This is a genomic window from Rufibacter soli (assembly GCF_054781795.1).
Window position 1 is genome coordinate 57,672 of record NZ_BAAGTS010000002.1, and the last position, 57,671, is coordinate 115,342.

Genomic DNA, 57,671 nt, shown 5'->3' on the forward strand with positions numbered 1-57,671 from the left:
AGCGCATCATACGCATACGGAAGTTGCGGAAGTTCAAATGCCATAGTTTTATGTGTTTTAGGTTAGAAATACAATGGTTCAGTTATAGATACGGAACGGGCCAAAGATAAACTAAATTCTTTTGGCTCTAAAAAAGTCACTCATCAATTGCGCGCACTCATGGGCCAGAATGCCGGTGACCAGTTCGGTCTTGGGGTGCAGCAGGTTCACGCCGGTGCGGCGATAGCCCCGCTTCTCATCTGCCGTGGCGTAGACTATGCGCTTGAGTTGGCTCCAGTAACTGGCCCCGGCACACATCACGCAGGGTTCAACGGTCACGTACAGCGTGCAGTCGTGCAGGTATTTGTTGCCCAGGTGATTGGCGGCCGCGGTAAAGGCCAGCATCTCGGCGTGAGCCGTGACGTCATTGAGCTTCTCGGTTTGGTTGTAGGCGCGCGCAATGATCTTGTTCTGGCAGACTACCACGGCCCCAATAGGAATCTCGCCCTCTTCCTGGGCATAAAGCGCTTGCTTGTAGGCTTCGCGCATGAAGTGTTCATCAGAATGGATGCTAAGCACTGGATTGGGTGTTATAAAATGAAAACGGGTGGCTCTTTTCTACTGCCACCCGCTGCTCTATGTTACAAAATGCGTTTTGAGCCTGTTTTTGTAAAAACGGCCCTAAAACAGGAATTCTTACTTCACGTTAGCGCTGGCCATTACCTGCCGGGCGGTTTCCTGCCACTCTTTCTGCAATTGCACCGGGGCGTTAAAGCTGAAGATGAGCATTTGGTCTTTCAGGAAGGTGTACTGGATATAGGTGTACTTGCGCACCGGCGCCATGTTGCGGCTCTTGCGCTCATCGCGCACGGTAGAGACAAACTCATAGACCAGGAAGTCATGGCCGTTAATGGTCTGCTTTTCCTCTTTCAAAAACTGCACCTCGGTGAACATGCGTTGGATAGATGCCTTGTAGAAGGGCAGCAGAATGGTGATGTCATCAGTAGGGAACGTGCTGGGGCGCTGGTTCACGCTGATGTCTACCTGTCCGTCTGGGCTGGTGTACACGGCCAGGGGCTTACGGGCCGCCGGGTACTCGCGGGCAATGCCGTCATCGGGCATCACGTCAAAGGTCTGGGGTATAGAAAGGGTCACGTTCTTGGCTACGGTCACTTTCTTCAGTTTAGGGGCAAAGGCCAACAGAAGCAGCAACGGCAAAAAGAAGGCAAGCAAGTGTTTTCTGGTCATGGTATTGGTAGATGTATACAGGTTACTGCCGTACCCAAAGCAAATACTGGGCCGATAAAGGGCAGAGCCCCCGCAAAGGTAGGCAGAAGGAGGGCAGCACCCAAGCCCCGCCAAAGCACAAAAAGCCCGGTTAAACTAACCGGGCTTTTTCAAAGTGAAGAAAACTTACTATAAAATAAGCAGTTGGGGTTTCTAGATGGAGGGACATCTAGTATGGAACCTTATTTACTTATTTTAGCACTTATCTCCATAAGTAGTTCAATTTTAAAAATTATTACAGGAAAGCCAATTTATTTTTGATTTTTCTAAAATGAACCGATTGCTTCCTATCTGATTTGTAAAATAAGCAGAACAATCGTTCGTTTTGGGTATAGAAGGCCCAGAAGCCAATACCATTCTTCTTTTTAGTTTGAATGTTAGGTTTAAGTGCCTAATTTTGTGCCAAATTTGTTTAAACTATGGAAACTACAGTTCCTATTCAATATTTACCCAGCGACTACCTGCCTATCATCATCCAGTTTTTGGCAGCGTTGGGTTTTGTGGTGTTTGCCATGGTGGTCACCCACAACATTGGCCCCAAGCGCCACAGCAAGGTGAAAGACGCCTCCTGGGAGTGCGGTATTGAGAGCAAAGGCGATGCCCGGGCTCCCATTTCCATCAAATACTTCCTTATTGCCATTCTGTTTGTACTTTTTGACGTGGAGGTAATCTTCCTCTACCCTTGGGCCGTCAACTTCAGGGCCCTGGGCATAGACGGTTTTATCTGGATGCTGCTGTTCATGGGTTTGCTTTTGACCGGTTTCTACTACGTGATCAAGAAGGGCGTTCTCAAGTGGGAATAGAAATGGATTTCTCCGCGATGCGCGGCAAACTTTTATAAGCGGAAAGGTGTTTAGAAAGAAGGCGATTCTAGCCCGTTTTTCTAAAAACTAAGCGAAACTAACTCATGAGCGATAACAAAAGCGATATTGTAATGGCCGAAACGCCGGAGGGCGTGGAAGGATCTGGTTTCTTTGCCACCTCCTTTGAGAAAGTGGTGGGCCTGGCCCGTAAGCACTCTCTATGGCCTTTGCCGTTTGCCACCTCCTGCTGCGGTATTGAGTACATGGCTACCATGGGCTCGCACTATGACATTTCCCGGTTCGGGTCTGAGCGCCCCAGCTTCTCGCCGCGCCAGGCAGACCTTTTGATGGTGATGGGTACCATTGCCAAGAAAATGGGTCCTGTGGTGAAACAGGTGTATGAGCAGATGGCTGAGCCCCGTTGGGTAATCGCCGTAGGCGCCTGCGCTACCAGCGGGGGTATCTTTGACTCTTACAGTGTGCTGCAGGGTATTGACCGCATTATTCCGGTAGACGTTTACGTACCGGGTTGCCCGCCGCGCCCAGAGCAGATCCTGGACGGCCTCATGCGCATCCAGGATTTGGCCGAAAACGAGTCAATCCGCCGCCGTAACTCTCCGGAATATCAAGCATTACTGGCTTCTTACAACATTAAATAAGGCATGGCCGATCTAACCAACCAGGTCCTGGTACAGTCGCTTCAAGAGAAGTTTGGAGACCAGGTGTTTGACATTCAGGAGCCGTACGGGCTTGTGACCGTTTCCACTTCCCGTGAGCACATCATTCCTATGCTGCAGGCCTTGTATGATGACGAGTTCCTGCAGTTCCGGTTCCTGACCACGCTTTGTGGTATTCATTACCCAGATAACAAAGGCCAGGAGTTGGGTGTGGTGTACCATCTGCATAGCTTTACGCACAACGTGCGGCTGCGCATTAAGATCTTCTTCCCTGAAGATGATGCCGTGGTGCCTACCGCTACTAACCTGTACGCCACCGCCAACTGGATGGAGCGCGAGACCTGGGATTTCTACGGCATCCGCTTTGAGGGCCACCCCAACCTTATCCGCATTCTCAATGTGGAGGAGATGGAGGTGTTCCCCATGCGCAAGGAGTTCCCGCTGGAAGACCAGACCCGCGAAGACAAAATCAATACCTTCTTCGGAAGATAACATAAGGACAGCGCCCGGCTTTGTTTTCACAGACAAGGCCGTTGGCGTTTCTGCTTACAACTAAGTGCCAACATGGATTTAGTCAAACAGACCACCGAAATAAATACCACCGATACCTTTGTGCAGGAGTTAACCACCCTGAACTTAGGCCCAACGCACCCCGCCACCCACGGCATCTTCCAGAACATTCTGCAAATGAATGGCGAGAAGATCGTGTCCGGGGTGCCCACCATCGGGTATATTCACCGCGCCTTTGAGAAAATCGCAGAGCGCCGCGCCTTTTACCAGATCACCCCGCTCACAGACCGCATGAACTACTGCTCCTCGCCCATCAACAACATGGGCTGGTGGATGACGGTAGAGAAGCTGTTGGGCGTAACCGTTCCAAAACGCGCCGAGTACATTCGCGTGATTGTGATGGAGCTGGCCCGTATTGCAGATCACCTGGTGTGTAACTCTATCCTGGGCGTGGACACAGGGGCCTTCTCTGGCTTCCTGTATGTGTTCCAGGAGCGCGAGAAAATCTATGAGATCTATGAGGAGATCTGCGGTGCCCGCTTGACTACCAACATGGGTAGGATTGGCGGCATGGAGCGTGATCTTTCTCCGCTGGCTATTGAAAAAATAAAGAAATTCCTGAAGGAGTTCCCGGCCGTGATGACCGAGTTTGAGACCATGTTCAACCGCAACCGCATCTTTGTGGACCGTGTGGAAGGCGTGGGCCCTATTACGGCAGAGCGCGCATTAAACTATGGCTTTACCGGTCCTAACCTGAGAGCCGCTGGGGTAGACTATGACGTGCGCGTCATGAACCCGTACTCTTCTTACCAGGACTTTGAGTTTGATATTCCGGTAGGTACAAAAGGCGATACCTATGACCGCTTCATGGTGCGTAACGAGGAGATCTGGCAAAGTCTGCGCATCATTCAGCAGGCCATTGACAACCTGCCTGAAGGACCGTACCACGCCGATGCCCCTGAGTTCTTCCTGCCGCCAAAGCAAGAGGTATACCGCAACATGGAAGCCTTGATCTACCATTTCAAGATTGTGATGGGTGAGATTGACGCTCCGGTGGGCGAGGTGTACCACTCTGTGGAAGGCGGAAACGGTGAGCTTGGTTTCTACCTGGTGTCTGACGGAGGCCGTGCGCCGTACCGTCTGCACTTCAGAAGGCCGTGCTTTATCTATTACCAGGCTTACCCGGAAATGGTAGTGGGCACGCAGCTCTCAGATGCCATTGTGATTCTGTCCAGCATGAACGTGATTGCCGGCGAGCTGGACGCCTAAGCGCTTAACTAGAAATTGATTTTTCCCAAGCCTGCCGCAGTGCAGCTTTATACCGACCATTGACCAAATGGATCAAACAGCAAGTGTCAACAACGTAGAGTTCTCGGAAGGGGCCAAGGCCGAAATCCAGCGCTACCTTTCCCATTATCCCGAAGACCGGAAGAAATCGGCGATCCTGCCTATCCTGCACATCGCGCAAGCGGAGTTTGGCGGCTGGGTAAGCCCGCAGGTAATGGACAAAGTGGCCGAGATCCTGGGTATACAGCCCATTGAGGTGTATGAGGTAGCCACCTTCTATACCATGTTCAACCTGAAGCCGGTAGGCAAGCATGTGTTGGAGGTTTGCCGAACGGGCCCTTGCATGCTGCGCGGCTCAGACCAATTAATTGAACACCTGGAGCACCGCCTGGGCTGCAAAGTAGGCGAGACCTCTGCAGACGGCAACTTTACCCTTAAAACCGTAGAGTGCCTGGCCTCTTGCGGCACCGGCCCTATGCTGCAGGTACGGGAGCAATTCTACGAAAACCTGGATCCCGCCAGCACTGATCAGTTGCTGGAAGACCTGAAAGCCTTAACCGTAAGGAAACCATGGGAAGAAAATTATTAACCGAACATATCAACGTTGAAGGCATCCATACCTTTGACGTGTACCGCAAGCATGGCGGCTACGCCTCAGTAGAGAAGGCCCTCAAAACCATGACCCCAGAGGCTGTGGTGGAAGAGGTGAAAGCCTCTGGTCTGAGAGGACGTGGTGGCGCCGGTTTCCCTACGGGGATGAAGTGGAGCTTTCTGGCCAAGCCCGAAGGCAAGCCGCGTTATTTGGTGTGCAACGCAGATGAGTCAGAGCCCGGCACCTTCAAAGACCGGTACCTCATGGAGAAACTGCCGCACCTTTTGATTGAAGGCATGATCACGTCTTCCTTCGCGCTGGGCTGCCGCACTTCTTATATCTACATCCGGGGCGAGTTAATGTACGTGCTGCGCATTCTGGAGAAAGCCATTGCCGAGGCCTATGCCAACGGTTTCTTAGGTGAGAATATCCTGGGTAGCGGTTACTCCCTTGACCTGCACGTGCACCCAGGCGGGGGCGCGTACATCTGCGGGGAGGAAACAGCTTTGCTGGAGTCTCTGGAAGGCAAGCGCGGCAACCCGCGTAACAAGCCTCCTTTCCCTGCGGTATGGGGCCTTTACGGCTGCCCAACAGTGGTGAACAACGTGGAGTCTATTGCCACTGTTCCCTGGATTGTGAACAACACTGCCGCTGAATACGCCAAAATTGGGGTAGGACGCAGCACGGGTACCAAACTCATCTCCGCGGGTGGTAACATCAACAAGCCGGGCGTGTACGAGATTGAGATGGGCATTACCGTGGAGGAATTCATCTACTCTGATGAGTACTGCGGTGGTATCTGGAAAGGCCGTGACATGAAAGCGGTGATTGCCGGAGGTTCCTCGGTTCCTATTCTGCCTAAAGATCTGATCCTGAAGACTGCCAACGGCGAAGACAGGTTAATGACCTATGAGTCGCTTTCTGACGGAGGTTTTGCCACGGGTACCATGCTGGGCTCCGGAGGGTTCTTCGTGATGGATGACCAGGCCTGTATTGTACGCCACACCTGGACCCTGGCCCGTTTCTACCACCATGAGTCCTGCGGACAGTGCAGCCCATGCCGTGAAGGAACCGGTTGGTTGGAGAAAGTATTGCACCGCATTGAGCACGGCCACGGCCATATGCATGACATTGACTTGTTAGTGAGCGTTGCCAAGCAGATAGAAGGAAACACCATCTGTCCGTTAGGAGACGCCGCCGCCTGGCCGGTTGCCGCCGCCGTTCGTCACTTCCGTGAGGAGTTTGAGTGGCACGTGAAACATCCGGAAGCTGCTACGGCCCCCGGTGCCGTGTTTAACAAGGCTGAATCGGTTATCGCATAAATACCTGTTTTAGGCCTGTTTTTTAGAAAACAGGCCTAAAACGCAAGACTAGAAGAATCGCTTCTACGCTCAGTTCATAGAGAAGGATTCTCTAAAAAAGACCACCCCACGCTGTTATCCTGAAAGGACCTTGTGGGAAAGCTAGAAAGGCAGAAATGAACCGCTACTACCGTTCGCCCACAAGATCCTTCCAGGATGACAAAAGAGGAAAGAAGGGGACTAGAAGTGATAAGTACAAGTGCCGTTTTGAGCCTGTTTTTCTAAAAACAGCCTTGAAACGGAAAACAAATAAACAGCCATTTGTTGCGCGTCCAGAGCAATGGACAAGCAGCAATCAACAATAATTTGAAATGGTAAAAATAACGTTTGATGGCATAGAGGTGGAGGTAGAGGAAGGAACTACTATCCTCAACGCAGCCCGTAAAATAGGCGGCGAAGTGGTGCCTCCTGCCATGTGCTACTATACTCCCCTGAAGGGAAGCGGCGGTAAATGCCGCGCCTGTCTGGTGAAGGTAGCGGCCGGTTCTGCCAAAGACCCGCGCCCTATGCCTAAACTGGTGGCCTCTTGCGTAACACCCGTGCAGGACGGCATGGTGGTAGAAAACACCACTAACCCAGATGTGCTGGCCGCCCGCAAAGGCGTGGTGGAAATGCTTTTGATCAATCACCCCCTGGATTGCCCTATCTGCGACCAGGCCGGCGAGTGCGACCTGCAGAATTTCTCGTATGAGCACGGTACCTCGGCTACCCGCTATGAGGAAGAGCGCCGCACGTTTGAGAAAATAGACATCGGGCCGCTCATTCAGCTGCACATGACGCGCTGCATTCTGTGCTACCGCTGCGTGTACACTGCTGACCAGATCACTGAGAAGCGTGTGCATGGCGTGCTGGGCCGCGGAGACGCCGCCGAGATTGGTACCTACATTGAGAACGTGATTGACAACGAGTTCTCAGGAAACGTGATTGACGTATGCCCAGTGGGCGCTCTGACCGACAAGACCTTCCGGTTCAAAAACCGCGTGTGGTTCACTAAACCCATGGATGCGCACCGTGACTGCCCTACCTGCTCAGGTAAGGTGGTGCTTTGGATGCGCGGCAATGATGTGTTGCGCGTAACGGGCCGCAAAGACAAATACGGCGAGGTGCAGGAGTTCATCTGTAATACCTGCCGCTTTGACAAGAAAGATGTGAACGAATGGACCATTGAAGGACCACGCCACATTGACCAGGGTTCTGTGATCTCTGCCAACCACTATGAGTTGCCGGTCTTGAATGTGCCGGTGGTGCCTAACTTGCCAGGTTCTACGGAAGAAGATTTAAAAGACACTCCTTTTAACTTAGGAAGACACGCATAATGGAGCTATCCCTATTATTGATCAAAGGACTTATCATCCTGGCCGTCTTCGGCATCACTTTATTAATTGCCACTTACTCTACGTATGCAGAGCGCAAGGTGGCCGCCTTTATCCAGGACCGCGTGGGTCCAAACCGCGCAGGCCCTTTTGGGTTGGCGCAGCCGCTGGCAGATGCGGTGAAGCTTTTCTTCAAAGAGGAGTTCGTGCCGGCCAATGCCAACAAGTTCCTGTTCATTGCTGGCCCTTCATTGGCCATGTTAACGGCCTGTATGTCCAGTGCGGTAATTCCGTTCGGGGGCTCGCTGATCATTAACGGCGAGCACATCCATTTGCAGGCCATTGAGGTGAACATTGGTATTCTGTACATCTTTGGCGTAGTGGCTTTGGGCGTGTACGGAATCATGATTGGGGGCTGGGCGTCCAACAACAAGTTCTCTCTGCTGGGCGCCATCCGGGCGGCTTCGCAGAACATCAGCTATGAGCTGGCCATGGGTATGTCTATCATTGCCTTGTTGCTGGTAACCGGTACCTTGTCTATGCGTGAGATTTCCGCGCAGCAGGGGCGGGAGATTTTTGGCATATCTGGCATGAATTGGAATATCATCTATCAGCCGGTAGGCTTCCTGATCTTCATTGTCTGCGCCTTCGCGGAGACTAACCGCGTGCCTTTTGACTTACCTGAGTGCGAGACCGAACTGATTGGCGGTTACCACACGGAGTACAGCTCCATGGGTATGGGTCTGTATCTGTTTGCTGAGTACGTGAACATCTTTGTGGCCTCAGCGGTAATGGCTACCCTTTATTTTGGCGGGTACAACTTCCCGTTCCAGAATGAGTTGGGCGCTTTGCTTTCCAATGACGCAACGGTAGCCCATAACATTGTCACTATCCTGGGAACAGTGGTGTTCTTCGGGAAAATCTTCTTCTTCATCTTCTTCTTCATGTGGGTACGCTGGACCTTACCGCGTTTCCGCTATGACCAGTTGATGAACCTGGGTTGGAAAATCCTGATTCCGTTGGCTATCCTGAACGTGATCGTGACCGGCGGGGCTATTCTGGTAAAGCAGGAGTGGTTCTAATCACCTTTATGCGTACGCAGGAGAATGCTTTCAACGCTTCTTCTGCAGGCATCATTTAAAGCTAGACTGAAATGCAATCACTTAGTAATAGAGCGAAAATACTGGAGAAGAAACCCATGAACCTGTCGGAGAGAATGTATCTCCCGGCTATTTTCCAGGGGTTGTCTATCACCATGCGCCACTTCTTCAAGAAGAAGGCCACCATTAGATATCCAGAGGAAACCCGTCCCATGAGTGCGGTATGGCGCGGCTTGCACGTGCTTAAGCGCGATGAGAAGGGGAGAGAGCGTTGCACAGCCTGCGGTCTGTGCGCGGTGGCCTGTCCGGCCGAAGCCATTACCATGGTAGCCGCCGAGCGGGTAAGAGGCGAGGAGCATCTGTACCGGGAGGAGAAATATGCGGTAAGCTATGAGATCAACATGCTGCGTTGTATTTTCTGCGGCTTGTGTGAAGAGGCCTGCCCTAAGGCGGCTATCTTCCTGCAGAATGATAAAACGGCTCCGGCCCGCTATGAGCGGGATGAGTTCATCTACGGCAAAGACCGTCTGGTAGAGCCCATGCCCATTCAAAACCAATAACGCTCGGTCACACGCACCTTATCTATAACCTTTATGACGGGTAATCTTTTTTACTTTCTCGCTTTCCTTACATTGTTCGCGGCTATTGGGGTGGTTGTTTCCAAGAACCCGGTTTACAGCATTCTGTTCATGATCCTCACGTTTTTCGCGCTTACCGGGCACTACATTCTCCTGAATGCCCAGTTCCTGGCTGCGGTGAACTTTATTGTCTATATGGGGGCCATCATGGTATTGTTCCTGTTTGTGATCATGTTCCTGAACATGCGGGAAGACACGGAGCAGCATAAGCCCTTGCTCAGCAAACTGGCCGCCACCATTGCGGGGGGCGTTCTGTTTGTGATCATGATTGCCGCCTTGAAAGATGTAAGCATGATGCCCGTTGACACGGCCAATTTTGATTCTCAGATAGGCATGGTAGAGAACCTGGGCAAAGTGCTTTTCAGGGACTACCTGTTGCCGTTTGAGTTGGCGTCTGTCTTGTTCCTGGCGGCTATGGCGGGTGCCGTAATGTTGGGCAAGCGTGAGCCGGGCGAGCACAACCGTTTCTAAGGCTCTTTTCGGGGCCTGAAAAGGGCAGCGGCAAAGTTGTCCTTTTTTCTTGCCGGTTCATTATAAAGGGTTTTCTGTTTTGAGTCTGTTTTCATGAAAACAGGCTCAAAACAGAAAACCCAGGCCAAACAAAACAAACGCACGCTGCTTGCAGGTGCTTTTAATAAGGATTAACCAAAAAATGGGAATAACTTTGGGCCTGTTGCCAGGCGCTTGCAAAGCTTTTCCTCCAACACTTATCGCATGAACGAGATTCCTGAGGTTATTAGGACCATCCCGCTGAACTATTACCTGTTTTTCAGCACCGCTCTTTTCTGTATAGGGATAATTGGCGTCTTGACCCGCCGTAACGCCATCATCATCTTTATGTGCATTGAGCTCATGCTCAACTCGGTGAACCTACTGCTGACGGCCTTTTCTGCGTACCGCTCAGACCCTAACGGGCAGATCTTCGTGTTCTTCATCATGGCCGTGGCCGCCGCCGAGGTTGCGGTAGGTCTGGCGATTATTGTGATGATTTTCCGGAACCTGCGCACCACCGACATTAACATCCTGAACAAACTGAAATGGTAGCCTGGCTTTAGCTGCGCTATGTCTATAAAGAATACCGTTCCATTTACGCTTTAACAAATGCAAGAATTCATTTTGCCGGCAAACAACTCTGAGATGACCTGGGTGTGTTTGTTGATTCCGCTCCTGCCGCTGATCGGGTTCCTGATTAACGGGCTGGGAAACCGGAAATTGCCGAAAGGCTTAGCGGGACTGATTGGCTGTGCCACCGTGATTGGCTCGTTCCTGTTGTCTTTGTACCTGTTCTTCGGGTTTGAGGGCTACGGTAACCGCCCGTACACCACTGACATCTTCAACTGGATCTCCGTGGGCGCCCTCAAGATCCCGTTCTCCTTCCAGATTGACCAGTTGTCGCTTATTATGCTGCTGTTGGTTACGGGGGTAGGTTCAGTGATCCATATCTACTCAGCGGGCTACATGAGCCATGACGAGAACTTTGGTAAATTCTTCTCTTTCCTCAACCTGTTCGTGTTCTCCATGCTCCTGTTGGTGATGGGGTCTAACTACGTGATGATGTTTGTGGGCTGGGAAGGCGTGGGGCTTTGCTCGTACCTGCTCATTGGGTTCTGGAACAAGGTCACTCCGTATAACAACGCCGCCAAGAAAGCCTTTATTATGAACCGCATTGGGGACTTGGGCTTTTTGCTAGGCGTTTTCCTGATCTTTATCACCTACGGAAGCGTGAGCTACGGCGAGGTGTTCAACCAGGCTTCTCAGTTAAGCGAAGTAAATGACGGCGTAGTGATTGCCATTACCATGCTGCTGTTTGTAGGCGCCATGGGTAAATCTGCCCAGTTGCCGCTCTACACCTGGCTACCAGACGCAATGGCCGGCCCAACCCCGGTGTCTGCCTTGATTCACGCCGCTACCATGGTAACGGCTGGTATCTATATGGTGATCCGGTCAAACGTGCTCTACACCCTGGCTCCTGTCACGCTAGAGTGGGTAGCTATTATTGGTCTGGCCACGGCGCTGTTTGCCGCCACCATTGGCTTGTTCCAGAATGACATCAAAAAAGTGTTGGCCTATTCTACGGTAAGCCAGTTGGGCTATATGTTCCTGGCGCTGGGCGTGATGGCCTATTCTTCTTCTTTGTTCCACGTGTTGACCCACGCCTTCTTTAAAGCCCTCCTTTTCTTAGGAGCTGGTAGCGTGATTCACGCCATGAGCGGGGAGCAGGATCTGCGTAAAATGGGTGGCCTGAAGAAAGCCTTGCCTATCACGTTTCTTACTTTCCTGATCGGCACGTTGGCCATCTCTGGTATTCCGCCGTTTGCGGGTTTCTTCTCTAAGGACGAATTGCTGGCGCACGTGTTTGTGCATAGCAAGGTGATGTGGGCCTTTGGCCTGTTGACTTCCTTCATGACGGCGTTCTATATGTTCCGGTTGCTGTACCTGGCTTTCTTCGGGGAGTTCAGAGGCACCGAGGACCAACGCCATCATTTGCATGAGTCTCCGGCGGTTATGACCATTCCGTTGATTATCCTGGCCATTCTTTCCACCATTGGTGGATTCATGGGCTTGCCAGCGGTTTTCAGCCAGAACCACATGCTGGGTAACTTCCTGTCTCCTATCTATGAGCTGGCCAGAAGGGCCGTGCCAAGCGCCTTTGTAGAGAATCACTTATCACATGAGATGGAGTACATCTTAATGGCCGTGTCTGTAGGCGTGGCGGTGGTTGCTATTATTCTGGCCTATGTGATTTACGGCAAGAAAAGAGCCGTTCCCGCCGAGGAAGGCGCTGCCTTGTCACCCCTGCACAAACTGGTGTACAACAAATACTATGTGGACGAAATCTACAATGCCATCATTGTGAAACCCTTGATGGGCTTGTCTACCGGGCTGTACCGTTTTGTGGAAAAGGGCATCATTGACCCTATTGTGAATGGGTTTGGGAAGGTGACGTTGGGCGGAGGCCGCTCCCTGCGCTTTGTGCAGAGCGGAGCCACCGGTTCCTACATTCTTCTCATGGTGCTGGGCATCGCGTTAATTTTATTGCTGAACTTTATTATCTGATAGGCCACACATGTTAACCGCAATTTTAATTTTATGGCCGGCTGTGGCCGCGCTGCTGGTACTGTTGGTAAAAGGACAGGGTGCCAAGAAAATCGCTTTTGGGGCGGCCCTGGTAGAATTGGTACTGGGCATCTGGGCCTGGATCAACTTTGTGCCGGCTAACCCTGGTACGCAGTTCTTATTGAACCTACCCTGGATTGAGTCTGCCGGCATTGCCTTTAAGGTAGGCATAGACGGCATCAGTCTGTTAATGGTGCTATTGACGGTGTTCCTGATTCCGTTGATTATCCTGTCTACGTTCAAGCATACCTATGACCGTCCGTCTTCCTTCTATGCGCTTATTCTGTTCATGCAGACAGGTTTGCTGGGGGTGTTCACGTCTTTAGATGCGTTCCTGTTCTACTTCTTCTGGGAGGTGGCCCTTATTCCTATCTACTTCATTGCCGGACTTTGGGGCGGTGAGAACAGAATCAAGGTTACCTTTAAGTTCTTCCTGTACACGGTCTTTGGGTCTTTGTTCATGCTGGCCGCCTTTGTGTATCTGTACTTCCAGACGCCGGGTACGCACAGTTCAGAAGAAGTGGTCTTCTACCAATTGACTTTAGATGCCGCTAACCAAAGCTGGTTATTCTGGTTCCTGTTCATAGCCTTTGCCGTGAAAATGCCAGTGTTCCCGTTCCATACCTGGCAGCCAGATACCTACACCGAGGCCCCGGCCGCCGGAACCATGCTGTTGTCTGGTATCATGCTGAAGATGGGTATTTATGGCGTACTGCGCTGGTTATTGCCGGTGGTTCCCTTGGGCGTAAGCCAGTGGTCCACGGTGGTATTGGTGCTGGCCATTATCGGTATTGTGTACGGAGCCATCATCGCCATTCGGCAGCATGACCTTAAGCGCCTGATCGCGTTCTCCTCTATCTCGCACGTGGGCCTGATTGCCGCCGGTTTGTTCACCTTGAACGAGCAGGGGCTGCAGGGAGCCATGATTCAGATGCTGAGCCACGGTGTGAACGTAGTGGGTTTGTTCTTCATCATTGACATTATCCAGAGCCGCACCGGCACCCGTGATATTGCTGCCCTGGGCGGCATTACCCAGAGTACCCCGTTCCTGACCGTGTGTTTTATGGTGCTTTTGTTAGGGGCGGTAGCCTTGCCTTTGACCAACGGGTTTGTGGGCGAGTTCCTGCTTTTGATGGGCGTTTACCAATACAATGGCTGGATGGGCGCCGTAGCCGGTTTAACCATTATCCTGAGCTCCGTGTACATGCTGCGAATGTTCCAGCGTGTCATGTTTGGGGAGAAGAATACCATTACGCAGGTGTTCACGGACCTAACCTTCACAGAGAAGGCAGTGTTGGTGCCCCTAGTGGTGATGGTTTTCTGGATAGGACTTCACCCCAATACCTTTCTGAGTATCTCAGAACCGGCCATCTTGAACCTGCTGGACGTGATTAAACGCTAAACGGTAGCGACGCATATACTTTACACAGGAGAAATCACCTGCTCATGACCTCACTTATTCTACTCTCTGTTTTTGGAATCGTGAACCTGTTCTTAGGGTTTATGAAATCTAAGAAAGTGCTGATGCCCATGGTGTTACTATTCTTAGTAATTGCCTTGGGAGCCACGCTCATGGACTGGAACCAGCCGCAGAGCTATTTCAATAACATGTTCACCATGGACAACTACGCCGTTGGGTTTACCGCGGTCATGGTCTTGTCCACTATCTTTATTCTGCCGTTCTCCCGCAGCTACGGCGACCGCGAAGAAACCAACCTGGCCGAGTATTTCTCCCTGATGCTGTTCTCCCTGGTGGGCGGCGTGATGATGGTAGGCTATGAAAACCTGTTGATGCTGTTTGTGGGCATTGAGATCATGTCTATCAGTATGTACATTCTGGCGGGTTCAGATAAGCGCAATATCTTGTCTAATGAGGCTTCCATGAAGTACTTTTTGATGGGATCTTTCTTTACAGGTATCATTTTGTTTGGAGTGGCCCTGCTGTATGGCGCCACCGGAAGCTTCTACCTTTCTGAGATTGCCGCCTCGGCAGCCAATCTGGAGCCGGGCAATGCCCCTTTGCTGTTAATGGGCTTACTGCTGGTGATGGTAGGTATCACGTTTAAAGTTGGAGCGGCTCCTTTCCATTTCTGGACCCCAGACGTGTATGAAGGAACGCCCACGCTGTTTACCAGCTATATGTCTACGGTGGTGAAAACCGCCGGTATTGCCGCTTTCTACAAGCTGATGTCAGCGGCCTTTGGCGGCGCGTATGAGGAGTGGTTCCCTACCGTGGTGGCCATTACCGTACTCACGCTTTTGATTGGCAACATTGGCGCGGTGGCGCAGACCAGCATGAAACGGATGTTGGCCTACTCCAGTATCTCACACGCAGGGTACCTCATGATTGCCCTTACCTCTTTCAATGACCGGTCTGAGAACGCCCTGCTGTTCTATTCGCTGGCGTACTCGGTAGCTACCATCGCAGCCTTCGGGATTTTGAAATACGTTTCTGACGCCCGGGGCTCTGATGCGTATGATGCTTTTAATGGCCTAAGCAAAACCAACCCGCTGCTGGCCTTTGTGATGACCGTAGCCATGCTGTCTTTGGCGGGTATCCCGCTGACCGGTGGTTTCTTCGGGAAACTGTTCATCTTCTCCGCCGCGCTGGAGCAAGGCATGCTATGGCTGATTGTGGTAGCAGTGTTGATGTCGGCGGTAGGTATCTACTATTACTTTAGGGTGATCATTGCCATGTACCTGAAAGACCCGGCCGGTGAGCGCGTACCGGTTGACTCTTTTGCTACCTTCACCTTAATTTCTCTGCTGGTTTTAACGGTGCTGATGGGCATAGTGCCTGGCCTGTTCCATAACCTGCTGTAAGAGCTATGAAATTATAAAACCCAAACAGAAGAGGCGCCTAAAAAGCGCCTCTTCTGTTTTAAGCCCGTTTTCTAAAAAAACAGGCCCAAAACAGAAGCCTAGACAACACGTTTTAAAGGGTAACCTTCTCGCCCGCGTAAGGCACAGGAGCCCAATTACCCGGATCTACCCCCAAGATTTTACTACTTTAATTTATTACGCTATGAATGACAACGGTATCCCTATTTCCCCCTCCTTACGTCCAACCCTTGAAGCCGAACACGTACAGCCACTTCCGGCGCATAATAAGAAACGACTCCTTACCATTGCCGCTTTAGCGGTTTTAGTGGCGGTGGCCATCAGCTTTATTGCTAAACTTTTGGTTTACCTGATTGATCTGGTGACCAACATTTCCTTTTTTGGGGTTCTCTCTACAGAGTACATGAGTCCGGCGGGAAACACGTTAGGCCTTTGGGTAATAGTGGTGCCCGTGATTGGAGGAGTGCTGGTTGGCCTTATGGCGCTTTATGGCTCTAAGGCGATTAGGGGCCACGGGATTCCGGAGGCCATGGAGCAGATTTTGACCAACCAAAGCCGCATCAAACCTACTATTACCTACCTCAAACCTATTTCAGCGGCCATCTCTATTGGTACAGGCGGTCCGTTTGGCGCTGAAGGACCCATTATTGCCACTGGCGGCGCGTTAGGTTCCACGCTGGGGCAGCTTTTGAAGATCACGCACCATGAGCGCAAGGTCCTGCTGGCCGCCGGGGCTACCGCGGGGATGTCGGCTATCTTCGGGAGCCCGATAGCGGCAATCTTCCTGGCCATTGAACTGCTGCTGTTTGAGTTCTCGCCGCGGTCTATTATTCCGGTGGCGCTGGCCTGTATTACCGGGGCGGCCGGGCATCATCTTCTGTTTGAGCAGGGGCCGGTCTTCCCCATTCAGGAAATTATTGGTGTGCCGTCTAATACCGCGCTGGCGGGATATAGCGCCATTGGCATTGCCATGGGGCTGCTATCTGTGCTGGTGACCAAGGTGGTTTATTGGGTAGAAGACAGCTTTGAGAAACTACCTATTCACTGGATGTGGTGGCCGGCCCTGGGCGGACTAGGAGTTGGCCTAGTTGGATATTTCGCGCCGCGTACGCTGGGCGTGGGCTATGAGAACATCACCGACATTCTCTCGGGGTCCATGCCGTTGCAGATTGTGCTGTCTCTGTGTCTGCTTAAGTTCCTGTCCTGGGCCATTGCCTTGGGCAGTGGTACATCTGGTGGTACACTGGCGCCCTTGCTTACCATTGGGGCGGCCACGGGTGCTCTGCTGGGGAGCGTGATTCTGTATTTCTTCCCAGAGTCTGGGGTCACGCTCACGCTTTCTGCGTTAGTGGGTATGTCAGCTATGTTTGCGGGGGCCTCGCGCGCATTGCTTACCTCTATTGTGTTTGCGCTGGAAACCACCTGGCAAGTGAACGGGCTGTTGCCATTGCTAGCCTCTTGTACCGGTTCTTACTTTGTGTCTTTCTTCTTAATGGAGAATACCATCATGACGGAGAAGATTGCCCGCCGTGGCGTGAAAACGCCGCACAGCTATGAGCCTGACCTATTGGAGAAAGTAACCGTGGCCCAGGTGATTGAGGGAAATGGGTTGGTCTTGAGTGAAGAGAACACCATTGCTGAAGTAAGGGCCTGGCTCAACCAGGAAACCGACTACCAACGCAATTACTTTATCATCGCCAGCAATGAGAATGAGTTCAGGGGCATAGTGAGTTCGTCTAACCTGTTCAGCCACCATCACCAGCAAGACAACAAGGTGGGCAGCCTTATTAAACGGAAGAATATTTCTGTGGCCGCAGAGAATAGCCTGCGCTCCGCTGTGGAAATGATGGCGAAGGAAAACCTGGACATGCTGCCCGTGGTTGCCAAAGACAATCACGTAATGGGGGTGCTTTCTTACAGAGACATTATATCTGTGTACAGGCAGGGCATGGAGGAGCATGAACAGAAAGACCCGCACATCTCCCTAAAAAGACACGGCCTTAAAATTCTGCTGAGGGGCCAGCGGCTCATGAGCATTAACAAGCGGTCTTAAAAGGAAAGCCGGGCGTAAGGGATTGATTTGGCCTCTGCCTGAAATGCTGAGCTAGAGGTGAGACGTATGTTCTGTTTTGGGCCTGTTTTCTGGAAAACAGGCTTAAAACGCATTTCTTCTACAAACTCATCAGATCCTTAAACACCTGCGTCTGCCGCCGCGAAACCTCCACTTCCTCGCCGCCCCTCAGTTGGATCTTGATGCTTCCGCTGAACCAGGGGTTAATCTGTTCAATGTAGTTCACGTTGATGATCTGCTGGCGGTTGGCCCGGAAGAACACTTTGGGGTCAAGGCGGCTTTCCAGATAGTTGAGGGTTTTGAGAATGCAGGGGCGCTCCTGGTCAAAGGATAGCAGGGCGTAGTTGCCATTGGATTCTATGAGGCGCACTTTTTTCAGGGCCACAAACCAGCAGCGCTCGCCATCTTTCACAAACACGCGGTCCTCCTCGCTTAACGGAGCGGGCCCCATGGCAGGTTTAGCGGTTTGGTGTTTGGCCAGCGCTTTTTCCACGGCCTGGCGCAGGCGGGTTTCCTCAATGGGTTTCATGAGGTAGTCCAGTGCGTTCCGCTCAAAGGCCTGCAAGGCATACTGGTCATAGGCGGTGGTGAAGATGACCTGTGGGGTATGCTCCAGGGCTTCCAACAGTTCAAACCCGTTCTTCTGAGGCAGGTGAATGTCCAGGAACAACAAATCCGGCCGATGTTCCTCAATGAGGGCAATGCCTTCCTCGGCGTTTTCGGCTTCGCCTATCAGTTCCAGCTCCGGGAATTTAGTGAGCAGATGCTTCAGTTCCAGGCGCGCCAGGCGGGAGTCTTCAACTATGCAGACGTTCATATTCTTTGAAAGGTAGCGTGAGCGTGGCCGTCACGTGGGTGTCAGTGGTTTGGTGCAGGGCAAAAGAACCCGGGTGGTCCAAGGAATGGTTGATGCGTTCCAGCAACCGCTGAATGCCAATCCCTGATGGTCCTGAAGTGGAGTTTAACTTTCCCGTATTCTCCACCTGTACCTGTAAATGTCCATTTTGGCGGCGCATGAACAAAGAGATGCAACCTCCCTTGGCCTGCGTGCCGATGCCGTGTTTAATGGCGTTCTCCACTAAGAGTTGAATACCCAGGGGAGGAATAGCGGCTGATTTCAACTCCTCAGAGACCTCAGAAGAAAACGCCAGCTTGTCCTCAAAATGAATCTTCTCCAGTGCCACGTAATGGTCCAGAAACTCCAGCTCCTCCGCCACAGGCACTAGGTGGTTGCGGTTGTAGCCAATCACGTAGCGCATCATGGCAGACAGGCGTGTAATCATCTCGCGGGCCTTGGACGGGTCTTCCAGCACCAGAGACCGGATGTTGTTGAGGCTGTTGAACAGGAAATGCGGGTTAAGCTGGGACCGGATGGCCTCCAGTTCAGCCTCTTTCAAAGACAGTTGCAACTTAAGGGTTTCTACCTCTTTGTCTTTCCAGCGCTGTATGGCCTGGAACGCGAAATAAAAAGCAGACCACGCAGATAGCACCATAATGCCGTTGACCGAATACAGCAGCAGAATAGAGAATTCCATCTGTTTCCAGGTATATGACCCGGAAAAGACCATCTGGGCATAGGTAATTAACTGCACCAGTACGGAGACAACCACGTTATACAGCAAAAGCAAAACGGCCAGCAGCTTAATAGGAAGTTTCTGCCAGTGGTGTTTTTTGGAAAGGACGCGTTGCCCGTGCGTAGCCACCAGAAACAGGAAAGCGCCCGTAAACTGGATGCCGTACATGGTGGGGGAGCCCTTGTAGAACCTGAAACTGATAAAGAGGCCCATTAAAAAGTAAAGGGTCCAGCCAGTAAGCTGGCAGACCCAATACCATTTTTGTTGACGTGTGCTTGACATGAACCGTGCTTATTTCTTCAGGAAGGCGTCCATTTGGGCAAACATCCAGGTGGGCTCGTCAAACATGATGAAGTGGCGGGCGGAGTCTGCTATCTTAATTTCAGCGGAAGGCAAGTTAGCAAATTGCGTCTTATACATGTTGGTGGTTGTCTCTTTGGTCACGCCGTAATTTTTGTACCCGTACCAGGCACCCAGCACCAGCACCGGAGATTTGATGGCGGCAATGTCTTTCCGCAAGTCGGTGGTGTACATCTCATACATGGCCTGGCCTGTGGTCAGGTAATTAGACTTTCTGCCCCAGTCAATTACTTTCTGGATGTCTACTGAGTCTGTGGCCATGGTCACGCCGTAGCTGGCCTCCTGCTGTTTCTGCATTTCGGGGCTCATTTTGGTCATAGAATTCTTCATCTGGTCAGCCATAGGCTTGATGCTTTCCACCGTGGCGTTAGGGTTCTGGGCAGCGCCAATGTACGGCAGGCCGTCTACCACCACCGTCTTCCCGAACAACTCAGGCGCCTTCACATTCAAGGAAAGCACCATGTAACCGCCTAGGCTATGGCCCACCAACACCGGTTTCTTGAGCTTGTTCTCCTGCACGTAGGCAATAATCTCATCCCGGACCGTGTTCAGGAAATGGTCTGTTTTGATAGCCGGCTGCCCTGCGAAGCCCGGAAGTGTCAGCACATAGCAGGTGTAGCTTTTCTGGTAATGCATCAAGGTCTGGTCCCAAACCTCGCCGGCAGAATTCAAGCCAGGAATCAATATCATGGCGGGGCCTTTGCCCGACTTTACTACTTTAAACGAAGGTGCTTTTGCCTGCGCTGTCAAGGTGAGGAACAGCAGAAGGGCTAAGAGAGAGGTTAATTTTGCTTTCATGGATTTGTATGGAATAAAGGGTTTAAGTGCGATTACTTGATACAAAGGTGCACGAAAGCCCTGCGCGGGAGAAGCAAAATAGGATGAGCGGTTGATGGAAGGGGTGAGTGGTAGAAATGCGTTTTGGGCCTGTTTTCTGAAAAATAGGCCCAAAACGGAAGCGCCTGCGAAGCATAGACTCCGCAGGCGCTTTTCTGGCAATCAGCAATTAACAATCAGCAATTATTTCAGGCGGACATCTATCTGCAGCTCATCTAGCTGAGCTTGGGCAATAGGAGAAGGAGCGTCAATCATGACATCACGGCCCGAGTTGTTTTTAGGGAACGCAATAAAATCCCGGATAGAATCTGCGCCGCCGAACAAAGAGCACAGACGGTCAAACCCGAAGGCAATACCACCGTGCGGCGGCGCGCCGTACTCAAATGCATCCAACAGGAACCCGAACTGCGCTTGTGCTTCTTCAGGCGTGAAACCTAACAAATTGAACATGCGGCTTTGTACCCCGCGGTCATGGATACGGATGGAACCGCCGCCTACTTCTACACCATTGATGACCATATCATAGGCATTGGCACGTACGGCACCGGGGTTGGTGTCAATCAGGTCCATGTCCTCGGGCTTGGGCGAGGTGAACGGGTGGTGCATGGCGTGGTAGCGGTTGCTATCCTCGTCCCACTCCAGGAGCGGGAAGTCCAGTACCCACAGGGTGGAGAAGGTGTCTTTGTCACGCATGCCTAAACGCGTGCCCATTTCCAGACGCAATTCATTTAACGCTTTGCGGGTTTTATCGGCCCCGCCGGCTAAAACCAACAGTAAATCACCGGGCTGGGCATCAAACGCTTGGGCCCATTGCTGCAGGTCTTCCGGGGAATAGAATTTGTCTACGCTTGATTTCACGCTTCCGTCTTCCTGCACGCGGGCATACACCAGGCCGGTAGCGCCTACCTGCGGACGCTTCACGAAGTCTGTGAGTTCATCTAATTGCTTGCGGGTAAAGTGGGCGCTGCCAGAGGCGTTGATGCCTACAACCAGTTCAGCGTCATCAAATACCTTGAAGCCTTTGTTTTTCACTACCTCATTCAACTCTACAAACTGCATCCCGAAACGGGTGTCTGGTTTGTCTGAGCCGTAGAGACGCATAGCCTCGGCGTAGGTCATGCGCGGGAAGTCAGGCAGGTCAATGCCTTTCACGGCCTTGAACAAATGCTTCACCAGCCCCTCAAAGGTGTTCAGGATATCTTCCTGGGTCACAAACGACATCTCGCAGTCAATCTGGGTGAACTCCGGCTGACGGTCGGCACGCAGGTCTTCGTCTCTAAAGCATTTCACAATCTGGAAATACTTGTCAAAGCCCGACACCATCAGGAGTTGCTTGAACGTCTGCGGGCTTTGGGGAAGGGCGTAGAACTCACCGGGGTTCATACGGCTGGGGACCACAAAATCGCGGGCGCCTTCGGGGGTAGATTTAATGAGCACTGGCGTCTCTACCTCAATAAAGCCCTGGCCGTCCAAATAGGCGCGGGTTTGCTGGCCAATGCGGTGGCGCAGCTCCAGGCTCTTGCGCACCGGGGAGCGGCGCAGGTCCAGGTAGCGGTACTTCATGCGCAGGTCATCGCCGCCGTCGGTGTCGTCCTCAATGAGGAAGGGGGGCAATTTGGCCGGGTTCAGAATATCCAGCGCAGTAACTTTTATCTCAATGTCGCCGGTGGCGATTTTATCGTTTTTGGCCACGCGCTCAATCACTGTGCCGGTGGCTTTGATCACAAACTCGCGGCCTAGGGTACGAGCCAGCGCCAAGGCCTCTGGGTGCGAGATGCCTTCTTCCAGCATAAGCTGCGTAATTCCGTAACGGTCACGCAGGTCCACCCACAGCATGCCGCCTTTATCGCGTGATTTCTGTACCCAACCGGTTAAGGTCACTTCCTGACCAATATTTTCCAGGCGCAATTCGCCGCAGGTGTGTGAACGAAGCATTGTATCTGTTCTTTAAAAACTAATGGGCAAAGGTACTAATTGTTCTGTGATCTGGCTAAATGCGTTTTGGGCCTGTTTTTAGGAAAACAGGCCCAAAACAGCTATAGATAATTTTAGGGGTAATTGCCTGTGGAAATCTCTGGTAAGCCAGTGGGTTTTCTTGGCCGGAACGTGGCGATCCATGCAACTCTTCTGCTTTTATCTGGTCTTTTATTCCAGGCGCCCAAACTGTTCACCCGGCCACCCCGATAACACGGCTACTCCCTGCTGAGATTGCTTTTGGCAGGTGCAACAGACGAAAATCAGGTGTCCGGTTTTGCATAGCCATTTGTCCATAACCGGACAGTTTTAGTTTTTAACTTATATGCTATGTGTTGATAATTAATGATTTATGTAGTTGGCATAGCCCTTGTGTTGCTTGAGACTGAAGTAGGGGCTTGTTCCTCTATCATTTAACCTTATTCTATTCACCCTGATAAATCTTTACCCGCCATGTACACCAAACTCCTTTTACTACTAGCCATGTTTTGGCTCATCTGCCTGGCGCCAGTGGTCCGGGCCCAGGATCAAGAAAGATTTGACCTAACAGGTATAGTAAAGGGAGCCAAAGGCGAAGTCTTGCCGGCGGCTAACCTGCAACTGGTCAAAGACCCGGGTCAGGCATTGGTGAAAGTGGAGGTCTCTGGTCAGGATGGGGCTTTTCAGTTCAGTAACCTGCCCGCGGGCCAGTACAAACTCATGGTCTCTCATTATGACTATGCGCTGTATACGTCCGCCACTATTCAATTGCAGAAGAACACCAATGTAGGCGTAGTCACTCTGGCAGAGCGGGCGGTAGCCCTGCAGGAGGTGAAGATAGAGGCCCAGAAGCCTTTTGTGGAGCAATATTTTGACAAGACCGTGCTCAACGTGGAGAATAGCATTACGGCTGCCGGCAGTACGGTGCTGGAGGTACTGGAAAAAGCGCCGGGCCTAGCCGTAGATCAGAATGACAACATTAGCATGCGGGGGCGTTCTGGGGTCATGGTTATGATCAACGGTAAGCGGGTGCCCATGTCGGGTACAGAGTTGGCCACCATGCTGCGGGGCATGAATGCCAATGACGTGGCCAAGATAGACTTGATCACCAACCCGTCTTCCAAGTATGACGCGGCCGGCAACGCAGGCATCATTGACATCAGGCTGAAGAAGGATACCCGGCTGGGCACCAACGGCAATATTACCACCTCCGCGGGCTACGGCGAGTTGCCTAAATTAAACCAGGGCCTGCAGGTGAACCACCGGGCCAAAGACCTGAACGTGTTTGGCTCCTATAACTACGTGCACCGCAAGGATTTCAACAAGCTGGACATTTACCGCGAATTCTTTACACCCAACACCGAGCGCCGGCTTGTGGGGGTGAATGACCAGAAAAACCTTTTCTCGCACCAGATCAACAGCCACAACGCCCGCTTGGGGTTTGACCTGAACCTGTCTCCCAAGACCATTGTGGGTGTGGTAGGAAGTGGCATTTTCACCGACATTAACCGCTCTACCGCCAACCATTCTCAGTTTTTAGACAACCAACGGCAGTATGACAAATCAACGGTCACTACCGCGCTCAACGGCACCAACCGCAACAACCAGGCGCTTAATTTCAACCTGAAGCACACCATTGACAGCACCGGCAAAGAGCTAAGCGCTGACGTAGATTATGCGGCCTTCCAGTCACATGACCGGCAGAACTTTACCACCCGCTACTTTGACACAGACAGGCCTATGCCAGACTCTTTGTTGCACGGCAACCTGAACGGCGAACTCACCATTAAATCGGCTAAGATAGATTACACCCAGCCTCTCAAGGCTTGGGAAGCCTCTCTGGAGGCCGGCCTGAAAAGCAGTCTGGTGCACGCAGACAATAACCTCCAGTTTTTTGACAGAACCAGCGAGCGCAACACCCTGGACCTGAACCGCAGCAACCATTTCATCTACCGCGAAAACATCAACGCCGCCTACGTGAACGTGAATAAGAAATGGGACAAGGCCAGCCTGCAATTGGGCCTTAGGGTAGAGAATACCAACGCCGATGGGGAACAGCTTTCAGACGGGCAAACGTTTGACCGGCAGTATACACAGTTGTTTCCAAGCGCCTTTGCGGGCTATAAACTGAATAAAACGCATGACGTAGGGCTTTCCTTGAGCCGGCGCATAGACCGGCCTACCTATAACCAGCTAAATCCCTTTGTGTTCTACCTGGACCCCAGCACCAAATCCTCCGGCAATCCTTTTCTGTTGCCGCAGATGACGTATTCCTTTGAGTTTACGCACACCTATAAAGAAAAGTACGTGACCAAACTCAGCTACAGCCGCACCACTGATTATATCGTGTCTGTACTGTCTCCAGAGCCGCGTCCGGTGCCAGATCCCAATCCAAACCAGATTCCGGTGGTAATTCAGCAGGACCGAAATCTGGCGCAGTTCCATTACTATGGCGCCAGCTTCTCTATTCCGGTTTCGGTGGCCCGGTGGTATACCAGCACCAATAATATTGAGACGTATTATGGCCTTTACAAGGGTAACCTGGCCAACACCAACCTTAAAAGCGGACGCCCTACCTTCTCCATCAACTCCACCAACACCTTTCAGTTGCCTAAGGATTGGTCTGCCGAGGTGGTAGGCATTTACCATGCCCGTGAGGTCTACGGCTTCCTGGATATTCAGCCCATTAGGTATCTGAACCTGGGCGTTCAGAAACAGTTCCTGGACAAAAAGGCCAACGTGAAACTGAATGTGACAGACGTGTTCTATTCCAACAAGGTAAGGGCCACCACCGCCTTGACCGGGTATCTGGAAAACTTCTACCAGCGCCGTGATACCCGGGTGGCCACGCTTAGTTTCACCTATCGGTTCGGCAAAAACCAGGTAGCCCCATCGCGCCGCCGTACCGGAGGGGCAGAAGACGAAAAACGGAGGGCCGGCTAACGGACCAGATGAAAGGGAAAAGGTCCCGCACAGAGAAATAGGCAAGAAGGCCTGGATTCAGTATTGGGTCCAGGCCTTCTTACTTTGGGTGGCATCAGAAATACCTTGGTAAGCCCAAAGGAGTGATCTGAGGTAATGGCTTATGAAGCTGGGGAGGCTGTGGTTCTACCGGATACAACTTCTGGTAAAAGGTTTTATTCTTTATTAAGAAGTTGTTATATCCTTTGAAGAAAATTTTGAGGTAATGACAATCCTTGTTAAATAGCTTACATACTCCTTGTAAAAACAGAGAAAGAAGTGGTAGGTGCAAAACTGCACTATTTGAATCTGGATAGCGGGAAAGAGGAGGAAATGGAGCATAAACTTAAAATATACTGATAATGCTTAATCTAGCCTGGGGAAATCTGACCATTGGAAAGTCTAAAAAAAGATCTGATGCAGGTGTGCTTAACAAAAAGGAATATTTTGATAGAATCAATTACGTGCGCACGGCCTCGGGGCTACGTAAGGTATTGCTGGCGCAAAAGCATTTACCGGTAAACGCGATAGAGCCTATTAATTATAAGGGGCTATCCTTTGGCGCCACTATAAGGGCTGCCAAGCAAATTCTGGGCAAGCCAGAGTTACACGCTAATAAGGAGGAAGAAGTGCAGGGGCATGAGGTGTTGTTCTATTTCTCCACCCTTGGCTCTGGGAGAGTAGTTGAATGCCTGCACTTTTTGCACGGAAGATTTATCATGGCCCAAACCATTGTGAAGAGGCCCAAGCCAGAGAAGACCAAGGCAGTGCTGGCTGCGGTGCTGGAACAATATGGCTTGCTACAGAAAGCGGCAGATGACCTTACCCCTGAAAACTTTTTCCCGGTCTGCGATTCTTCCCGTAACCGGATTGAGGTACACTATGCTTTTGACCTTATGCTTACTTATGTCACCGGGGATGCTGACGTATTCTCACTGGTAGAACCGGCGCAGGCTCAGGAGTGGTACAAAGGCTCCTTCTTCCGCAATGCTTTCCGGCAGCATTTGGTCCGGTACGTATAGCCTCCCTCGTTAGAATACTCCAAGTCTATTCCCTCTTCCTTAGGCCCCAATCCATGGCATCTGCTGGCAAAAAGCAGACATCTTGGATTGGGGCAACTTATTTTTGGTCTCCCCAGTAAGAGCCTTCCCCATTTAGACCTATTTCCAGAAATGAATTAATGAAAGATAAATTGTAATTCTGGTTTACAGGAACCTGTCGGCTTAAAAGCAAGAAGGTAAGAATGCCAACAGAAAAGCCAAAAACCGGCTATAGAATGCATAAATAGGTGGTTTTTATAATTTATAAAATAAAATTTAGTCATTTACAGGTTGTAACGGTGAGGTAGGACCGGGTAAAAGCCAACCAAGGAAAAGATATGGCTATTCCATTCGAAAAATTTAAGGTGACGGGCGTGGGAAAAGATAATATTTTCTCTGATTAAGAGAAAAATCAAAAATGTGGAAAAATATTTTCTCAATAAAAACAGGGTTTAAACAGAGAATAAGGCTATTTTATCAAAAAGGTTCCATAAAAACATATTTTTTTATAAAACGTCTTGTTTTAATCAAGAACCATTGCATATATTTGTCACATTCTTCTACGGTATTGAAATATTTGATGCCTGGAACAAAGTGGTTCACCTTACGTTCGTAGAAACTTTAGTAATCCACCCCAGAAAAAGAAAGTGATGAAAGTTTTCAAAGTAGTTTCGTTTGTGCTCGCGTTCTCGGCCCTCGCTTTGCAAGGGGTGGCAGCCATTGATGTGACTTCTGCTACAGAAAACTCCGCTAAAGAGAAAATCAGAAAGATCTCCCTGTTGATCAAAAGAGAGCCTTCTAACAGCCAGGCGTACGCTGACCGTGCTGCCGCTAAAATGGAAGCAAAAGACATGTACGGGGCCATTCATGATTTCTCTGCCGCCCTTACCCTTTCTTCAGCAAGCAACAGCCAGTTTCTGTTGGGCCGGGGAACCGCCTTCCTTGAAATTGGCGCCTACAAAGAAGCCCATAAAGACTTTAGCCTGGCGCTGGAAAATACCTCTTCCGCTGAGTTGCTATACGGACGTGCCGTGGCCGCTTACTTCTTAGATGACTACTTTGGTGCGCTGCGTGACCTGGACCAGGTAATTGCCATTGCCCCTAATCACCCAAAGGCTTTGTACAACAGAGCTGTAGTGAAAATGGAGTTAAAGCAACTTGACAGCGCCGCTGAAGATCTGGAAAGCTTCCTATCCCATTTCCCAAACCATGCAGAGGCTGAAAGAGCCCTGGCTTTGGCAGACGCTGCCATGCAAAAGTAAAACTGGCAACTATACCGGCAGAAGCGCTTTACCCACAACGTATTAATATAAACTAGTTATACTCTAACCCCAAAAAACTAAACCTTTCATCATGAAAAATTTTTCACTCGTTCTGTTCTTTTTCTTTGCCCTTGTAGTTAGTGCTGTTGCTCAGGATACTCCTGCCACTACTGAAGCAGTTGACAAAGCGTCTACTTCCGTATCTCGTTTAATGGTGCAGTCAATGGGTCTGAACGAAAGTGAGTACATCCAGATCAAAGCCTTGAACCAAGATCGTTTGGCTAAAGCAGCTGAGGTTGCCAAAATGTACAGCAATGACACTGAGATGCGTGATGCCCGTCTGAAAGCAATTGAAGGCGAGTTTGAGTCTGACCTTTTCAAAATCCTGAATGCCCGTCAGGTAGATGCCTACGCCGCTTTCAAAGCCAGACCAGAAGGAAACTTCCTTTCAATGGTTAACCAAGTAAGCAAAAGCACCAAAAAATAAGGAATACCTTTTCCTGCAATAAAAAGAGAGGCCTGCTATCAAGCAGGCCTCTCTTTTTATATCCTTATTTATGAGCCTGAAGCAACCAGGGGCAGGGAAAAAGCCTTTGAAAGGCACCGCCCTTGTAAACTACTCTGCGTGTTTCAAAGACTTGCTCAGCACATCCCAGACCACCACGCCCACGGTTACCGAGATGTTGAGCGAATGCTTGGTACCGAACTGCGGAATCTCCAAGACGCCGTCTGCGGCTTCTATCACCTCTTCCTCCACGCCAAATACCTCATTCCCGAACACAAACGCATACTTACCCTGGGCAGCCGGACTAAAATTTGGCAGCAAGGTGCTGCCTGCAGCCTGCTCTACCGCCCACACCTGGTAGCCTCCCTGCTTAAGGGACTTCACTGCCTCCAGGGTAGAACCTACGTGTTCCCACTCCACCGATTCAGTGGCGCCCAGCGCCGTTTTATGGATTTCCTTGTTGGGGGGCGTGCCCGTGATGCCGCAGAGGTAAATCTTTTCTACGGCAAAGGCATCGGCGGTCCGGAACGCCGAGCCCACGTTGTGCAGGCTGCGCACGTTGTCCAATACCAACACCAACGGATTTTTTTGCTTATTTTTGAAGTCCTCCACTGAATCGCGTTGGAGTTCCTCCATGCTTAACTTTCGCATAAGGGGTGAGTTTTGGCAGAGCCGACTGAAAGGCAAAGGTAACACATAGCGGTGACAGATGCATTTTGGGCCTGTTTTTCTAAAAACGTGCCCAAAACGAGAGCAGCAGAGAAACCTAGGTAGAAAACAGCTAGAGACCTTTTTAAGCCTGATTTTCTAAAAACAGGCTCAAAACGGAAGAGAAGATAGACAGCAAATGGTTGGTGCACTACCAGATTGGAGGAAGAACAACCTTCCAGGTAGCACATCAGCACATTATAAAAATTAGCACATTACCACATTGGCTAAGACAACCACCGCCGAGTTCAGCGTCACGCCGCTGATGAAACAATACAACGCCATCAAAGCCAAGCACCCGGGGGCGCTGCTGCTCTTTAGGGTGGGGGACTTTTACGAGACCTTCGGCGAGGATGCCATCAAGGCCAGCAAGATTCTGGGCATCCTGCTGACTAAGCGCGGCAACGGGTCGGCGTCTGAGACGGCTCTGGCCGGTTTCCCGCACCACTCCCTGGACACGTACCTGCCCAAACTGGTGCGCGCCGGGCAGCGCGTGGCCATCTGCGACCAGCTGGAAGACCCCAAAACGGTGAAAGGCATTGTGAAGCGCGGCGTAACCGAGCTGGTGACCCCCGGCGTGTCTTTCAACGACCAGGTGCTGGAGCAGAAACGCAACAACTATTTGGCGTCCCTGCACTTCGGGAAAGACAACATGGGCATTGCCCTGCTGGACGCCTCCACCGGTGAGTTCATGCTGGCCCAGGGCGATGCCGGATACGCGGCCAAACTGCTACAGAACTTCAGCCCGGCTGAGGTTCTCTTTTGCAAAGGCAAAAAGGAAGCATTTTTTCAGGGCTTCGGTCCCGATTTCTGTCATTACGCCCTGGATGAATGGGTGTACAGCTATGACTTCGCCTGGGAGGCGCTTACCAAACAATTCAACACCAAATCACTCAAAGGATTCGGGGTGGAAGGGCTCACGGAGGGCATTACCGCTGCCGGGGCCATTCTGCATTATTTAGCGGAAACCCAGCACCATGACATGCGCCACATCTCGGCCCTGGGCCGATTGGAGGAGGATAAATACGTGTGGCTGGACCGGTTCACGGTGCGTAACCTGGAACTGATTTACCCGCAGCACCCTGAGGGTGTACCGCTTATTGATATTCTGGACCACACCGTCACGCCCATGGGCGGCCGGTTGTTGCGCAAGTGGCTGGTGCTGCCCCTGAAAGAAGCCGCTCAGATACGGCGGCGGCTAGATACCGTGGAGGCGCTGCAGGCCCGCCCCGAGCTTTCGCAGGATATTCACCATTATCTCAAGCAAATAAGTGACCTGGAGCGCCTCATCTCCAAAGTGGCGGTGCGCCGCGTGAACCCGCGCGAACTGCTGCAACTGGCCCGCGCTCTGGAAGCCACCTTGCCTATTAAAGAACTGCTGGCTGTGAGCGGCGTGCCCGCCCTGCAAAAGCTGGCCGACCAACTACTGCCCTGCGAAGCCATTCGGGACGAGATCCAAACCATTTTGAAGCCCGATGCGCCCATGCTCACGCACCAGGGCAACATGATTCAGGCAGGCATTGACGCCGAGTTGGACGAACTGCGGGCCATTGCCTTCTCGGGCAAAGACTACCTTCTCCAGATTCAGCAGCGTGAGGTGCAGAACACGGGTATTTCCTCATTGAAGATTGCCTATAACAAGGTGTTTGGGTATTACCTGGAGGTAACCCACGCCCACCGCGATAAGGTGCCCAGCTCCTGGATACGCAAACAGACCCTGGTGAACGCTGAGCGCTACATCACCGAGGAGCTCAAAACCTACGAGGAAAAGATTCTGCACGCCGAGGACCGCCTCTTTGTGATTGAACAGCGCATCTTCAACGAGCTGGTGCTGAGCGCCGCCGAAGTGGTGCCCCAGATCCAGCAGAACGCCCGCGCCCTGGCCATTCTGGACTGCCTGGCCAACTTCGCGCGGCTGGCGGCGCAGAACGGCTACGTGAAGCCCGAGGTGGACGAAAGCACCGTGCTTAACATCAAACAAGGACGGCACCCGGTTATTGAGAAGCAACTTCCGCCCGGTGAGCGCTACGTGCCCAATGACATCTTGCTGGACAATGAAGAGCAGCAGGTCATCATTATTACCGGCCCTAACATGGCCGGTAAAAGCGCTCTGTTGCGGCAGACGGCCCTGATTGTGCTCATGGCGCAGATTGGGTCTTTCGTGCCCGCTGAGGCCGCGCAAATTGGCGTGATAGACAAAATCTTTACCCGCGTGGGCGCCTCAGACAACCTGAGTCGGGGCGAGAGTACGTTCATGGTGGAGATGACCGAGACGGCCAGTATCCTCAACAACCTCTCGGACCGTAGCTTGGTGCTCATGGATGAGATTGGCCGCGGCACCAGCACCTATGACGGTATTTCCATTGCCTGGGCCATTGTAGAGCACCTGCACAACGCGCCCAATGGCCGGGCCAAGACCTTGTTTGCCACCCACTACCATGAACTGAACCAACTCACCGAGGATTTCCCGAGGGTGCGTAACTTCAACGTGAGCGTGAAGGAAAGCAACGGCAAGATCCTGTTCATGCGCAAGCTGGTGGAAGGGGGCAGTGCCCATAGCTTCGGGATACAGGTGGCCCAGATGGCGGGCATGCCCAACAGTGTGGTGATACGGGCCAGCGAAATCATGCACCACCTGGAGCAGGAGAAGATTGCCCACCCGCACCAGGACCCGCAGGAGACGCTTAAATCTCTGCCCAAGCAGCCCTACCAATTGAGCATGTTTGAGCTCAACGACCCACAACTGGTACGCATCAAGGAGATGTTTGAGAAGCTGGACATCAACGCCATTACCCCGGTAGAGGCCCTACTCAAGTTGAATGAGCTGAAGATGCTGGTGGATGGCAAGAAAGAGAAAGTTTAATGGGAGTTCTGAGTCTAAAGTTCTGAGTGAGGAGACAAAACCTGTTTTGGGCCTGTTTTATGAAAAACAGGCCCAAAACAGGTTTTGTTTTTATTTGAACTTGGCCATTTTTCTTTAAAACAGGTGAGGCGACCGGAAGTACCGGGCTTTTTTAAGCATCCTTTTTGAAAAACAGCGTTAAAACGCACTGCTCGCTAAATTGCGAAGTAAATTTTTCTCCTTGATTCTCAGAATGATTGCCAGAAGTAAAGAATTTTTTACGCCAGACTCTTGACAAAAAGAATTTTGTGCGTACCTTTGTATCACTAATTCAAACAACGGATTAGCAAACGCGAAAGTAGCTCAGTTGGTAGAGCGCGACCTTGCCAAGGTCGAGGTCGCGGGTTCGAACCCCGTCTTTCGCTCAAAGATAAAAGACGTTGCCTCGGTAACGTCTTTTCTTTATCTGCCTATTTCATTTCTCACCTGAGAGATGAGGTCGCCGGGATGGTGGAACTGGTAGACACGCAAGACTTAAAATCTTGTTTCCATTAGGAAGTGCGGGTTCGATTCCCGCTCCTGGTACTAAATGCAGAAGGCCCTTTGTAGATTCTACAAAGGGCCTTCTGCATTTAGTACCTATAAGGCTTTCCTTGGAGATTATCTTTTGCATTACCCTCGTCTTTATTTTAAGCTATCCTCAATTGTAAATATCAAATTGGAGGTACCAGCGTATTTAACCTGCGGCATCTTTTCCATAATCTTATTAAAAGCATATGGTAGCAAAAAAACAGGATATATAAATATCAATCTAAATTACTCTAGATAACGGCCTTTAGTAAGCTTTACATTTACCTAACAGTAAGAATTAAATTTGAACCTTAACAGGTAATATGTGTGAATTTTTAGTAAAAATATTGTTTATTGTATAGTGAAATTTCAAAACCCTTTAGATTGTTGCTGCCTTATTAGTGGGTCATTTTTGCATAAAACTGTATAAATATCATTTTAATTTACTATTCATTGGTTCTGTCAATACTATGTGTGCTCTGAATATTGGGATAATTGATTATGGAATGGGTAATCTACATAGTATATATAGAAGAGTTTCTCTGCAAAGTGTAAATCCATTTATTGTCCATTCTCCTGTTGATCTCAGAAAAGCAGATAAAATTATTCTCCCCGGGGTTGGGCACTTTGAGAAGGCTGTTAAGAATCTTAAGGTAACAGGGCTTTTTGATGCCCTAAATGAGGCTGTCCTTTTGAAAAAGATTCCTGTTTTAGGCATTTGCCTTGGTATGCAACTATTTGCAAACAAAAGTGAAGAGGGTAATGCAGAAGGGTTCGGCTGGATTAATACCGAAGTAAAACGTTTTAATATCAAGGACAATATAAAATATAAAGTACCCCAGGCAGGGTGGAATACTATTACTAAATATAAGGAAAGCAACTTGTTTAAGAATATAGATGATCATAGTGAGTTTTATTTTTTGCATTCTTTTCATTATGCCACTCTTGATCAAAAGTATATTCTGACCAAAACTAATTATGAGTATGAGTTTATATCATCTTTAGAAAAGGATAATATTTTTGGAACGCAATTTCACCCTGAAAAAAGCCATGACAATGGAAGCCAACTGATAAATAACTTTATAAAACTATAAAGTTATGTTTAGGCCAAGGATAATTGCGGTTCTGCTTCTGAACAATGGTTATTTAGTAAAGTCAAAAAGCTTTAAGAACTACTCCTATATTGGTGATCCCATAAATGCTGTGCGGATTTTTAATGATTTTAAAGCAGATGAATTGGTCTTTCTGGATATTTCAGCCACTAGAAGTAAACGGACTATTCCTTTTGAATTAATTAAAAGCATTGCTGAAGAAGCGGTTATGCCCTTTAGTGTAGGAGGAGGGATAAAAGAACTTTCGCAGATTAAAGACATCCTGTCTGCAGGTGTGGAAAAGGTAGTGATTGGGAACTATGCTGTAGAAAACCCGAACTTTATAAAGCTAGCTTCCAATGAATTTGGCTCTTCTTCTATTTCTGTATGTATGGATGTGAAAAGGACCTTTTTTGGAGGAGAAAAAGTCTGGAGATTAAATGGCACCAAAGTCTCCTCTTTTGAGCCAATAAAATTTGCGCAATTAATGGCAGAATTTGGAGCGGGCGAGATTATAATCCAGTCCATCCTAAAGGATGGACAAATGAAAGGATATGATTTTGACCTTATAAAAAGAGTCTCAGAAAAAGTAACTATCCCAACAGTAGCATTGGGAGGCGCAGGCTCTATGAATGATTTAAAAAGGGCTTATTTAGAAAGTTATGCGGTGGGGCTAGCTGCAGGTAGCCTCTTTGTTTATTATGGCTCAAGTAATGGTGTGCTTATAAACTACCCTGATCGAAAGGATTTTATTTTTTAGTTATGTGCAAGAGAGAGTACCAACAATGCGTGCGGTGTGTTATGGATACTACTGATCCTGAAATTCAGTTCGATAGCAATGGCGTTTGTAATAATTGTACTGAGTTTTTAAAGAAAAGGGAAGAGGTTAAGGCAAATAAAAAGTATGGGTCTGAGCACCTTGCAAAAATAGTAGAGAAGATAAAGAGTAGCGGCAGGCAAAGAAAATATGATGTTCTTTTAGGGATAAGTGGAGGTGTGGATAGTTGTTATGTAGCTTATTTATTAAAACAATTAGGACTTAGAGTCTTGTTACTTCATCTAGATAATGGCTGGAATTCAAATTATGCCACCCAAAATATAAGGAATGCTGCCAGAGTTTTTGGGTTTGACTACCAAAGCTATGTTTTAGACTGGGAAGAATTTAAGGACATACAATTAGCCTTCCTGAAAGCCTCTGTGGTAGAGGCTGAAACTCCAACCGATGTAGCCATTTTAGGAGCCATGCATCGTGTTGCAGCAAAATACAGTATTAAATATATAATTAGCGGAGGCAATTTGAATTTTGAAGGGATTCTTCCCAAGCTTTGGCATTATAATGCCAAAGATACTGTGTATTTTAATCATATTCAGAGGGCCTTTGGCACCAAAAAGGTGCGGAAGTTCCCAAGCTTTGGATTTGAAGAAGAAACGTATTTTAAATTAGTGAAAGGGATAAGGATTATCTACTTTCTCAATTATGTGGATTTTAACAAAGACAGAGCAAAGGAGATTTTAGAGAGAGAGATTGATTGGAAAGATTATGGTGGAAAGCATCATGAATCACATTTTACAAAATTTATTCAGTCATATCTGCTGCCTAGGAAGTTCAATTTAGATTATAGAAAAGCTTCTCTCTCTAGTTTAATTTGTGCTGGGCAGATAACCCGGGAGGAAGCCTTAAGAATATTGAAGCTGCCTCCTTATAAAGAAAATGAAATAGAAAGAGATAAGGAATATATAGCAAAGAAATTAGGAATTGAAATTCAAGAATTAAACAGGATTATTGAATTGCCTGGAAAATACTATTATGAATATCCAAATGATGAAAAAAGACTGACATTTATCTATAATACTTATAAACGACTTTTTAATTAACTATAAAATCCTTTTAGTATCAGACGCACTGTCCAAATTTAAAGCAGATCCCTATTTCTGGTCTCTCCCTAAAGCCTCAAAAAATCTCCACCAAAATTGAAATCTTCAGCCCTCACCCCTGTGTTACTACTTCAGTCTGGCAGCAGGCAAGAACAACGCTGCCAGCAAATACCAATAGCCCCAGCAACCCTATATGACGCAAGAACTTACAAATTCATTTGTAAGGTATTTCTAACCATTAAAGTAGATTACCCATGTAGTGATAGGGTCTGGGACCACTCCATTGACTGGTGATTAATGAATGGGCGCCTCAAGCAGCGAAGGGCGGATTACGATATTTTGGTATGCTTACTATCCTAGAAAGCTTCGTTGATGCCAGTGCGCTTGCGTTTTGTAATACCCTTATTTCTTTTCAATGCGGCGTGTTTGACGAGTTGGAGATTGCTAAAAATGACTGGCCAAATCGTACGTAGAGATTTCTTAGCGGAGGCTCTGGAGAAGAAGAAGGCCTTGTTGGGATGGATATACTATTGTAAATAGCTATACCTATGAATGAGCAGTTCTGGTTATTTTATATAGTGCTGGCCGCCCGCTATGTAGTCATAGCGGGTTTGGCGTTTCTGGTGTTTTACGTTTTCTGGCCTGAGAAATTTGCCGGACGTAAAATTCAGGCACCTTTCCCCAGGCAAAAAGATTATACCCGGGAGGTGGGCTATTCTTTCTTCACGTTTGTGGTGTTTGCGCTTTATGGAATTGTGCTTTCCTCTAGCTTGGTGCGGCCTTATACCCAGATCTATACCGAAATTAGCACCTATGGCTGGGGTTACTTCTGGGCAAGCGTGGTGCTGGCCTTGGTTATTCATGATACTTACTTTTACTGGACCCACCGGCTTATGCACCATCCTAAGCTCTTCAAGGCCTTCCACCGCACGCATCATAAATCAGTGAACCCCTCGCCGTGGGCATCCTTTTCATTTAGTCCCCTGGAAGCCGTGGTAGAAGGTGGCATTATCATGGTCATTGCTGTGCTCATGCCCATTCACCCGCTGGCCATTGTGGCGTTCCTGTTTTTGATGACCGTGTATAATGTGTATGGGCATTTAGGGTATGAAATTTACCCGAAGTGGCTAGTGAACAGCAAGCTGGGCAAGTGGCTGAATACCTCCACCAACCATAACTTGCACCATAAATTCTTCAAAGGAAATTACGGCTTGTACTTCAGGTTCTGGGATGAAGCGCTGGGCACGACCCACGCGAAATATGGGGAGACCCTCCAAAAGATGGTAGGTCAGCAGAACGAGAAATCCATTTCTGAAAAGCAGTTCAGCTAGCAATCTTTATCCTCCAACCCGATAAATAAAACAGCCTCACAAGACTAAATCCTGCGAGGCTGTTTTAGGCCTGTTTTCTGAAAAATGGCCCCAAAACGGGAGTAATCCTTTTAGGGAAGGCTGGTGCAATGTCTTTCCCTTTTGCGACTTCCGCTTTAGCCAAACGCTTACTTCATTTCCAGCACTACCACTGAGAAAGGCGGTAACTCTACACTCAATGAATTGCCTTTCAATTTAGCGCCTTTAAAAGCCACGGGTTTGATCACGTCAGGTTTCTCAAAGGTATTGTGATCCTGCAGCGTTTTGGAGGTGACAATGCGCCCCGATACGTTTTTGTAAGAAGCGCCTTCCACATTGATAGCTACTTGCTGTTTGTTTTTAGGGTCAATGTTCACCAGGGAGATATGCGTAACGCCGTTTTTGTCACGGGAGGCCGAGCCGTTTACCGCCTTCAGTTTCTCTTTACCCAGGGTGTAGTCAGTGCTTTGCACGGTGAAGGGGAGATAGGTGGCATCCTGATGCACGTTGTACATCTCCATCACGTGATAGGTAGGCGTTAAGAGCATTTTCTCCTCATCGGTCAGGATTACGGCCTGTAGCACGTTGATGGCCTGGGCCAGGTTGGCCATGCGCACGCGGTCTGAGTGGTTGTTGAAGGTGTTGAGGGTGGAGCCGGCAATCATGGCATCGCGCATGGTGTTCTGCTGGTACAGGAAGCCGGGATTGGTGCCTGGTTCTACGTCATACCAACCGCCCCATTCGTCAACCACTAGGGCAATTTTTTTGGCGGGGTCATACTTGTCCATGATGGCGCTGTGTTTCTGCACCAGCTCTTCCATGTGCAGGGCGCTCTTCATGGTGGCGAAATACTGCTCCTCAGAGAATTTAACCGATGGGCCTTTCTTGTTCCAGTTGATGACGGCGTAATGGTGCAGGGCCACGCCTTCAATCAGGCTCTTAGGGATGATCTTCATGAGCGTCTCGGTCCAGTTGTAATCACCGCCGTTGGCCCCAGAGGCAATCCGGAACAGTTTGCCGGTGTTACCCCAGTCAGAGACGAAGGTGGCGTATTTGCGGTATTCGTTGGCATAGTACTCGGCGGTCATGTTGCCGCCGCAGCCCCAGGCCTCGTTACCGATTCCCCAGTATTTCACGTTCCAGGGCTTATCCCGTCCGTTTTGCTTGCGCAGTTTAGACATGGGGCTCTCCCCCGCGAAGTTGGTGTACTGTACCCAATCAGCAAGTTCCTGCACGGCACCGCTGCCCATGTTGCCCGCTAGGTAGGGCTCAGTGCCCAGCAGTTCGCACATGTTCAGGAAATCATGCGTGCCGAAGCTGTTATTCTCCGTCACACCGCCCCACCAGGTATTGACAATAGTTGGCCGCTGTTCTTTAGGGCCAATGCCGTCTTTCCAGTGATAGGTATCGGCGAAGCAGCCACCCGGCCAACGCAGGTTAGGGATCTTCAGTTTCTTCAAGGCGTCTACCACGTCGTTCCGGACCCCGGCCGTGTGGGGGATCTTGGTATTGTTTTCCCCCACATAAAACCCGCCATAGATACACCGGCCTAGGTGCTCAGCAAAGTGCCCGTAAATGTGTCTACTAATAATTTGCTCGGCCTTGGCCGGGACAGTAAGGGTGGCGGTAGTTTGGGCGGTGGCCGTGCCTAGGATAAAAAGCAGGAGGAAACCCAGGGTTGTGTGCTTCATGTGTATGACCAGTTTATAAGATGATTTGCTGCCGGAAGGTGATGTCTTTTGAATATTTATGTAGATAGATGGTGATAAATATAAGTGTATTTAATACATTTATAAAACTTATTTTTAGGAAATCAAACGGCTGCAAAAGTATATCCCTAAGGGAAGCTCGAGATTCCGTTTTAAGCCTGTTTTTCTAAAAACGGCCTTAAAACGTAACCGGAGTAGTTTCTGAACTTAGGTAAGCCGCGGCCGGAAGAGGCTTAGATTACATTAGAAGAAGTAGCCATGAGGAGTAAGATTTTATGGTATTTGGTTCTGGTCCTATTGCCAACCTGGGGTGTGGCCCAGCAAGGCCCGGTTCAGGGTTTTCCGCTGTCGCAGGTGCGGCTGCTGGAGAGCCCTTTCCGGCAGGCGCAGCAAACCGACCTGGTCTATATCCTGTCCCTGGACATGGACCGGTTGCTGGCTCCTTACCAGAAAGAGGCTGGCCTTCAGCCGAAGGCCCAGAACTACGGCAACTGGGAAAACACGGGATTAGACGGGCACATAGGCGGGCACTACCTGTCGGCGCTGGCGTTGATGTATGCGGCCACCGGTAACCAGGAACTGCAGCAACGGCTCACGTATATGGTTAACGCCCTGGACGCCTGTCAGCAGAAAAGCGGCAACGGCTATCTGGGCGGTACTCCCGGCGGAAAGCAGATGTGGCAGGATATAAAGGCGGGCAAGATAGATGCCGGCAGTTTCTCCCTAAACAAGAAGTGGGTGCCCTGGTACAATATCCACAAAACCTACTCCGGCCTGCGGGATGCCTATCTGTTTGCCGGCAATGAGAAAGCCAAGCAAATGCTCATCAACCTTTCAGACTGGGCCCTTGACCTGACGGCTAACCTCACCGATGCCCAAATCCAGAATATGCTCCGGAGCGAGCACGGCGGTATGAACGAGGTCTTCGCGGATGTGGCAGAAATTACCGGTGACCCCAAATACCTGGCCCTGGCCAAGCGCTTTTCCCAGACATCGGTCCTGAACCCTTTATTGCAACAGAAAGATGTGTTGAACGGCATGCACGCCAATACCCAGATACCCAAGGTGATTGGTTTCCAACGGGTAGCCGAAGTGGGCGGGGACAAAACCTGGACCAACGCCGCCGATTTCTTCTGGCAGACGGTGGTGAAGAACCGCACGGTCTCCATTGGCGGCAACAGCGTGAGTGAGCACTTCCATCCGGCCTCAGATTTTTCCTCTATGTTGGAAGGGAAGGAGGGCCCCGAGACCTGCAACACCTACAACATGCTCAAGCTCAGCAAGCAGCTGTATCTGTCTAGTCGCGCCACCGAGTACCTGGACTATTATGAGCGTGCCATGTACAACCACATTCTCTCTTCGCAGCACCCCCAGGGCGGGTTTGTGTACTTCACGCCCATGCGGCCCCGGCACTACCGGGTCTATTCCCAGCCCCAGCTGGATTTCTGGTGCTGCGTAGGCTCGGGCCTGGAAAACCATGGCAAGTACGGCGAGTTGCTCTATGCCCATTCCGCTAAAGACTTGTACGTGAACCTGTTTCTGCCTTCTGTTTTAGAATGGAAGGAGAAAGACTTTACCCTCACCCAAACCACCAAATTCCCTTCTGAGGAGTCTTCGGCCTTACGTCTGACGCTCAAAAAAGCCCAGAAATTTACCTTATACATCCGGCACCCAAAGTGGGTAACGCCAGGCCAGTTGCAGGTGACTGTGAATGGCAAAGCGGCAAAAGTTACCCAGGCCGTAAGCGGCTACGTAGGCCTGGACCGGAAGTGGAAAACAGGGGATTTGGTCACAGTGACGCTGCCCATGCAAACCAAGGCCGAATATCTGCCTGACGGCTCTCCCTGGGTTTCCTTCGTGCATGGTCCCCTGGTGCTGGCAGCCGTTACGGACACTACCGGTTTAAAAGGCTTAAGGGCAGATGGGACCCGCATGGGCCACGTGGCCAACGGGCCTTTATATTCCATAGAAGAGGCACCGCTGCTGGTATCCGAAGAGAAAGATCTAGCGGCCGCCCTTAAGCCGGTGCCCGGTAAGCCGTTCACCTTCAGTGCTGCATCTTTACTTCAGCCCGCCCAATACCAAAACCTGGAGTTGGTGCCCTTTTATCAGATCCATGATGCCCGCTATATGGTGTATTTTCCGGTGACCACGCCCCAGGGGCTGGAGGCCAGGAAAGCTGACATCAAAGAAAAGGAAACCGCCAAACTGGCCCTGGAGGCCCAAACCATAGACCAGGTGGCCCCCGGCGAGCAACAACCCGAATCTGACCACGGCTTTGCCGGAGAACAAACCGAGACCGGTGTTTTCAAAGACCGGCACTGGCGGCATGCCCGCGGCTGGTTCAGCTACACGCTCAAGAACAGGGGGCAAGGCCCGCGCCGGCTGCGCCTTACCTATTACGGCAAAGACAGAGACCGCCACTTTACCATTTCCGTCAATGGGCAGGAAATAGAAACCGTGCAGCTGGCGGGTACCGCCGGAGACAAATTCATGGAGGTAGACTATGTCCTTCCGGCCGCGTTGCTGGAGAAAGCCAAAGGCGGGGAACTCAAGGTCATGTTCAAAGCCTTGCCCAATTCCTCCACGGCGGGCATTTATTACGTGCGGCTGTTGCAATGACCCCAAACCAACCGCTCAGGTCCTGGGCTGGCTTTTGCAAACCTGTAGTGGCTGCTTTCTGTAAAACCATATGAAGATTAAAACCTTTTCCTTCGCTTCCTTAGTAGTAGGGTGCATGACCGCCTTTCAAGTTGCGGGGCAAACCCCTGCTTCCACCAAGACCTTTACCGTAAAAACCAACCAGGTGTACGGCGAGATGGCCCCCACCATGTACGGCCTCTTCTTTGAGGATATCAACCTGGGTGCCGATGGTGGTATCTACGCCGAACTGGTCAAGAACCGTTCCTTTGAGTTTGACACGCCCTTAATGGGCTGGCGGGAGCAGAACAAAGGCAAGGGAAGTCTGCTCATTCATAACCAGGGCGGCGTAAATGCAGCCAACCCCCGGTTTCTACGGCTTTCCTCTAAAGGAGAGGCCGGGTACGGGTTGTTGAATGAAGGCTTCAGGGGAATGGGTATCAAGAAAGGAGAGGTTTATCACTTCACGGTTTGGGCCCGTCAGCCCCAGGGTGGTTCCTTGCCTCTGCTGGTGGAGCTGGTGGGCGCCAAAGGCGAGAAACTGGGCGCGGGCACCATCACGCCTGCTGGTACCGAATGGAAAAAATACGAAGCCAACCTGACGGCAACCCAGACTGACCCCAAAGCCCGGCTGCAGCTACTGGCGCAGGGACAGGGAGCGGTAGACCTTGACATGATTTCCCTCTTCCCCCAAAACACCTGGAAACAGCGCCCCAACGGCCTGCGCGCCGACATGGTGCAGTTGCTGGCCGACATGAAACCGGGCTTCCTGCGCTTTCCTGGAGGATGCATTGTGGAAGGCCGTACCCTGGACGAGCGGTTCCAGTGGAAGAAAACCGTGGGTGCCGTGGAAAACCGGGCCACGCTGGTGAACCGCTGGAACACCGAGTTCAAACATAAGCATACGCCAGACTATTTCCAGACTTTTGGCTTAGGTTTCTTTGAGTATTTCCAGCTGGCCGAGGATATTGGCGCAGCCCCGGTGCCTATTCTCAACTGCGGCATGGCCTGCCAATACAATACCGGCGAGGTAGTGCCCCTGGACCAGATGCAACCTTACATCCAGGATGCCCTGGACCTGATTGAGTTCGCCAATGGCCCCGTTACCTCTGAATGGGGGAAACTGCGGGCGCAGATGGGGCACCCTGCCCCTTTCAACCTGAAACACCTGGGCATTGGCAATGAGCAATGGGGACCGCAGTACGTAGAGCGCTACCAGCTATTTGTGAAAGCCCTCAAAGCTAAATACCCCGAGGTGCAGCTTATTACCACTGCAGGCCCTTCGCCGGACGGCCCGGACTTTGACTACCTGAACAAAGCCCTGCGGGGGCTCCAGGCTGAGATCATAGACGAGCATTATTACCGGTCGCCGGAGTGGTTCCAGGAAAACGTGACCCGCTATGATAATTATGACCGCCAGGGACCTAAGATATTTGCCGGGGAATATGCGGCGCAAACAACCGCCATTGCCAGCACGGAAAACAAGAACAACTGGAAAGGGGCTCTCTCTGAGGCGGCCTTTATGACCGGTCTGGAGCGTAACGCCGATGTGGTGACTATGTCTTCCTATGCACCCCTGTTTGCCCACGTAGATGGCTGGCAATGGACCCCAGACCTGATCTGGGTGAACAACCTGCAGGCCTACGGCACGCCCAATTACTACGTGCAGAAACTGTTCTCTACCAACCGGGGCACGCACCTGGTACCCATCCAGCGCAACAACGCCAACGTCACCGGCCAGGACCAGCTCTTTGCCTCGGCCAGCCTTGACAAGACAACCAACGAGGTGATTCTGAAAGTGGTGAATTCCTCAGATAAAGTCCAGGACGGCGAGTTTGTGCTGGAAGGGGTGAAAAAGGCTCAAAGCAAAGGCACGCTCCAAAAACTGAGCAGCCGCAACCTGGACCAGATGAATTCCTTTGAGAGCCCTACGGCCATCAGTCCGGTGCAGCAGCCCATTCAGGTAAAGAACAACCGCGTGAAACTGTCGCTGGAGCCCTATTCCGTGAATGTGATACGGGTAAAGATCTCTTAGAAGAAAAGCCGTTTTGGGCCTGTTTTCAGAAAAACGGGCCCAAAACGGATGCAGATTTCTTGTGTTTGGGTTGATCTGAAGCGCAAGAGCTGGAACAGTACAGAAAGTGGGGGAGGAACCAAAGTGTTGTCGGGGTTCCGTTTCCAGGCTTTTTCGGGGGACTTAGCCTGGAAACACCCCTGCTTTCTTCTCTTTCGCCTGGAAGGCTGCCTTTAGCTTGTCTGGTTTTGACTTTTTTAAAATATGTTCCCTTGGCGGTAGAAAGCGTTTTGAGGCTATTTTTCTGAAAACAGGCCCAAAACGTCTCTCGCCTTATCTAACCTAACCCCGTATGTTCTTGAAATCGAAACGAGTATTTCCCCTGCCAACGTGGTGCCAGTCGCTTCTTGTTTTGCTGCTCATGGGTACTTTAGCGGCGTGTTCCCAAACTACTACTGCCGTGAAAAGCGCCGGCCAAGAGAAAGAGTATTCCCTGGCTAGCCCAGACAAAAGCGTGGTGGTTTCCTTTCGGCTTACCCCAGACCAGCGGGCAGTGTATACGGTGTCGCGCAACGGGGCAAAGGTGCTGCAGGATTCCAAATTGGGCGTAGTGATGGAAGACGCAGACCTGACCAAAGGCCTGACCCTGGCATCTGTTTCTAAAGAAGAAAAGGTAGAGGACCGGTATGAGATTCTGACGGCCAAGCGCAAAAAGAATACCTACCGGGCCAATAAGTGCACCTTCCGGCTGAAGAACGCGCAGGGCCGCCAAATAGAGGTGATTTTCCAGGTGTCTAATGACGGGGTGGCCTTCCGGTATTTCTTCCCAGGCCAGAGTACAGAGAAAAAGAAGATTACCCAGGAAGTGACCTCCTTCAAATTTGCCCAGAACACCAAAGGCTGGCTACAACCCATGTCAGATGCCAAAACCGGCTGGGAGCGCACCAATCCTTCATATGAGGAATTCTACCAGAAAGGCATTGCCGTGGGCACGCCTTCGCCCTTCAAGGCTGGTTGGGTGTACCCGGCCTTGTTTGAGGCCGGAGACAGTTGGGTGTTGATTACGGAGTCTGGCCCGGATGGCGATTATTGCGGGTCACGATTGGCCCAGAATTCCCCGGAAGGCGAATACAGCGTGGCGTTTCCCCAGGAGCAGGAGAAGTTCCCCGGCGGCGTGCTGAACCCCGAGTCTACCTTGCCCTGGTATTCGCCGTGGCGCATTGTGGCCGTGGGCTCGCTTAAAACCATTGCCGAATCTACCTTGGGCACCGACCTGGCCAAGCCCGCTATCAAAATGGACCAGGGCTTTATCAAACCGGGCAAGGCCTCCTGGAGCTGGGCCCTGCTCAAAGATGACTCTACGGTATATGACGTGCAGAAACGGTTCATTGACTACGCCGCCCGCATGAACTGGCAGTACACCCTCATTGACGCCGAATGGGACCGCAAAATAGGCTATGCCAAAATCAAGGAGCTGGCCGACTACGCCAAAACCAAGAACGTGGGGCTGCTGCTGTGGTACAACTCGGCGGGCTCCTGGAACGGCACGCCTTACACCCCCAAAGACAAAATGCTGACCCGCCAGAGCCGGCAGCAGGAGTTTGCGCGCCTGCGCGAAATGGGCATCAAAGGCGTGAAAGTGGATTTCTTTGGCGGCGACGGCCAGAGCGTGATGCAGTATTACATTGATATTCTTAAGGACGCCGCAGAATACGGGATACTGGTGAATTTCCATGGCTGTACCCTGCCCCGCGGGTGGCAACGCACCTACCCCAATCTCATGACCATGGAGTCTATCAAAGGCTTTGAGTTCATCACCTTTGACCAGCGTAACGCCGACGAGGAACCTACCCATGCCACCATGCTTCCGTTTACCCGCAACGTGTTTGACCCCATGGACTTCACGCCCATGAACCTGGACAAGATTCCCAGGATCACCCGAAGAACCACCAAAGGCTTTGAACTGGCCTTGTCAGTGTTGTTCATCTCCGGCATCCAGCATTACGTGGAGATTCCTACAGGTATGGCCAAGGCCCCAGCCTACGTGCAAGATTACCTGAAGAAGGTGCCCAGCGTGTGGGAAGACTCCAAATTCATTGAGGGTTATCCGGGCAAGAGGGTGATTATGGCGCGGCAGGCCGGAGGCAAGTGGTACGTGGCCGGGATCAATGGGGAGAATACTACCCAAAAACTGGACCTGGACCTCTCGTTCCTGAAAGGAAAGAAAGGGACCCTAATCACTGACGGCACTGAAACTAACGGCTGGCAACAGCAATCAATAGAGGTAGGCGCCAACGGCAAGACCGCCGTGGAAATAAAACCGAATGGCGGGTTTGTGCTGGTGTTTTAGAGACTAACAAAACGTAACGTTAGCCCTTGCCCGGGTGGTTCTGTTTTAGGGCTAGTTTGGCCAAAACAGCCACGAAACGAAAGAAAATAACAATGCTCATACTGGTTAGGCTTACTTCCTGTTTTCTACTCTTGCTGGCCCTGACAGGTTGCACGCAAACCAAGCCGGCAAATGTCGTTGCGTCTGTTGTCGGTTACTCGGCTAGCGCAGGGCAGGTGTCCGCGGCGCCTTCAGAAACGCAGCCCACCAGCAACCTCACCGTGCATGACCCGGTCATGGCCAAACAAGGAAACACCTACTACCTGTTCTGTACGGGGCGCGGAATTTCGGTGTGGTCTTCCACGGATAGGCAGAACTGGAAAAAGGAGCAACCCATCTTTGCCACTGCCCCGGAATGGGCCGTAAAAGCGGTACCCGGCTTCAAAGATAACCACATCTGGGCCCCGGATATCAGCTTCTACCACGGCCAATATTACCTGTACTACTCCATCTCAGCCTTCGGGAAAAATACTTCGGCCATTGGTCTGGCAACCAACGTGACGCTAAACCCGGCAGACAAGAACTTTCACTGGGTAGACCATGGCAAGGTGATAGAATCTGTGCCCGGCAAAACCAACTGGAACGCCATTGACGCTAATTTGGTAGTGGATGAGAAAGGCACGCCCTGGCTAACTTTCGGGTCTTTTTGGGGAGGCCTGAAGTTGGTGCGGTTAAGCAAGGACCGACTGTCGGTGACCCAGGACTTAGCCCAGATTCCCACCATCGCCAGCCGGCGCAAAGGCTCTGCTGCTGGTACCAACCCGCCGCCTTTGCCGGGCAATCCGGTGGGCGCGGGCGGCAATGCCATTGAGGCCCCCTTTATCTTTAAGAAAAATGGCTACTATTACCTGTTCGCCTCCATTGACTATTGCTGCAAGGGCGCGCAAAGCGATTACAAAATGATAGTGGGGCGGGCCAGAAACGTGCAGGGGCCTTACCTTGATAAGAACGGTGTAGACTTGGCGGCTGGGGGCGGCACCATCTTGCTGGAAGGCAATGAAAAATGGAACGGGGTAGGGCATAATGCCGTCTATACTTTTGATAAGACAGATTATCTCATCTTCCACGGCTATGACGCCACTCAAAACGGGCGGCCCAAATTACGCATAGAGCAACTAACCTGGGACAAGGAAAAATGGCCCGTGGTGGCAGTGGCACAATAAAAGCACCGAAGGATTGCTGGCGCAGAAGAAGACTAAACCAACCGTTATTTACCTTGTTTTGCCTGAGTGCATCAGGTTTTCTGGGGCAAAGGCTGAATTATTCTTTTCTTTGTCTTTGGTTTTGACATGAGCTAGTTTCTGGGGCAAGGCAAACGCCAAAGCAACCTTTGCATGGGTTAAAATGAAAGGTCGCGTGCCAGGTTTCTTTACAAAATAAGAGCGTACGTAAACGTAGAAGCGCAATGATGAAATATACAGGGCAGTCAAGGTTCCTGGTAGCGGTTGACTGTATCATATTCGGGTTTGACGGGGAGAATTTCAAGCTGCTGTTAATCCAGCGGGGTTTTGCCCCCGAGAAGCAGAAGTGGAGTTTGATGGGTGGTTTCATTCAGCCCGAGGAGAGCCTGGAAGTGGGCGCCCAGCGCGTGCTCAAGCAACTCACCGGCCTGGAAGGCGTGTACCTGGAGCAGATCAATGCGTTTAGTGAGCCCAACCGTGACCCTGTGGAGCGCACCATTGCCGTACCATATTTCGCCCTCATTGATATCCAGAAGTACCAGGCTCAACTGAACTCAGATTACCACGCCGAATGGTTTCTGCTGGAGGAACGGCCCCAGTTGATCTTTGACCATGAGCAGATGGTAGAGATGGCCAAGATGCGCCTGCGCTACAAAGCCGCCCTGCATCCCATCTTGTTTGAGTTGCTGCCTGAGAAGTTTACCCTGCCCCAGCTCCAGACCCTGTATGAGAAGCTGTATGATACCACCTTTGACAAGCGGAACTTCAGCCGGAAGGTGCTTTCCACCGGGCTGCTGGTGCGCCAACAGGACAAAGACAAGGAAAACTCAAGAAAGGGCGCGTTCTTCTTCAAGCTGGACAAAGAGAAGTATTATGACAACTTCCAGGCTTTCCTAAAGTTCATTCCAAACCCTGAGAAGTTCCTGTTATAGGCTTTTGTTGATTCTCATTTGCGATGCTCCTGTTTCGGGGCCGTTTTTCTAAAAACGGCCCCGAAACAGGAGCATCGTTGTTTTAGGTTTCTTGCCAGGCGTTCTAATGGACTGACTCCAGTAACGGTTTCTTTTTAGATAAAACGATTCCTTAAATTTAAGTGTCAGTAGTACATTTTAAGGAAGCTTTTCGTTATTATTGTATCACCGCTTCCTGCGCATGGGTGTGTCTATTTGGTCTGGTAAAAGCTACCAGACAGGGTAAGGCAAACGGCAGTTAGTGATCATAAGACAGCAATAAGCAAGCTATGACAGAAGATATATTTGTAATTGGCGTTGACTACGGGTCAGACTCCGTGCGCTCTGTGTTGGTAAACGCCCGCAACGGCCAGGAAGTAGCCGCGGCTGTCTTTCATTACCCGCGCTGGAGCAAAGGCCTGTACTGTGACGCTCCGGCCAACCAGTTCCGGCAGCACCCCTTAGATTACATAGAGGGGCTGGAGAAAACCATTAAAGACTGTCTGCAGCAGGCCGGGGGCGAGGCTGTGGCTCGGCAGGTGAAAGGCATCTCCGTGGACACCACCGGTTCTACGCCGGTGGCCGTGGACAAAACCGGTACGCCGCTGGCCCTGTTGCCCGGCTTTGAGGAAAACCCTAACGCCATGTTTGTGCTCTGGAAAGACCACACAGGCGTGGAAGAGGCCGCCCAGATCAATGCGCATGCCACCAAGTTTGACACCAATTACCTGCAATACGTGGGCGGCATCTACTCCTCTGAGTGGTTCTGGGCCAAGTTGCTGCACGTGCTACGCGAAGACGCAAAGGTGCGCGAAGCCTGTTATTCCTGGGTGGAGCATTGTGACTGGGTACCGTTCCTGTTAACCGGCGGTACTGATGTTTCTGAAATGAGACGCGGCATCTGTTCTGCCGGCCATAAATCACTTTTCGCTGCTGAGTTTGGCGGACTACCCCCCAATGACTTTTTCGCTTCCTTAGACCCCGTGCTTGATGGCTTTACCTCCCGCCTGTTCTCCACAGCTTACCCGGCAGACCAGGCCGCCGGAATCTTGAGTCCCGAATGGGCCGAGCGCCTGGGCTTGTCCACTGACGTAGTGGTAGGGGTAGGAGCCTTTGATGCGCACATGGGCGCGGTGGGCGGACAGATTGAGCCCTACCATCTGAGCAAGGTCATGGGTACTTCTACCTGTGACATGCTGGTAGCGCCCATGGACGAGGTGAAAGACACGCTAGTCAGCGGAATCTGCGGCCAGGTGCCGGGCTCCGTGATTCCGGGCATGATGGGCATGGAGGCCGGGCAATCTGCCTTTGGGGATACTTATGCCTGGTTCAAGCGCATTTTGCTGTGGCCCTTGCAGAACCTGTTGGCTGGGTCCAACGTGGTAGACGCCGCCACCGCCGAGGCCTTGGTAGAAGAAGTTTCCAGCAAAATTATCCCCGAACTCAGCCAAGCCGCCGATGCCATTCCTTTGTCTGAGAACAACGAGTTTGCCATTGACTGGTTCAATGGCCGCCGCACGCCAGATGCTAATCAAGTGTTGAAAGGCGCTATTTCCGGTTTAGGCCTGGGTAGTGACGCCTCGCGGGTGTTTCGGGCTTTGGTAGAGGCTACCTGCTTTGGCGCCAAGAAGATTGTGGACCGGTTCAATGAGCAAGGCGTGCCCGTGAAAGGCCTTATTGGGCTGGGCGGAGTGGCTAGAAAATCTCCATTCATCATGCAGATGATGGCCGATGTCATGAACATGCCCATCCGGATCCATAAATCGGAACAGACCTGCGCCATTGGGGCAGCCATGTTCGCAGCTACCGCGGCGGGCATTTATGAGAAAGTAGAAGACGCCATGGCGGCCATGGGCCAGGGCTTTGACCTGGAGTATTTCCCTAACCCCGAGAAAGCGGCTATCTACGCCAAACGCTACGTAAAATACTCTGAGTTGGGTGGTTTTCTGGACAGCCACAGTGCCCCGGCCAAACCAGAGGTGCTGGCAGATTTACCAGAGACCGGCACCAAAGCCCAACCCGGCCATACGCCCCAGGAAAACCAGGATCAGGAAGAACTGCAAGACGTACCCGCCAGCGCTAACAACTAAGCACCCATGAGTTTGTACCAGCATATCAAAGAAGAGGCCTATCACGCCAACATGCAGCTGCCCAAACTGGGGCTGGTGCTGTTCACCTTCGGGAACGTGAGCGCCGCAGACCGAAAGTTAGGCGTGTTCGCCATCAAGCCCAGCGGCGTGCCCTATGAAGACCTTACCCCGGAGAAAATGGTGATCGTGGATTTTGACGGCAATACCGTGGAAGGTGATTTACGGCCCTCCTCAGACACCAAGACCCACGCCGTTCTCTACAAGCACTGGGAGAACATTGGCGGGATTGTGCACACGCACTCCACCTACGCCACCGCCTGGGCCCAAGCCCTGCGTGACATTCCTATTTTTGGGACTACCCACGCCGACCACCTCACCACCGATGTTCCCTGCGCCACCCCCATGGATGATGCCATGATCCAGGGCGACTATGAGTACGAAACGGGCTTCCAGATCATGAACTACCTGGAAGAGAAAAACATGAGCTACGAAGAGGTAGAGATGGTGTTGGTAGGCAACCACGCTCCCTTCACCTGGGGAAAAGACGCCAAAAAAGCGGTTTATAACAGCGCCGTGGTGGAAGAAATAGCACGCATGGCGCTTTTGACAGAGCAAATCAAACCCCAAGCATTGCGCATGAAAGACTCCCTCATCAGAAAACACTTTGAGCGGAAACACGGCCCAGATTCTTACTACGGACAATAAGTATTTATCCAGAACCTAACCTTTTACTGGTGTTAGCCTGCGGGCCGCCAAAAGACTAAGATCCTATGATTGACCTGAAACAATATGAAGTGTGGTTTGTGACCGGCAGCCAGCACTTATATGGTGAGGAAACCCTTAGCCAGGTAGCCGAGCATTCCCAGAAGATTGCCGCCGGCCTTAATGATGCCACCCAGATACCGGTAAACGTGGTGTTCAAACCCGTGGTGAAAACCACCGAGGAAATTTTCCGCATCTGCCAGGAGGCCAACGTAGCCGAAAACTGCGTGGGGATCATAGCCTGGATGCATACCTTCTCACCCGCCAAAATGTGGATTGGCGGCCTCAAGATCCTGCGCAAACCCCTTCTGCACCTGCACACCCAATTCAACCGCGATATTCCGTGGAACTCCATTGACATGGATTTCATGAACCTGAACCAAAGCGCCCACGGCGACCGGGAGTTCGGGTTTATGGTGTCCCGCATGCGCCTAAACCGCAAAGTGGTAGTAGGCCACTGGGAAGAAGAGGCCGTGCGCGAGCAGATCAACGGCTGGAGCCGCGCCGCCTGTGGCTGGCAAGACTGGCAAGGGGCCAAGTTCGCCCGCTTTGGTGACAACATGCGCTACGTAGCCGTGACCGAGGGTGACAAGGTAGAGGCTGAACTGAAACTGGGTTACTCGGTGAATACCTACGGCGTGGGTGATCTGGTGAAAGTGATCAATGAGATGAGCGATGCTTCTGTAGACAAACTTGCTCAGGAATACCAAGAGCGCTACGCCGTTGTGGAAAGCCTGCGCAAAGGCGGTGCCCAGTACCAGTCCCTACGCGAGGCGGCCAAGATTGAACTGGGCCTGCAGGCGTTTCTGGAAGACGGCAATTTCAAAGGCTTCTCAGACACGTTTGAAGACCTGCACGGCATGGTGCAGCTGCCCGGTATTGCGGCACAGCGGCTCATGGCCAAAGGCTACGGCTTCGCGGGCGAGGGCGACTGGAAAACGGCCGCCCTGGTTCGCGCCATGAAAGTAATGGGCAGCGGCCTGAAAGGCGGTAACGCCTTCATGGAAGACTACACCTACCATTTTGACCCAGCCAATTCCTTGGTGCTGGGGTCCCACATGCTGGAGATTGACGAGTCCATCGCCAACGGCAGACCGTCTTGTGAGATTCACCCATTGGGCATTGGCGGCAAAGCCGATCCGGTGCGCCTGGTGTTCAACGTAGCTGGGGGGCCGGCCCTGAACGCGTCGCTTATTGATATGGGCAACCGCTTCAGGTTACTGGTAAACACCGTGGAGGCTGTAGAGCCCGAGCATGACCTGCCCAAACTGCCCGTAGCCCGCGTGCTCTGGAAACCATACCCCGACATGAAAACCGGCTGCGCGGCCTGGATTCTGGCCGGCGGCGCCCACCACACCTGCTACAGCCAGAACCTCACGGCAGAGAACCTGCAGGACTTCGCAGATATGGCAGACATTGAGTGCGTGCACATAGATGGAGACACCCGTTTGCGCCAGTTCCAAAACGAACTGCGCTGGAGCGAGATGTACTACCAGTTAAAACGCTAACCTTCTTTTGCATCGGCTTCCGGACCAACGAGGAGCCGATGCTGTTTTAGGGCCGTTTTTGAAAAAGCAGGCTCAAAACGCACCGGCATTCTGCCATCGTTTACCTAAGTTTAGCAGTACAATTAAAACAGGCTTGCAGTCCTTGAGAAAGAGCGTGATGGATTATCTGTTGTTCATAGACATAGAATCATCGGGCTTGCCCAAGCAATGGGATGTGCCCTATTCCCAGGAAGGAAACTGGCCGTACACGGTGCAGGTGGCCTGGGTAATCTATACCAAAGACCAGCAGGAAGTAAAGCGCGAGAACCACTTCATCAGGCCCTTGGACTTTGAGGTGAGCGCCGAGTCTCTGGAAATCCATTCGCTCACGCATGAGTTCCTGCATGATAACGGTAAAACCCGAAAAGAGGTACTGGTGCTCCTGCAGGAAGATCTGCAGCGGTTCCAACCCTTAGTGGTGGGACACTTCATGGAGTTTGATTACCATGTGCTCAGCGCGGATTATTACCGCGCCGGCCTGCTCAGTCCGTTTGACGGCTTGGACACGTTCTGTACCATGCTGGCATCTTCAGAACTCATGCGGCTGCCGCGCAAACGGCATCTAAGACTAGGCGAGTTGTATGGCTACCTGTTCCACAAAACGCTGGATGACCAGCACAACGCCGTGGTAGACGCAGATGCTACCGCCGCCTGCTTTTTTGAGTTGCGTAAACGGCAGATCATCACCGAAGCCACTATTGACCAACAGCGGTTGCATACGTACTCTACTCAACCGGCGCCTCCTGTTCGTTCTACCATTAAATTCCCGAGCTGGCTATTAGGGGTGCTGGGCCTTTTGTTACTCGTCTTACTTCTTTTTTACTGGCTATGAATGAACGTCTCAAATTCTTGAAGAGCGTAAAGCCTTTCCACCTGCTCGGAGATGACGTGCTGCTGGGCGTGCTAGATCTGCTGGAGGAAGTAACCTATCCCAAAGACACACTCATCTATCATCAGGAAGCCACCAAGCTCAGAGGCGTAGACCTGATTGTGACCGGCGAATATGAGTCGTTTTTCTATGACAGCGCGCAAAACAAACGGGTGCTGGAGTACCATGGGGCGGGCTACTGCTACGGCGGTATTTCCATGCTGCTCAACCGCAAGAAATCCCTGCGCACGGTCATCGCCAAGAAAGGCACGGTGGTGTACCATTTGCCCAAGAAGGATTTCAGGGCGCTGGCTAAGTCTAATGAGGGGTTCCTGCACCATTTTACCCAGGAGTTTGGCATACGCATGCTCAATGAGGAGTTCGCGCATTTCGTGAAACGGCCTACCTCTTTTGACGAAAACTACATCGCCACCGACCAGTTTTACTCCAAAAGAATTGAAAGCATAGAGTACCGTGACATTGTCACCTGCGCCACCACCGCGCCCATTTACCAGGCGGCCCGCATTATGGCCCAGCACAAAACCAGCTGCCTTTTTGTGAAGAATGAGGTTGGGCAGATTGCTGGCTATATCACAGACATCACGCTGCGCGATAACGTGGTGGCCGCCCAGGAAGACGTGCGCGGGCAGGCCCGCGAAATCATGGATAACCCCATCGTCTCCATCAGGAAAGATGCCTACATCTATGAGGCCATTCTGTTGATGTTCCGGACCAAGACGCGGTACCTTCTCATTGAAGAAAACGGCCAGTACGTGGGCATGATCAGCCGCAGTAAATTGTTGAGTGACCAGGCGCAGTCGCCGTTCGTGTTCATTCAGTCAGTGAAACTGGCGCGGTCTGTAAACGAACTGAAGGCCCGGTGGGAGCGGGTGCCCGAGATTGTGATGCAGCTGCTTTTGCGCGGTGCCAAATCTGAGATCATTAACCAGGTGATTACCACCGTAGCCGATACCATTGCGCAGAAGGTGATTGAAGAGGTTATTGCCATTATGGGGCAACCGCCCGCCAAATTCGTGTTCATGGTGCTGGGCAGCGAGGGCCGTAAAGAACAGACCCTCAAAACCGACCAGGACAACGCCATCATCTATGAAGACAAGGCCAATGAGCAGCGCGAGCTGGTACGGGACTATTTCCTGAAGCTGTCTGAGATGGTGTCTGAGCGACTGGATACTATTGGTTTCAGTTACTGCACCGGCGGTTACATGGCCAAGAACCCCAAATGGACGCACTCGCTCTCGCACTGGAAACGCAACTATGAAGGCTGGATGCAGGAACTGGTCCCCGAGACGGCCATCCAGTTCTCCACCTTTTTTGACTGCCGCTACCTCTACGGCGACTTTGCCATCATGCAGGAACTAGTGGAGTTTCTGGACCAGAAACTGCAGGATCCCATGCCGCGGCTTTTCTACTTCATGGCCAAAAATGCTTTGCAGTATGAGCCGCCGCTCACGTTCTTCAACAACATCAAAACGTTTACCGTGGGCACCCAAAAGGTCTTCGACCTCAAGAAAGCTATGACGCCCATTGTGGACATGGTGCGGGTATACGCTCTGCAGAACCGTATCTTCAAAACCAACACCGGTGAACGCATTGAGGCCCTCAAAGATGCAGGCGTGTTCACCGAAGGGCAGAGCCAGGAACTGCTGCAGTCGTATTACTACCTCATGGGCCTTCGCCTCCGCAAACAAGCCAGCCAAATCATGAACGACAAAGCTCAACCAGACAATTACCTGGACCTCAATAGCCTCACCAAGATTGAACAAGTCACCCTTAAGGAGATTTTCAGGACCATCAATGACTTCCAACTGGGCATTAAGGTGCAGTTCACTAATAACCTGTTTGGGTAAAAAGAATGACGAAACCCGTTTTGAGCCTGTTTTCAGAAAACAGGCTCAAAACGGGTTTGATTCAACGGCAGAATGAAAGGCTTATATGGTTGTTGGCCCCTAGAAACACCAACAAAGGCGAGCGTTTTTGATTCGCCTGTTCAACGCAGACTCTCCCCTTGAGGGGAGAGTCTGCGTTGATTAGACGGGGTTGCGTTTTGAGGCTGTTTTCATGGAAACAGCCTCAAAACGGTTTTCTGTTTTCCCTGATTCAAGTTTTTTCTCTGGTTCAAGTTTTCAACTTGGACCTATAACGGGCGGAAGTTTGCAACTTCCGTGCGGCGCCAGCCGCAACGTAGGCATTTCGTTACTTTCCCTTCGCAGAAAATAATTGCTCCAACATGGGGTCTGTATAGTCTTCAATAAACCCAATGATGTTGGAGAGGCCGGAGAATTCCTCTTTGGTATGCATGGTGGTGATGACAAGGCAGTCCATGCCGGCGTTCTGGGCGGCTTCTACGCCTTTGGGTACGTCTTCAAACACCAGGCATTGCTGAGGCGCAACGCCTAAGCCTTCGGCGGCTTTGAGAAACGTCTCGGGGTGCGGTTTGCTTTTGGTCACGTTATCTGCCGAGACCAGCGCATTAAAGTAAGACCTGATGTCGAGATTGTCTACCACAAAGTCAATGTTGAACATAATGGCCGCCGAGGCGATGGCCATCTGGATGTCATGGTCGGCTGCTTTGGCCAGGAACTGGTCCAGGCCGTTGATGAGCCGCAGATGGTCTATGTATTCACGCTGATATATTTTCTCTTTCTCCAAGGAAAGTTGGTCGGCCTGCGCCGGGGTGAAATGGTTTTCCCCGAGCAGGCGGGCCAGCACCTCAGAGTTCTTGCCGTACATCTGGGCCTTTACCTGGTCATAGGTGAGGGATACCTGCAGCTTCTGGGTCAAAATCTGGTGCCAGGCCTGGGTATGGAAATCCATGTCATCAATCATGGTGCCGTTCATGTCAAACAGAAAGGCTTGGTAAGCGGGGGTATTCATGTAAGTAAAATTTTGGTCAAGGTACAGGATACGGGCGGTATTCAAAAAAAACGGACTCTAATAGAGTCCGCCTTTCCCATAATCCTTTTTTATTTTCTATGTATAAAGGCCAGCGTGGAGCCGTCCTGGTAACGTCAATTGGTAGGCATCAGCCCCTTTCTGCTCTGGTGGCACTAGGCCCTAAGCTTTGGAGCATGCTCTGGTATTCTAAGTTAACGCTGCCTTTGTGTTTTAAGTGTCATAAGTACAATAAAAATATTTGCATTGCCGCTTGTCTTTGGGAATTAATATACAATAATTTATGCCAACGTTGGCGCAAGGCTTAAATTTATTCTCTCTGCTGTGAAGTAATAGACTAGCAGGACGAATAATTGGCGCTTAAATCAAGAACCTGTAGTTTTGCGCAATGGCGGATTTTAGAGTAGTGGTAAAGGCATTTGGGGAGTTGACCCCGCAGGAGCTGTATGATTTGCTACAGTTGCGCAGTGCCGTGTTTGTGGTGGAGCAGAACTGTGTTTTTCAGGACCCTGATGGGTTAGATGCAGCCTGCCATCACGTGTTGTTCTACCAGGGAGAGGTTTTGGAGGCATATTCCAGGTTGGTGCCGGCAGGCGTTTCTTACCCGGGTGTTATGTCTATTGGCCGAATTATTACCAGTGCCGCCGTACGGGGCACCGGGGCGGGGCAGCTATTGGTAGAACGCTCCATTAAGGAAGCGGTCCGCCTTTTCGGGCCGGGGCCCATCAAGATTGGGGCGCAGCTATACGCCAAAAAGTTTTATGAACGGTTCGGGTTTGAGCAGGCCAGTGAGGTGTATGACGAAGACGGAATTGACCATATCAAGATGATCCGGGCGTAGCCGTAAATTAAGGCATTTCCTGTACATCCCGTTTCGGGCCTGTTTTTTGAAAAACAGGCCCGAAACGGGATTTGCTGTTTTAGGGCAATCCTGAGAGAAGCCTACTGATTTTTCGGCTACAGCCATTTAAAGGCTCTCTTCATCCAGGATAGTTTTTGGCCATACGGTGGATAGCGTAGCGGAAGATCTGGCTGGAACGGTTTTCTCAGGACGCTTTTCTGGTGGGAGAAAGCCTCAAAGCTGGCTTTGCCGTGGTAATTGCCGTTTCCGCTGGGGCCCACGCCACCGAAGGGCAGGTGAGGGTTGGCCAGGTGAGAAACGGTGTCATTAATGCAGGCCCCACCCGAAGAGGTCTGCGAAAGCACCTGTTCCTGGGCGCTTTGGTTGCTGGAAAAGAAATACAGAGCCAGGGGCTTAGGTTGGGCGTTCACCTGCTCAATGGCCTGGGAAAGGGTGGCATAGGGTAAGACCGGCAACAAAGGCCCAAAAATCTCTTCCTGCATGATAGGGTCATTCCAGGGGACTTGGTGCAGAAGGGTGGGGGCAACGTAGAGCTGGCTTTCATCAGTTTCGCCGCCGGCGTACACCTGGGCCGGGTCTAATAGCTTGCGGAGGCGTTGGAAATGGCGCTGGTTGATGATGCGGGCAAAGTCGGGGCTTTGGGCAGGGGTGGGGCCATAAAACTGAGTAATGGCTTGGGCCAAGTGCTGCAACAGTTGGGGGGCCACCTTCTCCTGTACTAAGATATAATCTGGTGCCACGCAGGTCTGGCCCGCGTTCATGAATTTTCCCCAGACAATGCGCCGGGCGGCTACGGCCAGGTTAGCGGTTTCATCTACCAGGCAGGGACTCTTACCGCCCAGTTCCAGGGTGACGGGAATCAGGTTTTTGGCGGCCGCCTGGGCAACTATCTTACCCACTGCGGTGCTGCCGGTAAAGAACATTTTGTCAAAGGGCAAGTCCAGCAGGGCCTGGCTCACCTCGGGCCCACCCTGTGCCACGGTCAGGTACTCCGCCGGAAAATGCTCCTGAATGAGGCGCGCAATCAGTTGGCTGGTGGCGGGCGTGAGTTCAGAGGGCTTTAGGATAGCGCAGCAGCCGGCCGCCATGGCCCCTAGCATGGGGGAGAGGGTTAACTGGAAGGGGTAGTTCCAGGCGCCTATGACCAGGGCCACCCCGTAGGGCTCATGGTAAATGGCGTCTTTGGAGGGGAAGTTCAGAAAGCTGGACTTTACCTTGTGGGGCGCCACCCATTTGCGCAGGT

At 51.3% G+C, this 57,671-nt stretch carries 46 protein-coding genes and 2 tRNA genes (2 of these 48 cut by a window edge); 37 read left to right on the top strand and 11 right to left on the bottom strand.

Features of this window, described 5'->3' with window-relative positions; genetic code table 11:
- The 3 genes from ACYVJQ_RS02220 to ACYVJQ_RS02230 form a co-directional block, all read right to left on the bottom strand.
- A protein-coding gene (locus ACYVJQ_RS02220) for a superoxide dismutase (RefSeq protein ID WP_460891443.1) crosses the window boundary here: on the bottom strand, nucleotides 1–44 show its start. 568 nt of this gene lie to the left of the window's left edge; 44 of the gene's 612 nt are visible here — the first part of the coding sequence; it begins with the start codon at nucleotides 42–44; its stop codon lies off the left edge, out of view.
- Nucleotides 45–111: 67 nt separating this feature from the next.
- Complete coding sequence (locus ACYVJQ_RS02225; RefSeq protein ID WP_460891444.1) at nucleotides 112–558, bottom strand: nucleoside deaminase; 447 nt, start codon at nucleotides 556–558, stop codon at nucleotides 112–114.
- Between the two features lie 117 nt (nucleotides 559–675).
- On the bottom strand, nucleotides 676–1,227 hold the full coding sequence (locus tag ACYVJQ_RS02230) for a hypothetical protein (RefSeq protein ID WP_460891445.1): 552 nt from the start codon (nucleotides 1,225–1,227) through the stop codon (nucleotides 676–678).
- Between the two features lie 458 nt (nucleotides 1,228–1,685).
- On the opposite strand from ACYVJQ_RS02230, the gene ACYVJQ_RS02235 reads away from it, so the two are divergent.
- The 15 genes from ACYVJQ_RS02235 to ACYVJQ_RS02305 all read left to right on the top strand — a co-directional run bounded on the left by ACYVJQ_RS02235 (nucleotide 1,686) and on the right by ACYVJQ_RS02305 (nucleotide 17,558).
- Nucleotides 1,686–2,069 carry an NADH-quinone oxidoreductase subunit A gene (locus tag ACYVJQ_RS02235; protein ID WP_460891446.1) on the top strand — a complete coding sequence of 128 codons (384 nt, stop codon included), beginning with the start codon at nucleotides 1,686–1,688 and terminating at the stop codon, nucleotides 2,067–2,069.
- 104 nt (nucleotides 2,070–2,173) lie between these two features.
- Nucleotides 2,174–2,728, top strand: a complete 555-nt coding sequence (locus ACYVJQ_RS02240) for an NADH-quinone oxidoreductase subunit B (RefSeq protein ID WP_460891447.1) — start codon at nucleotides 2,174–2,176, stop codon at nucleotides 2,726–2,728.
- Between the two features lie 3 nt (nucleotides 2,729–2,731).
- Nucleotides 2,732–3,238, top strand: a complete 507-nt coding sequence (locus ACYVJQ_RS02245; protein WP_460891448.1) for an NADH-quinone oxidoreductase subunit C — start codon at nucleotides 2,732–2,734, stop codon at nucleotides 3,236–3,238.
- A gap of 72 nt (nucleotides 3,239–3,310) precedes the next feature.
- Nucleotides 3,311–4,525 carry an NADH dehydrogenase (quinone) subunit D gene (nuoD, locus tag ACYVJQ_RS02250; protein WP_460891449.1) on the top strand — a complete coding sequence of 405 codons (1,215 nt, stop codon included), beginning with the start codon at nucleotides 3,311–3,313 and terminating at the stop codon, nucleotides 4,523–4,525.
- Nucleotides 4,526–4,592: 67 nt separating this feature from the next.
- Nucleotides 4,593–5,132, top strand: coding sequence for an NADH-quinone oxidoreductase subunit NuoE family protein (locus tag ACYVJQ_RS02255; RefSeq protein WP_460891450.1), 540 nt, complete (start codon nucleotides 4,593–4,595; stop codon nucleotides 5,130–5,132).
- On the top strand, nucleotides 5,114–6,457 hold the full coding sequence (gene nuoF, locus ACYVJQ_RS02260; RefSeq protein ID WP_460891451.1) for an NADH-quinone oxidoreductase subunit NuoF: 1,344 nt from the start codon (nucleotides 5,114–5,116) through the stop codon (nucleotides 6,455–6,457). The genes ACYVJQ_RS02255 and nuoF overlap by 19 nt, the downstream gene beginning before the upstream one ends.
- A gap of 350 nt (nucleotides 6,458–6,807) precedes the next feature.
- Complete coding sequence (locus tag ACYVJQ_RS02265) at nucleotides 6,808–7,812, top strand: NADH-quinone oxidoreductase subunit G (RefSeq protein ID WP_460891452.1); 1,005 nt, start codon at nucleotides 6,808–6,810, stop codon at nucleotides 7,810–7,812.
- The gene (nuoH, locus tag ACYVJQ_RS02270) at nucleotides 7,812–8,891 is read left to right on the top strand and encodes an NADH-quinone oxidoreductase subunit NuoH (RefSeq protein WP_460891453.1); all 1,080 of its coding nucleotides are present in this window, start codon (nucleotides 7,812–7,814) and stop codon (nucleotides 8,889–8,891) included. The genes ACYVJQ_RS02265 and nuoH overlap by 1 nt, the downstream gene beginning before the upstream one ends.
- Nucleotides 8,892–9,007: 116 nt before the next feature.
- Nucleotides 9,008–9,469, top strand: a complete 462-nt coding sequence (locus tag ACYVJQ_RS02275) for a NuoI/complex I 23 kDa subunit family protein (protein WP_460891454.1) — start codon at nucleotides 9,008–9,010, stop codon at nucleotides 9,467–9,469.
- Nucleotides 9,470–9,502: 33 nt separating this feature from the next.
- Nucleotides 9,503–10,018 (top strand): NADH-quinone oxidoreductase subunit J family protein, encoded by a 516-nt coding sequence (locus ACYVJQ_RS02280; protein ID WP_460891455.1) that lies wholly within the window; start codon nucleotides 9,503–9,505, stop codon nucleotides 10,016–10,018.
- 243 nt (nucleotides 10,019–10,261) lie between these two features.
- Complete coding sequence (nuoK, locus tag ACYVJQ_RS02285) at nucleotides 10,262–10,591, top strand: NADH-quinone oxidoreductase subunit NuoK (RefSeq protein ID WP_460891456.1); 330 nt, start codon at nucleotides 10,262–10,264, stop codon at nucleotides 10,589–10,591.
- Nucleotides 10,592–10,648: 57 nt separating this feature from the next.
- Nucleotides 10,649–12,604 (top strand): NADH-quinone oxidoreductase subunit L, encoded by a 1,956-nt coding sequence (nuoL, locus tag ACYVJQ_RS02290; protein ID WP_460891457.1) that lies wholly within the window; start codon nucleotides 10,649–10,651, stop codon nucleotides 12,602–12,604.
- Between the two features lie 10 nt (nucleotides 12,605–12,614).
- Entirely contained in the window at nucleotides 12,615–14,066 is a 1,452-nt protein-coding gene (locus ACYVJQ_RS02295) for a complex I subunit 4 family protein (protein WP_460891458.1), read from the top strand.
- A 44-nt stretch (nucleotides 14,067–14,110) separates the two neighbouring features.
- Nucleotides 14,111–15,487, top strand: coding sequence for an NADH-quinone oxidoreductase subunit N (locus ACYVJQ_RS02300; protein ID WP_460891459.1), 1,377 nt, complete (start codon nucleotides 14,111–14,113; stop codon nucleotides 15,485–15,487).
- Nucleotides 15,488–15,689: 202 nt separating this feature from the next.
- Nucleotides 15,690–17,558: a chloride channel protein gene (locus ACYVJQ_RS02305; protein WP_460891460.1), complete on the top strand. Its 1,869-nt coding sequence runs from the start codon at nucleotides 15,690–15,692 to the stop codon at nucleotides 17,556–17,558.
- Nucleotides 17,559–17,676: 118 nt separating this feature from the next.
- Here the strand turns inward: ACYVJQ_RS02305 and ACYVJQ_RS02310 are convergent, their stop codons facing one another.
- From ACYVJQ_RS02310 to aspS, 4 genes are all read right to left on the bottom strand, one after another.
- The gene (locus ACYVJQ_RS02310) at nucleotides 17,677–18,393 is read right to left on the bottom strand and encodes a LytR/AlgR family response regulator transcription factor (protein WP_460891461.1); all 717 of its coding nucleotides are present in this window, start codon (nucleotides 18,391–18,393) and stop codon (nucleotides 17,677–17,679) included.
- The gene (locus ACYVJQ_RS02315; RefSeq protein ID WP_460891462.1) at nucleotides 18,374–19,432 is read right to left on the bottom strand and encodes a sensor histidine kinase; all 1,059 of its coding nucleotides are present in this window, start codon (nucleotides 19,430–19,432) and stop codon (nucleotides 18,374–18,376) included. The genes ACYVJQ_RS02310 and ACYVJQ_RS02315 overlap by 20 nt, the downstream gene beginning before the upstream one ends.
- 9 nt (nucleotides 19,433–19,441) lie before the next feature.
- Entirely contained in the window at nucleotides 19,442–20,308 is an 867-nt protein-coding gene (locus ACYVJQ_RS02320) for an alpha/beta fold hydrolase (protein ID WP_460891463.1), read from the bottom strand.
- Between the two features lie 222 nt (nucleotides 20,309–20,530).
- Nucleotides 20,531–22,282 carry an aspartate--tRNA ligase gene (gene aspS / locus ACYVJQ_RS02325; RefSeq protein ID WP_460891464.1) on the bottom strand — a complete coding sequence of 584 codons (1,752 nt, stop codon included), beginning with the start codon at nucleotides 22,280–22,282 and terminating at the stop codon, nucleotides 20,531–20,533.
- Between the two features lie 492 nt (nucleotides 22,283–22,774).
- Between aspS and ACYVJQ_RS02330 the strand changes: the two genes are divergently transcribed.
- From ACYVJQ_RS02330 to ACYVJQ_RS02345, 4 genes are all read left to right on the top strand, one after another.
- Nucleotides 22,775–25,243 carry an outer membrane beta-barrel protein gene (locus ACYVJQ_RS02330; RefSeq protein WP_460891465.1) on the top strand — a complete coding sequence of 823 codons (2,469 nt, stop codon included), beginning with the start codon at nucleotides 22,775–22,777 and terminating at the stop codon, nucleotides 25,241–25,243.
- A 380-nt stretch (nucleotides 25,244–25,623) separates the two neighbouring features.
- On the top strand, nucleotides 25,624–26,283 hold the full coding sequence (locus ACYVJQ_RS02335; protein ID WP_460891466.1) for a hypothetical protein: 660 nt from the start codon (nucleotides 25,624–25,626) through the stop codon (nucleotides 26,281–26,283).
- 668 nt (nucleotides 26,284–26,951) lie between these two features.
- Nucleotides 26,952–27,563 (top strand): tetratricopeptide repeat protein, encoded by a 612-nt coding sequence (locus ACYVJQ_RS02340; protein ID WP_460891467.1) that lies wholly within the window; start codon nucleotides 26,952–26,954, stop codon nucleotides 27,561–27,563.
- Nucleotides 27,564–27,654: 91 nt separating this feature from the next.
- Complete coding sequence (locus ACYVJQ_RS02345; protein WP_460891468.1) at nucleotides 27,655–28,050, top strand: hypothetical protein; 396 nt, start codon at nucleotides 27,655–27,657, stop codon at nucleotides 28,048–28,050.
- Nucleotides 28,051–28,179: 129 nt separating this feature from the next.
- On the opposite strand, the gene ACYVJQ_RS02350 is transcribed toward ACYVJQ_RS02345, so the two are convergent.
- Nucleotides 28,180–28,719 (bottom strand): RNA methyltransferase, encoded by a 540-nt coding sequence (locus ACYVJQ_RS02350; RefSeq protein ID WP_460891469.1) that lies wholly within the window; start codon nucleotides 28,717–28,719, stop codon nucleotides 28,180–28,182.
- 280 nt (nucleotides 28,720–28,999) lie between these two features.
- On the opposite strand from ACYVJQ_RS02350, the gene mutS reads away from it, so the two are divergent.
- From mutS to ACYVJQ_RS02385, 7 genes are all read left to right on the top strand, one after another.
- Nucleotides 29,000–31,639, top strand: coding sequence for a DNA mismatch repair protein MutS (gene mutS, locus ACYVJQ_RS02355; RefSeq protein ID WP_460891470.1), 2,640 nt, complete (start codon nucleotides 29,000–29,002; stop codon nucleotides 31,637–31,639).
- Between the two features lie 331 nt (nucleotides 31,640–31,970).
- Nucleotides 31,971–32,043 (top strand) — tRNA-Gly (locus ACYVJQ_RS02360).
- A gap of 76 nt (nucleotides 32,044–32,119) precedes the next feature.
- A tRNA-Leu gene (locus ACYVJQ_RS02365) sits at nucleotides 32,120–32,203 on the top strand.
- Between the two features lie 455 nt (nucleotides 32,204–32,658).
- Nucleotides 32,659–33,282 carry an imidazole glycerol phosphate synthase subunit HisH gene (gene hisH / locus ACYVJQ_RS02370; protein ID WP_460891471.1) on the top strand — a complete coding sequence of 208 codons (624 nt, stop codon included), beginning with the start codon at nucleotides 32,659–32,661 and terminating at the stop codon, nucleotides 33,280–33,282.
- Between the two features lie 4 nt (nucleotides 33,283–33,286).
- Nucleotides 33,287–34,039, top strand: a complete 753-nt coding sequence (locus ACYVJQ_RS02375; protein ID WP_460891472.1) for an AglZ/HisF2 family acetamidino modification protein — start codon at nucleotides 33,287–33,289, stop codon at nucleotides 34,037–34,039.
- 2 nt (nucleotides 34,040–34,041) lie between these two features.
- Nucleotides 34,042–35,154 (top strand): N-acetyl sugar amidotransferase, encoded by a 1,113-nt coding sequence (locus ACYVJQ_RS02380; RefSeq protein WP_460891473.1) that lies wholly within the window; start codon nucleotides 34,042–34,044, stop codon nucleotides 35,152–35,154.
- A 548-nt stretch (nucleotides 35,155–35,702) separates the two neighbouring features.
- Nucleotides 35,703–36,485, top strand: coding sequence for a sterol desaturase family protein (locus ACYVJQ_RS02385; RefSeq protein WP_460891474.1), 783 nt, complete (start codon nucleotides 35,703–35,705; stop codon nucleotides 36,483–36,485).
- Between the two features lie 167 nt (nucleotides 36,486–36,652).
- Here ACYVJQ_RS02385 and ACYVJQ_RS02390 read toward each other — a convergent pair whose 3' ends face one another.
- Nucleotides 36,653–38,194 carry an alpha-N-arabinofuranosidase gene (locus tag ACYVJQ_RS02390; RefSeq protein ID WP_460891475.1) on the bottom strand — a complete coding sequence of 514 codons (1,542 nt, stop codon included), beginning with the start codon at nucleotides 38,192–38,194 and terminating at the stop codon, nucleotides 36,653–36,655.
- A gap of 276 nt (nucleotides 38,195–38,470) precedes the next feature.
- Between ACYVJQ_RS02390 and ACYVJQ_RS02395 the strand changes: the two genes are divergently transcribed.
- From ACYVJQ_RS02395 to ACYVJQ_RS02440, 10 genes are all read left to right on the top strand, one after another.
- Nucleotides 38,471–40,834: a beta-L-arabinofuranosidase domain-containing protein gene (locus ACYVJQ_RS02395; protein WP_460891476.1), complete on the top strand. Its 2,364-nt coding sequence runs from the start codon at nucleotides 38,471–38,473 to the stop codon at nucleotides 40,832–40,834.
- A gap of 70 nt (nucleotides 40,835–40,904) precedes the next feature.
- Complete coding sequence (locus ACYVJQ_RS02400) at nucleotides 40,905–42,887, top strand: alpha-L-arabinofuranosidase C-terminal domain-containing protein (RefSeq protein ID WP_460891477.1); 1,983 nt, start codon at nucleotides 40,905–40,907, stop codon at nucleotides 42,885–42,887.
- Nucleotides 42,888–43,218: 331 nt separating this feature from the next.
- A complete protein-coding gene (locus ACYVJQ_RS02405) occupies nucleotides 43,219–45,216 on the top strand; it encodes a glycoside hydrolase family 97 protein (protein ID WP_460891478.1) in 1,998 nt (665 codons plus the stop codon).
- A gap of 215 nt (nucleotides 45,217–45,431) precedes the next feature.
- Complete coding sequence (locus tag ACYVJQ_RS02410) at nucleotides 45,432–46,418, top strand: family 43 glycosylhydrolase (RefSeq protein WP_460891479.1); 987 nt, start codon at nucleotides 45,432–45,434, stop codon at nucleotides 46,416–46,418.
- Nucleotides 46,419–46,660: 242 nt separating this feature from the next.
- Nucleotides 46,661–47,368, top strand: coding sequence for an NUDIX hydrolase (locus ACYVJQ_RS02415; RefSeq protein ID WP_460891480.1), 708 nt, complete (start codon nucleotides 46,661–46,663; stop codon nucleotides 47,366–47,368).
- A 308-nt stretch (nucleotides 47,369–47,676) separates the two neighbouring features.
- Nucleotides 47,677–49,476 carry a ribulokinase gene (locus ACYVJQ_RS02420; RefSeq protein ID WP_460891481.1) on the top strand — a complete coding sequence of 600 codons (1,800 nt, stop codon included), beginning with the start codon at nucleotides 47,677–47,679 and terminating at the stop codon, nucleotides 49,474–49,476.
- A 6-nt stretch (nucleotides 49,477–49,482) separates the two neighbouring features.
- Complete coding sequence (locus ACYVJQ_RS02425) at nucleotides 49,483–50,181, top strand: L-ribulose-5-phosphate 4-epimerase (RefSeq protein WP_460891482.1); 699 nt, start codon at nucleotides 49,483–49,485, stop codon at nucleotides 50,179–50,181.
- A 65-nt stretch (nucleotides 50,182–50,246) separates the two neighbouring features.
- Nucleotides 50,247–51,746 (top strand): L-arabinose isomerase, encoded by a 1,500-nt coding sequence (gene araA / locus ACYVJQ_RS02430; RefSeq protein WP_460891483.1) that lies wholly within the window; start codon nucleotides 50,247–50,249, stop codon nucleotides 51,744–51,746.
- Nucleotides 51,747–51,879: 133 nt separating this feature from the next.
- Nucleotides 51,880–52,617, top strand: a complete 738-nt coding sequence (locus tag ACYVJQ_RS02435) for a 3'-5' exonuclease (RefSeq protein ID WP_460891484.1) — start codon at nucleotides 51,880–51,882, stop codon at nucleotides 52,615–52,617.
- The gene (locus ACYVJQ_RS02440) at nucleotides 52,614–54,521 is read left to right on the top strand and encodes a DUF294 nucleotidyltransferase-like domain-containing protein (protein WP_460891485.1); all 1,908 of its coding nucleotides are present in this window, start codon (nucleotides 52,614–52,616) and stop codon (nucleotides 54,519–54,521) included. The genes ACYVJQ_RS02435 and ACYVJQ_RS02440 overlap by 4 nt, the downstream gene beginning before the upstream one ends.
- Nucleotides 54,522–54,867: 346 nt before the next feature.
- Here ACYVJQ_RS02440 and ACYVJQ_RS02445 read toward each other — a convergent pair whose 3' ends face one another.
- Nucleotides 54,868–55,548 (bottom strand): HAD family hydrolase, encoded by a 681-nt coding sequence (locus ACYVJQ_RS02445; RefSeq protein ID WP_460891486.1) that lies wholly within the window; start codon nucleotides 55,546–55,548, stop codon nucleotides 54,868–54,870.
- A 406-nt stretch (nucleotides 55,549–55,954) separates the two neighbouring features.
- Here ACYVJQ_RS02445 and ACYVJQ_RS02450 point away from each other — a divergent pair, with 406 nt between their 5' ends.
- The gene (locus ACYVJQ_RS02450; RefSeq protein WP_460891487.1) at nucleotides 55,955–56,407 is read left to right on the top strand and encodes a GNAT family N-acetyltransferase; all 453 of its coding nucleotides are present in this window, start codon (nucleotides 55,955–55,957) and stop codon (nucleotides 56,405–56,407) included.
- A gap of 116 nt (nucleotides 56,408–56,523) precedes the next feature.
- Here the strand turns inward: ACYVJQ_RS02450 and ACYVJQ_RS02455 are convergent, their stop codons facing one another.
- Nucleotides 56,524–57,671: the 3' portion of an aldehyde dehydrogenase gene (locus ACYVJQ_RS02455; RefSeq protein WP_460891488.1), read on the bottom strand. Its footprint extends 238 nt past the window's final position; 1,148 of the gene's 1,386 nt are visible here — the last part of the coding sequence; the start codon falls outside the window, past its right edge; its stop codon occupies nucleotides 56,524–56,526.

What these genes read in the sequence shown, in the direction of transcription:
- ACYVJQ_RS02415 (WP_460891480.1), top strand. Translation starts at nt 46,661, where the DNA reads ATGATGAAATATACAGGGCAGTCAAGGTTCCTGGTAGCGGTTGACTGT.
- ACYVJQ_RS02420 (WP_460891481.1), top strand. Translation starts at nt 47,677, where the DNA reads ATGACAGAAGATATATTTGTAATTGGCGTTGACTACGGGTCAGACTCC.
- nuoD (WP_460891449.1), top strand. Translation starts at nt 3,311, where the DNA reads ATGGATTTAGTCAAACAGACCACCGAAATAAATACCACCGATACCTTT.
- ACYVJQ_RS02440 (WP_460891485.1), top strand. Translation starts at nt 52,614, where the DNA reads ATGAATGAACGTCTCAAATTCTTGAAGAGCGTAAAGCCTTTCCACCTG.
- ACYVJQ_RS02320 (WP_460891463.1), bottom strand. Translation starts at nt 20,308, where the DNA reads ATGAAAGCAAAATTAACCTCTCTCTTAGCCCTTCTGCTGTTCCTCACC.
- ACYVJQ_RS02310 (WP_460891461.1), bottom strand. Translation starts at nt 18,393, where the DNA reads ATGAACGTCTGCATAGTTGAAGACTCCCGCCTGGCGCGCCTGGAACTG.
- ACYVJQ_RS02335 (WP_460891466.1), top strand. Translation starts at nt 25,624, where the DNA reads ATGCTTAATCTAGCCTGGGGAAATCTGACCATTGGAAAGTCTAAAAAA.
- ACYVJQ_RS02425 (WP_460891482.1), top strand. Translation starts at nt 49,483, where the DNA reads ATGAGTTTGTACCAGCATATCAAAGAAGAGGCCTATCACGCCAACATG.
- ACYVJQ_RS02390 (WP_460891475.1), bottom strand. Translation starts at nt 38,194, where the DNA reads ATGAAGCACACAACCCTGGGTTTCCTCCTGCTTTTTATCCTAGGCACG.
- ACYVJQ_RS02445 (WP_460891486.1), bottom strand. Translation starts at nt 55,548, where the DNA reads ATGAATACCCCCGCTTACCAAGCCTTTCTGTTTGACATGAACGGCACC.
- nuoH (WP_460891453.1), top strand. Translation starts at nt 7,812, where the DNA reads ATGGAGCTATCCCTATTATTGATCAAAGGACTTATCATCCTGGCCGTC.
- ACYVJQ_RS02405 (WP_460891478.1), top strand. Translation starts at nt 43,219, where the DNA reads ATGTTCTTGAAATCGAAACGAGTATTTCCCCTGCCAACGTGGTGCCAG.
- ACYVJQ_RS02265 (WP_460891452.1), top strand. Translation starts at nt 6,808, where the DNA reads ATGGTAAAAATAACGTTTGATGGCATAGAGGTGGAGGTAGAGGAAGGA.
- nuoL (WP_460891457.1), top strand. Translation starts at nt 10,649, where the DNA reads ATGCAAGAATTCATTTTGCCGGCAAACAACTCTGAGATGACCTGGGTG.
- ACYVJQ_RS02275 (WP_460891454.1), top strand. Translation starts at nt 9,008, where the DNA reads ATGAACCTGTCGGAGAGAATGTATCTCCCGGCTATTTTCCAGGGGTTG.
- ACYVJQ_RS02450 (WP_460891487.1), top strand. Translation starts at nt 55,955, where the DNA reads ATGGCGGATTTTAGAGTAGTGGTAAAGGCATTTGGGGAGTTGACCCCG.
- ACYVJQ_RS02375 (WP_460891472.1), top strand. Translation starts at nt 33,287, where the DNA reads ATGTTTAGGCCAAGGATAATTGCGGTTCTGCTTCTGAACAATGGTTAT.
- aspS (WP_460891464.1), bottom strand. Translation starts at nt 22,282, where the DNA reads ATGCTTCGTTCACACACCTGCGGCGAATTGCGCCTGGAAAATATTGGT.
- ACYVJQ_RS02315 (WP_460891462.1), bottom strand. Translation starts at nt 19,432, where the DNA reads ATGTCAAGCACACGTCAACAAAAATGGTATTGGGTCTGCCAGCTTACT.
- ACYVJQ_RS02295 (WP_460891458.1), top strand. Translation starts at nt 12,615, where the DNA reads ATGTTAACCGCAATTTTAATTTTATGGCCGGCTGTGGCCGCGCTGCTG.
- ACYVJQ_RS02330 (WP_460891465.1), top strand. Translation starts at nt 22,775, where the DNA reads ATGTACACCAAACTCCTTTTACTACTAGCCATGTTTTGGCTCATCTGC.
- ACYVJQ_RS02300 (WP_460891459.1), top strand. Translation starts at nt 14,111, where the DNA reads ATGACCTCACTTATTCTACTCTCTGTTTTTGGAATCGTGAACCTGTTC.
- ACYVJQ_RS02280 (WP_460891455.1), top strand. Translation starts at nt 9,503, where the DNA reads ATGACGGGTAATCTTTTTTACTTTCTCGCTTTCCTTACATTGTTCGCG.
- ACYVJQ_RS02305 (WP_460891460.1), top strand. Translation starts at nt 15,690, where the DNA reads ATGAATGACAACGGTATCCCTATTTCCCCCTCCTTACGTCCAACCCTT.
- ACYVJQ_RS02245 (WP_460891448.1), top strand. Translation starts at nt 2,732, where the DNA reads ATGGCCGATCTAACCAACCAGGTCCTGGTACAGTCGCTTCAAGAGAAG.
- ACYVJQ_RS02395 (WP_460891476.1), top strand. Translation starts at nt 38,471, where the DNA reads ATGAGGAGTAAGATTTTATGGTATTTGGTTCTGGTCCTATTGCCAACC.
- ACYVJQ_RS02380 (WP_460891473.1), top strand. Translation starts at nt 34,042, where the DNA reads ATGTGCAAGAGAGAGTACCAACAATGCGTGCGGTGTGTTATGGATACT.
- ACYVJQ_RS02240 (WP_460891447.1), top strand. Translation starts at nt 2,174, where the DNA reads ATGAGCGATAACAAAAGCGATATTGTAATGGCCGAAACGCCGGAGGGC.
- ACYVJQ_RS02385 (WP_460891474.1), top strand. Translation starts at nt 35,703, where the DNA reads ATGAATGAGCAGTTCTGGTTATTTTATATAGTGCTGGCCGCCCGCTAT.
- ACYVJQ_RS02350 (WP_460891469.1), bottom strand. Translation starts at nt 28,719, where the DNA reads ATGCGAAAGTTAAGCATGGAGGAACTCCAACGCGATTCAGTGGAGGAC.
- ACYVJQ_RS02235 (WP_460891446.1), top strand. Translation starts at nt 1,686, where the DNA reads ATGGAAACTACAGTTCCTATTCAATATTTACCCAGCGACTACCTGCCT.
- ACYVJQ_RS02230 (WP_460891445.1), bottom strand. Translation starts at nt 1,227, where the DNA reads ATGACCAGAAAACACTTGCTTGCCTTCTTTTTGCCGTTGCTGCTTCTG.
- ACYVJQ_RS02340 (WP_460891467.1), top strand. Translation starts at nt 26,952, where the DNA reads ATGAAAGTTTTCAAAGTAGTTTCGTTTGTGCTCGCGTTCTCGGCCCTC.
- nuoK (WP_460891456.1), top strand. Translation starts at nt 10,262, where the DNA reads ATGAACGAGATTCCTGAGGTTATTAGGACCATCCCGCTGAACTATTAC.
- nuoF (WP_460891451.1), top strand. Translation starts at nt 5,114, where the DNA reads ATGGGAAGAAAATTATTAACCGAACATATCAACGTTGAAGGCATCCAT.
- ACYVJQ_RS02345 (WP_460891468.1), top strand. Translation starts at nt 27,655, where the DNA reads ATGAAAAATTTTTCACTCGTTCTGTTCTTTTTCTTTGCCCTTGTAGTT.
- hisH (WP_460891471.1), top strand. Translation starts at nt 32,659, where the DNA reads ATGTGTGCTCTGAATATTGGGATAATTGATTATGGAATGGGTAATCTA.
- araA (WP_460891483.1), top strand. Translation starts at nt 50,247, where the DNA reads ATGATTGACCTGAAACAATATGAAGTGTGGTTTGTGACCGGCAGCCAG.
- ACYVJQ_RS02255 (WP_460891450.1), top strand. Translation starts at nt 4,593, where the DNA reads ATGGATCAAACAGCAAGTGTCAACAACGTAGAGTTCTCGGAAGGGGCC.
- ACYVJQ_RS02400 (WP_460891477.1), top strand. Translation starts at nt 40,905, where the DNA reads ATGAAGATTAAAACCTTTTCCTTCGCTTCCTTAGTAGTAGGGTGCATG.